Source organism: Streptomyces sp. NPDC014006, from assembly GCF_043088925.1.
In the GTDB taxonomy this organism is placed as follows: Bacteria; Actinomycetota; Actinomycetes; order Streptomycetales; family Streptomycetaceae; genus Streptomyces.
The window spans coordinates 536,125-592,873 of the sequence record NZ_JBICAJ010000001.1 but is presented as its reverse complement, the minus strand read 5'-3'; the positions used below and the strand labels follow the sequence as shown (position 1 = coordinate 592,873).

Annotated in this window: 46 protein-coding genes, 3 tRNA genes and 2 pseudogenes (2 of these 51 running past the window's edge); 27 read left to right on the top strand and 24 right to left on the bottom strand. The window is 71.3% G+C overall.

The genetic code is table 11. The features are described 5' to 3' along the window. Both ACF1GV_RS02670 and ACF1GV_RS02665 read left to right on the top strand, forming a co-directional pair. Window positions 1-3,709: the 3' portion of an SAV_2336 N-terminal domain-related protein gene (locus tag ACF1GV_RS02670; RefSeq protein WP_391677127.1), read on the top strand. 605 nt of this gene lie to the left of the window's left edge; the window shows 3,709 of its 4,314 coding nt (coding positions 606-4,314); its start codon lies off the left edge, out of view; the stop codon is at window positions 3,707-3,709. Between the two features lie 154 nt (window positions 3,710-3,863). Then, window positions 3,864-4,901 carry a rod shape-determining protein gene (locus tag ACF1GV_RS02665; RefSeq protein WP_391677126.1) on the top strand — a complete coding sequence of 346 codons (1,038 nt, stop codon included), beginning with the start codon at window positions 3,864-3,866 and terminating at the stop codon, window positions 4,899-4,901. A 57-nt stretch (window positions 4,902-4,958) separates the two neighbouring features. Here the strand turns inward: ACF1GV_RS02665 and ACF1GV_RS02660 are convergent, their stop codons facing one another. Both ACF1GV_RS02660 and ACF1GV_RS02655 read right to left on the bottom strand, forming a co-directional pair. Beyond that, window positions 4,959-5,903, bottom strand: coding sequence for an anti-sigma factor RsbA family regulatory protein (locus ACF1GV_RS02660; RefSeq protein WP_391677125.1), 945 nt, complete (start codon window positions 5,901-5,903; stop codon window positions 4,959-4,961). Further along, window positions 5,900-6,253, bottom strand: coding sequence for an STAS domain-containing protein (locus ACF1GV_RS02655; protein ID WP_391677124.1), 354 nt, complete (start codon window positions 6,251-6,253; stop codon window positions 5,900-5,902). Before ACF1GV_RS02655 ends, ACF1GV_RS02660 begins: the two co-directional genes overlap by 4 nt. Window positions 6,254-6,539: 286 nt before the next feature. Between ACF1GV_RS02655 and ACF1GV_RS02650 the strand changes: the two genes are divergently transcribed. After that, the gene (locus ACF1GV_RS02650; RefSeq protein WP_391678462.1) at window positions 6,540-7,187 is read left to right on the top strand and encodes an ANTAR domain-containing protein; all 648 of its coding nucleotides are present in this window, start codon (window positions 6,540-6,542) and stop codon (window positions 7,185-7,187) included. Between the two features lie 65 nt (window positions 7,188-7,252). Then, window positions 7,253-7,411 (top strand): hypothetical protein, encoded by a 159-nt coding sequence (locus tag ACF1GV_RS02645; RefSeq protein WP_391677123.1) that lies wholly within the window; start codon window positions 7,253-7,255, stop codon window positions 7,409-7,411. A gap of 122 nt (window positions 7,412-7,533) precedes the next feature. On the opposite strand, the gene ACF1GV_RS02640 is transcribed toward ACF1GV_RS02645, so the two are convergent. Further along, the gene (locus tag ACF1GV_RS02640; RefSeq protein ID WP_391677122.1) at window positions 7,534-8,592 is read right to left on the bottom strand and encodes a PucR family transcriptional regulator; all 1,059 of its coding nucleotides are present in this window, start codon (window positions 8,590-8,592) and stop codon (window positions 7,534-7,536) included. Between the two features lie 937 nt (window positions 8,593-9,529). Here ACF1GV_RS02640 and ACF1GV_RS02635 point away from each other — a divergent pair. From ACF1GV_RS02635 to ACF1GV_RS02605, 7 genes are all read left to right on the top strand, one after another. After that, complete coding sequence (locus tag ACF1GV_RS02635) at window positions 9,530-9,760, top strand: mersacidin/lichenicidin family type 2 lantibiotic (protein ID WP_391677121.1); 231 nt, start codon at window positions 9,530-9,532, stop codon at window positions 9,758-9,760. A 199-nt stretch (window positions 9,761-9,959) separates the two neighbouring features. Further along, window positions 9,960-13,268, top strand: coding sequence for a type 2 lanthipeptide synthetase LanM family protein (locus ACF1GV_RS02630; protein WP_391677119.1), 3,309 nt, complete (start codon window positions 9,960-9,962; stop codon window positions 13,266-13,268). Window positions 13,269-13,286: 18 nt separating this feature from the next. Beyond that, on the top strand, window positions 13,287-13,862 hold the full coding sequence (locus ACF1GV_RS02625; RefSeq protein ID WP_391677117.1) for a hypothetical protein: 576 nt from the start codon (window positions 13,287-13,289) through the stop codon (window positions 13,860-13,862). Beyond that, window positions 13,859-16,192 carry a peptidase domain-containing ABC transporter gene (locus ACF1GV_RS02620; protein ID WP_391677116.1) on the top strand — a complete coding sequence of 778 codons (2,334 nt, stop codon included), beginning with the start codon at window positions 13,859-13,861 and terminating at the stop codon, window positions 16,190-16,192. The genes ACF1GV_RS02625 and ACF1GV_RS02620 overlap by 4 nt, the downstream gene beginning before the upstream one ends. A 666-nt stretch (window positions 16,193-16,858) precedes the next feature. Next, entirely contained in the window at window positions 16,859-17,251 is a 393-nt protein-coding gene (locus tag ACF1GV_RS02615; protein WP_391677115.1) for a hypothetical protein, read from the top strand. A gap of 92 nt (window positions 17,252-17,343) precedes the next feature. Then, entirely contained in the window at window positions 17,344-17,517 is a 174-nt protein-coding gene (locus tag ACF1GV_RS02610; protein WP_391677113.1) for a CsbD family protein, read from the top strand. A gap of 321 nt (window positions 17,518-17,838) precedes the next feature. After that, a complete protein-coding gene (locus ACF1GV_RS02605) occupies window positions 17,839-18,780 on the top strand; it encodes a YihY/virulence factor BrkB family protein (RefSeq protein ID WP_391677112.1) in 942 nt (313 codons plus the stop codon). Window positions 18,781-18,998: 218 nt separating this feature from the next. On the opposite strand, the gene ACF1GV_RS02600 is transcribed toward ACF1GV_RS02605, so the two are convergent. Next, on the bottom strand, window positions 18,999-19,832 hold the full coding sequence (locus ACF1GV_RS02600; protein WP_391677110.1) for a YhjD/YihY/BrkB family envelope integrity protein: 834 nt from the start codon (window positions 19,830-19,832) through the stop codon (window positions 18,999-19,001). Window positions 19,833-19,953: 121 nt separating this feature from the next. On the opposite strand from ACF1GV_RS02600, the gene ACF1GV_RS02595 reads away from it, so the two are divergent. The 4 genes and pseudogenes from ACF1GV_RS02595 to ACF1GV_RS02580 form a co-directional block, all read left to right on the top strand. Then, window positions 19,954-20,211 (top strand): hypothetical protein, encoded by a 258-nt coding sequence (locus ACF1GV_RS02595; protein WP_391677108.1) that lies wholly within the window; start codon window positions 19,954-19,956, stop codon window positions 20,209-20,211. A gap of 118 nt (window positions 20,212-20,329) precedes the next feature. Next, a pseudogene (locus ACF1GV_RS02590) lies at window positions 20,330-21,307 on the top strand (fatty acid desaturase family protein); the annotation flags it as partial. Between the two features lie 516 nt (window positions 21,308-21,823). Then, on the top strand, window positions 21,824-22,180 hold the full coding sequence (locus ACF1GV_RS02585; RefSeq protein WP_391677107.1) for an ANTAR domain-containing protein: 357 nt from the start codon (window positions 21,824-21,826) through the stop codon (window positions 22,178-22,180). Continuing rightward, window positions 22,180-22,317, top strand: a pseudogene (locus ACF1GV_RS02580) (PIN domain-containing protein); the annotation flags it as partial. The gene ACF1GV_RS02585 and the pseudogene ACF1GV_RS02580, both read left to right, overlap by 1 nt. A gap of 48 nt (window positions 22,318-22,365) precedes the next feature. On the opposite strand, the gene ACF1GV_RS02575 reads toward ACF1GV_RS02580, so the two are convergent. After that, window positions 22,366-24,003: an SWIM zinc finger domain-containing protein gene (locus ACF1GV_RS02575; RefSeq protein ID WP_391678460.1), complete on the bottom strand. Its 1,638-nt coding sequence runs from the start codon at window positions 24,001-24,003 to the stop codon at window positions 22,366-22,368. Window positions 24,004-24,238: 235 nt separating this feature from the next. Between ACF1GV_RS02575 and ACF1GV_RS02570 the strand changes: the two genes are divergently transcribed. Together ACF1GV_RS02570 and ACF1GV_RS02565 are read left to right on the top strand one after the other, a co-directional pair. Next, window positions 24,239-24,502 carry a type II toxin-antitoxin system Phd/YefM family antitoxin gene (locus ACF1GV_RS02570; RefSeq protein ID WP_391677105.1) on the top strand — a complete coding sequence of 88 codons (264 nt, stop codon included), beginning with the start codon at window positions 24,239-24,241 and terminating at the stop codon, window positions 24,500-24,502. Next, window positions 24,499-24,738 (top strand): Txe/YoeB family addiction module toxin, encoded by a 240-nt coding sequence (locus tag ACF1GV_RS02565; RefSeq protein WP_391677104.1) that lies wholly within the window; start codon window positions 24,499-24,501, stop codon window positions 24,736-24,738. Before ACF1GV_RS02570 ends, ACF1GV_RS02565 begins: the two co-directional genes overlap by 4 nt. A 326-nt stretch (window positions 24,739-25,064) precedes the next feature. Here the strand turns inward: ACF1GV_RS02565 and ACF1GV_RS02560 are convergent. From ACF1GV_RS02560 to ACF1GV_RS02550, 3 genes are all read right to left on the bottom strand, one after another. Next, window positions 25,065-25,141 (bottom strand) — tRNA-Ile (locus ACF1GV_RS02560). Window positions 25,142-25,348: 207 nt separating this feature from the next. Continuing rightward, window positions 25,349-25,421: transfer RNA gene (locus tag ACF1GV_RS02555), tRNA-Asn, on the bottom strand. Window positions 25,422-25,426: 5 nt separating this feature from the next. Further along, window positions 25,427-25,499, bottom strand: a tRNA-Asn gene (locus ACF1GV_RS02550). A gap of 159 nt (window positions 25,500-25,658) precedes the next feature. Here ACF1GV_RS02550 and ACF1GV_RS02545 point away from each other — a divergent pair. The 4 genes from ACF1GV_RS02545 (at window position 25,659) to ACF1GV_RS02530 (ending at window position 31,305) form a co-directional block, all read left to right on the top strand. After that, complete coding sequence (locus tag ACF1GV_RS02545) at window positions 25,659-25,973, top strand: YtxH domain-containing protein (RefSeq protein ID WP_391677103.1); 315 nt, start codon at window positions 25,659-25,661, stop codon at window positions 25,971-25,973. A gap of 103 nt (window positions 25,974-26,076) precedes the next feature. Next, a complete protein-coding gene (locus ACF1GV_RS02540) occupies window positions 26,077-27,516 on the top strand; it encodes an FGGY family carbohydrate kinase (protein WP_391677101.1) in 1,440 nt (479 codons plus the stop codon). A 127-nt stretch (window positions 27,517-27,643) separates the two neighbouring features. After that, window positions 27,644-29,377, top strand: a complete 1,734-nt coding sequence (locus ACF1GV_RS02535) for an ABC transporter ATP-binding protein (RefSeq protein WP_391677099.1) — start codon at window positions 27,644-27,646, stop codon at window positions 29,375-29,377. Then, complete coding sequence (locus ACF1GV_RS02530; protein WP_391677098.1) at window positions 29,377-31,305, top strand: ABC transporter ATP-binding protein; 1,929 nt, start codon at window positions 29,377-29,379, stop codon at window positions 31,303-31,305. Before ACF1GV_RS02535 ends, ACF1GV_RS02530 begins: the two co-directional genes overlap by 1 nt. A gap of 38 nt (window positions 31,306-31,343) precedes the next feature. Here ACF1GV_RS02530 and ACF1GV_RS02525 read toward each other — a convergent pair whose 3' ends face one another. The 7 genes from ACF1GV_RS02525 to ACF1GV_RS02495 all read right to left on the bottom strand — a co-directional run bounded on the left by ACF1GV_RS02525 (window position 31,344) and on the right by ACF1GV_RS02495 (window position 41,132). Beyond that, window positions 31,344-32,540: an RNA polymerase sigma factor gene (locus ACF1GV_RS02525; protein ID WP_391678457.1), complete on the bottom strand. Its 1,197-nt coding sequence runs from the start codon at window positions 32,538-32,540 to the stop codon at window positions 31,344-31,346. A gap of 184 nt (window positions 32,541-32,724) precedes the next feature. Further along, complete coding sequence (gene dnaG / locus ACF1GV_RS02520) at window positions 32,725-34,629, bottom strand: DNA primase (protein WP_391677097.1); 1,905 nt, start codon at window positions 34,627-34,629, stop codon at window positions 32,725-32,727. A gap of 38 nt (window positions 34,630-34,667) precedes the next feature. Then, window positions 34,668-35,933: an NAD(P)/FAD-dependent oxidoreductase gene (locus tag ACF1GV_RS02515; protein WP_391677095.1), complete on the bottom strand. Its 1,266-nt coding sequence runs from the start codon at window positions 35,931-35,933 to the stop codon at window positions 34,668-34,670. 144 nt (window positions 35,934-36,077) lie between these two features. After that, a complete protein-coding gene (locus ACF1GV_RS02510; protein WP_391677094.1) occupies window positions 36,078-37,334 on the bottom strand; it encodes a deoxyguanosinetriphosphate triphosphohydrolase in 1,257 nt (418 codons plus the stop codon). 130 nt (window positions 37,335-37,464) lie between these two features. Then, window positions 37,465-39,465, bottom strand: a complete 2,001-nt coding sequence (gene acs, locus ACF1GV_RS02505; RefSeq protein WP_391677092.1) for an acetate--CoA ligase — start codon at window positions 39,463-39,465, stop codon at window positions 37,465-37,467. Next, complete coding sequence (locus tag ACF1GV_RS02500; RefSeq protein ID WP_391677090.1) at window positions 39,462-40,109, bottom strand: acetate uptake transporter; 648 nt, start codon at window positions 40,107-40,109, stop codon at window positions 39,462-39,464. The genes acs and ACF1GV_RS02500 overlap by 4 nt, the downstream gene beginning before the upstream one ends. 171 nt (window positions 40,110-40,280) lie before the next feature. Then, entirely contained in the window at window positions 40,281-41,132 is an 852-nt protein-coding gene (locus ACF1GV_RS02495; RefSeq protein ID WP_391677088.1) for a sirohydrochlorin chelatase, read from the bottom strand. 161 nt (window positions 41,133-41,293) lie between these two features. Between ACF1GV_RS02495 and ACF1GV_RS02490 the strand changes: the two genes are divergently transcribed. Together ACF1GV_RS02490 and ACF1GV_RS02485 are read left to right on the top strand one after the other, a co-directional pair. Next, a complete protein-coding gene (locus tag ACF1GV_RS02490; RefSeq protein ID WP_391677086.1) occupies window positions 41,294-41,965 on the top strand; it encodes a vancomycin high temperature exclusion protein in 672 nt (223 codons plus the stop codon). Between the two features lie 103 nt (window positions 41,966-42,068). Next, window positions 42,069-44,252 (top strand): molybdopterin oxidoreductase family protein, encoded by a 2,184-nt coding sequence (locus tag ACF1GV_RS02485; protein WP_391677084.1) that lies wholly within the window; start codon window positions 42,069-42,071, stop codon window positions 44,250-44,252. Here the strand turns inward: ACF1GV_RS02485 and ACF1GV_RS02480 are convergent. After that, the gene (locus ACF1GV_RS02480; protein WP_391677082.1) at window positions 44,239-44,670 is read right to left on the bottom strand and encodes a gamma-glutamylcyclotransferase family protein; all 432 of its coding nucleotides are present in this window, start codon (window positions 44,668-44,670) and stop codon (window positions 44,239-44,241) included. The two genes, ACF1GV_RS02485 and ACF1GV_RS02480, sit on opposite strands and share 14 nt — an antisense overlap. Window positions 44,671-44,799: 129 nt before the next feature. Here ACF1GV_RS02480 and ACF1GV_RS02475 point away from each other — a divergent pair, with 129 nt between their 5' ends. Then, the gene (locus ACF1GV_RS02475; protein WP_391677080.1) at window positions 44,800-46,473 is read left to right on the top strand and encodes a M4 family metallopeptidase; all 1,674 of its coding nucleotides are present in this window, start codon (window positions 44,800-44,802) and stop codon (window positions 46,471-46,473) included. Between the two features lie 70 nt (window positions 46,474-46,543). On the opposite strand, the gene ACF1GV_RS02470 is transcribed toward ACF1GV_RS02475, so the two are convergent. Next, entirely contained in the window at window positions 46,544-47,686 is a 1,143-nt protein-coding gene (locus ACF1GV_RS02470) for a phosphatidylserine/phosphatidylglycerophosphate/cardiolipin synthase family protein (protein ID WP_391677078.1), read from the bottom strand. Window positions 47,687-48,062: 376 nt separating this feature from the next. Between ACF1GV_RS02470 and ACF1GV_RS02465 the strand changes: the two genes are divergently transcribed. Together ACF1GV_RS02465 and ACF1GV_RS02460 are read left to right on the top strand one after the other, a co-directional pair. Beyond that, entirely contained in the window at window positions 48,063-48,584 is a 522-nt protein-coding gene (locus ACF1GV_RS02465; RefSeq protein WP_391677076.1) for a hypothetical protein, read from the top strand. 207 nt (window positions 48,585-48,791) lie between these two features. Next, on the top strand, window positions 48,792-49,415 hold the full coding sequence (locus ACF1GV_RS02460; RefSeq protein ID WP_391677074.1) for a class F sortase: 624 nt from the start codon (window positions 48,792-48,794) through the stop codon (window positions 49,413-49,415). A gap of 104 nt (window positions 49,416-49,519) precedes the next feature. On the opposite strand, the gene ACF1GV_RS02455 is transcribed toward ACF1GV_RS02460, so the two are convergent. The 4 genes from ACF1GV_RS02455 to ACF1GV_RS02440 form a co-directional block, all read right to left on the bottom strand. Continuing rightward, window positions 49,520-49,831 (bottom strand): hypothetical protein, encoded by a 312-nt coding sequence (locus tag ACF1GV_RS02455; protein ID WP_391677072.1) that lies wholly within the window; start codon window positions 49,829-49,831, stop codon window positions 49,520-49,522. Window positions 49,832-50,090: 259 nt separating this feature from the next. After that, window positions 50,091-50,441: a nitrite reductase small subunit NirD gene (gene nirD / locus ACF1GV_RS02450; RefSeq protein WP_391677070.1), complete on the bottom strand. Its 351-nt coding sequence runs from the start codon at window positions 50,439-50,441 to the stop codon at window positions 50,091-50,093. Continuing rightward, on the bottom strand, window positions 50,438-53,092 hold the full coding sequence (gene nirB, locus ACF1GV_RS02445; RefSeq protein WP_391677068.1) for a nitrite reductase large subunit NirB: 2,655 nt from the start codon (window positions 53,090-53,092) through the stop codon (window positions 50,438-50,440). Before nirB ends, nirD begins: the two co-directional genes overlap by 4 nt. Then, window positions 53,092-54,297: an NAD(P)/FAD-dependent oxidoreductase gene (locus tag ACF1GV_RS02440; RefSeq protein ID WP_391677067.1), complete on the bottom strand. Its 1,206-nt coding sequence runs from the start codon at window positions 54,295-54,297 to the stop codon at window positions 53,092-53,094. Before ACF1GV_RS02440 ends, nirB begins: the two co-directional genes overlap by 1 nt. Before the next feature lie 244 nt (window positions 54,298-54,541). Between ACF1GV_RS02440 and ACF1GV_RS02435 the strand changes: the two genes are divergently transcribed. Beyond that, window positions 54,542-55,045 carry an excalibur calcium-binding domain-containing protein gene (locus ACF1GV_RS02435; protein ID WP_391677065.1) on the top strand — a complete coding sequence of 168 codons (504 nt, stop codon included), beginning with the start codon at window positions 54,542-54,544 and terminating at the stop codon, window positions 55,043-55,045. Between the two features lie 111 nt (window positions 55,046-55,156). Here the strand turns inward: ACF1GV_RS02435 and ACF1GV_RS02430 are convergent, their stop codons facing one another. From ACF1GV_RS02430 to ppdK, 3 genes are all read right to left on the bottom strand, one after another. Next, window positions 55,157-55,423 carry an FtsX-like permease family protein gene (locus ACF1GV_RS02430; protein WP_391677063.1) on the bottom strand — a complete coding sequence of 89 codons (267 nt, stop codon included), beginning with the start codon at window positions 55,421-55,423 and terminating at the stop codon, window positions 55,157-55,159. A 300-nt stretch (window positions 55,424-55,723) separates the two neighbouring features. Beyond that, entirely contained in the window at window positions 55,724-56,083 is a 360-nt protein-coding gene (locus tag ACF1GV_RS02425; protein ID WP_391677061.1) for a hypothetical protein, read from the bottom strand. 492 nt (window positions 56,084-56,575) lie between these two features. Continuing rightward, window positions 56,576-56,749, bottom strand: partial view of a pyruvate, phosphate dikinase gene (ppdK, locus tag ACF1GV_RS02420; protein WP_391677060.1) — the final stretch only. Its footprint extends 2,574 nt past the window's final position; 174 of the gene's 2,748 nt are visible here — the last part of the coding sequence; its start codon lies beyond the right edge, outside the window; the stop codon is at window positions 56,576-56,578.

Here is a 56,749-nt window from a genome sequence, read left to right as displayed (position 1 = left end):
CCTGGCCCAGTCGGGTCTGTTCCGCACCGTCACCCTGTACCGCGCGGACCCCGACGGCACGGTGCGCGTCCCGGCCACGCCCGCCGACGGCCGTACGGTGCTGCTGCTGGTCAGCGACTGCATGGGCCCGCAGTGGCGGGAAGGGCCCGCGGGCAGCCGCTGGTACGCCACCCTGCGCCGCTGGGCCGGCCGGATGCCGGTGGCGGTCGTCCAGCCGCTGCCGGAACACCTGTGGCGGGACACGGCCCTGCCCGCGGTCCCGGGCCGGCTGTCGGCCCCGCACCCGGCGGCCCCGGCGGCCGCCCTCACCTTCACACCGTACGAGCCGCCCGACCCGTACGAGGCGGACACGACCTTGGTGCTGCCGGTGCTGGAGCCGGGGCCGCGCTGGCTGGCCAACTGGGCCGCGCTGCTCGCCGGGCCCGGCCGCACCGGGGTCCCGGCGGCCGGGGCCGCCCTGCGCCGGCCGCTGCCCGCCGACGCGGGCGACCGCACCGACGTCTCCGGGCTGTCCGCCGAGGAACTGGTGCTGCGCTTTCGCGCGACGGCGTCGCCGGAGGCGTTCCGGCTGGCCGGGCATCTCGCGGTCGGCCGGCCGGACCTGCCGGTGATGCGGCTGGTGCAGCGGGCCGTGGAAGCCGAGCCGCGGCCGCAGCACCTGGCCGAGGTCATCCTCAGCGGCATGCTCACCGCGCTGCCCGGCCCGGCGGGCTCCTACGCCTTCCGGCCCGGCGTACGGGAGCTGCTGCTGCGCGGCCTGCCCCGCTCGGCGCACGGCCGCACGACCGAACTCCTGGAGCAGGTCGGTGCTCTGATCGACACGGCGGCGGGCCGGGCACCGGGCGAGTTCCGCGCCTCGACCCCGGCGGCGTCGGGCCGCCCGACAGGAGTGGACGCCGAACCGTTCGCCCACGTGAGCCGGGACAGCGTACGGCGGCTGGCGGAGGGCGGCGGCGAGGGGGAACTGTTCGCGGGGCGGTACCGGCTCCTGCGGCGCCTCGGTGTCGCGGGCGCGAGCCGTCTCGCCGAGGACACCCAGGACGGCGACGCGAGGGTGGTGGTGCGCCGGCACAGCCTGCTGATGTGGCCGGACGGCACCTTCGCCGACGTGGCCCGGCGGCTCGCGGCGGTCCATCACCCGGGGATCGCCGCGATCCGCGACCACGGGACGGCCGGCGGATTCACCTACCTCGTCCGGGAGTACGTCGACGGCCAGCCGCTGCCGGAGCTGCTGGAGCGCCGGCAGCACGGCCTCACGGCCGAGGAGCTGGTCGAGGTGGTCCCGCCGCTCGTGGAGGCGGTGAACGCCCTGCACGCACACGGCCGTCCGCACGGCCGGCTGGACCCGGCATACGTCCTGATCACGCCGGGCGGGCCGGTGCTGACCTGCCTCGACGGCCTCGGCGTCGGCACCGGGAGCCGGGCGGAGGACCTGCGGGCGCTGGGCGGCATCGTGTCCGCGTCGTACCGGGCGGAGCAGTTGCCCCCGCCCCTGGCGGGTGAACTGGCCGAGGCCGTGACGGACCTCCTCTCCGACCTCGCCGACGCGCAGGAGCGCGGCGCCGAACGGCTGCGCCGTCTGGTGCTGCCGCAGGAGCGGCTGCACTACGCGCTGCTGGGCCCGGTGCGGGTCGCACGGGCCGGACGGGAGGTCCCGGCCGGCGGGCCCTCGGCGAGCGCGGTGCTGAGCATGCTGCTGCTGGGCGGTGGCAGCGTCACCCGCGGCGAGCTGGCCGCCGGGCTGGGGGGCCGCGCCGACGCCGACCGGCGGGTCAGGGAGCTGCGGGCCGCACTGCGCCCGGAGGCCGAGATCAGCGTCGACGGTGACAGCGTCCGGCTGCGCCCCTTCCCCGCGGAGGAGGAGCTCGACGTCCTGCTCGCCCGCCGGCTCGCCGCCGAGGCCGAGGCGTCCCGGGCCGCCGGGGACACGGCGCGCTGCGACCACTTGGCGGCCGAAGCACTGGCGCTGTGGCGCGGGGCCGTCCTGGACGGCGTTCCGGGTCCGGCCGCCGCCGCCGCCCGCGCCGAACTCGACTCCCTGCACGGCAGGCTCACCGCTCTGCTGGACCCCGCGCCGCCGCGGCCGGCGGTCTCCTTCCTCACCGACGATCTCACCGGCAGCCCCGAGGCCCGCATCACCCTCGAAGCGGCCGTGCACGAGGTGCTCTCCCGCTCCCTCGCCCCGCAGCGGTACGAGGTGTCCGTCCGCGACAACGGCTACCTGGTGCACACCGCCCCCGGCACCTACCTGCTTCCCGTCCTGGTCTCGGTGGTGCGCACGTTCCCCGGCGTCCTTTCCGGCCGGCCCCACCTGAGGGTGACCTTCGCGCCGGACCTCCCGCCGGAGGAACTGCCCGACGGCCGCGGTGTCGTCGTACCGCCCGCCCTGTACGCCGAGTTCGCCGCCAGCTCCGCCGCGGCGCGCTCGCCGCGTTTCCGGCCGCTGCTCGGGGCGCGGCCCGATGCCCCGCCCCTCGCCTGGTACTGCGCCCTGTCGCCGGCCGCGGAGGAGGAGCGACGGGACCTGGTCCGCGGACCGTTCATCGCCGGCGACGTACGCGAGCTCGGCATCCCGGCCCCGGGGCGCACGGCGATCGTGCACCTGGACGCCGACGGCCCCCTCACCCTCCTCGACCCGGCCGGCACCCGCGTCGGCCGGGCCACGACGTACTACGAGGTCGACCTCACCCCCCAGCAGATCCGGCACGAGATGGCCCTGCCCAGCTCCGGCAAGGGTGTCTTCACCGCAACCGTCGAGCTGTCCTGGCGGGTCGAGGATCCCGTGGCCTTCGTGCACGCGCAGGTCGCGGACGTCACCGCACGGCTGCTGGCGCATGTACGGCGGGAGGCGGGGCGGATCACCGCGCGGCACACGCTGCGCCGGGCCACCGGGGCGGAACGTGCCGTGAAGAACGAACTGCGCGGCCGGCCGTTGCCGGGGCTCGCGGTGAGCTGCTCGGTGCGGCTGGCACCGGAAGGGACGAGCGCTCCGGCGCCGCACCCGCCCGGCGCCGTCTCACCGCCGGAGGTGCTCGCGCGGGCCGAGACCGTGCTCGTCGGCTTCGACGGGCCCGTCGCGCGCCTGTTCTCGGCGGCGGCGGCCCGCGCGGCCGCGCTCGACCTGCTCGCGCTGGTCGGCGAGCACCGCGATCCCGAGGACGCGCTGACGGGCCGTCCGCTGGCAGTGGAGGCGGTGCGGGAGGCGTCGGTGCACCCGCTGGACGTGCTGCGCACCTTCGCCCGCGACCGGCTCGGGCCGCTGCTGCGGGCCCGCCTGGACGAGCTGGAACTGGCGGCGGTGCCGGACGCACCGACGACCCACCACTGCGCCGCGCTGATCCGCGTCCTGCACGGCTCCGGGCGCCGGGTCCGCGTGGTCACGGACGTGTCCGAGCGCGCCGTACACCGGTATCTGGAGCCGTACCGGCTGCCGCTGGACGGCGTCCACGGCCGCGGCGACGACCTCACCCGGCTGATGCCCGACCCGGACTGTCTGCTGCGGGCGCTGGACGGCGCTGCCGCCTCGGCCGCGGTGCTGATCGGGTCCTCGCCCGCGGAACTGGCGGCGGCGCGGCGGCTGGGGCTGCCCTTCGTGGGCCTGGCCCGCACCGCGACCCTTCAGCGGCAGCTGCGGGAGGCGGGCTGCGAGATCACCGTCCGGTCACTGGATCCGCTGCTGGAGGCGGCCCGCGCCCTGCCGCCCCGCTGACGCTCCGTCTGCTCCGGTGCGGGGGGCGGGTGTCAGGGGATCACGGAAACACCCGTTCAGCGGCACCCCACCCGGCCCCCTTCAGCAAGCGGCGTCCACTTCCCACCCGCAGGATGCGAAACAGGCCCGCCACCTACGGGAGGAACCGCCAGCCATGACCGCCAGTCTGGAGCAGCTGCGCCGCTGCCACTTCGCCGTCGACCTGGGGGCGGCCCGTACCCGCGTCTACGTCAAGGGCGCGGGGCTCGTCGTCGACCAGCCGTCCGTCGCCGCCGTCAACACCCGCACCGGCGCGCTGATCGCGGTCGGCGAGTTCGCCGAGAAGATGACGGGCCGCACCCCGCACTACATCCGGGTCGTGCGCCCGGTGTCGGGTGGCACGGTCGTCGACATCGAGATGGCACAGCGCATGCTGCGGCACCTGCTGGGCGACAAGATCCGCCGCCAGCTGCGTCGCAAGCCCCGGCTCCGGGCCGCCGCCTGCACCCCGCACGACGCGGACCCGCTCGCCCAGCGCGCCGCGATCGAGACGCTGGTCGGGCTCGGCGCGCGGCGCGTGGAACTGGTCGACACGCTCATCGCGGCGGCGGTCGGCTGCGGGCTGCCGGTGGAGCGCCCCGAAGCCACCATGATCATGGTGTGCGGGGCGGCGGCCACCCAGGTGGCGGTGCTCTCCCTCGGTTCCATCGTCACCGCCGCACGCATCCCGGTCGGCGGCGAGGCCGTGGATCACGCGATCGTGCAGCATCTGCGCCACGAGCACGAGCTGATGCTGCCGAGCCAGTCCGTACGGCCGCTGCAGCTGGCCCTGTCCGGCAACGGGCTCTCCCCGCACGGCCCGGTGTCCACCGAGATCCACGGCCGGGACGTGGCCACCGGGCTCGCCCGCAGCGTCCGGATCGACACCGCTGCCGTACGGGACGCGATCCAGACGCCGCTGACCGCGGTGCTCGACGGCATCGGCAAGGTGCTGCGGGACTGCCCGCCCGACCTGGTGGCCGACCTCGCCGACCGCGGGATCATGATGGTCGGCGGCTCCGCCCTGCTCCCCGGCTTCGACCAGATGCTGCGTCAGGCCACCGGGATGCCGGTGCACATCGCCGACCGGCCGGACATCTGCGCCGCACAGGGCCTGGGCGCCATGCTGGAGGGCCGTATCGAACCGCTGCAGCTGGACCCGCTGGCGCCCTGAGCCGCGTGTCCCGGCAGGCGGCCGCCGGGGGGTCTCACCCCCTGGCGGCGTCGCCCTCTAGCCCAGATAGGCGCGGACGGTGGTGCCGTCCTGCGCGGTGTGCATCCGCACCAGGTCGCTGACCAGGTTCACCAGCAGCAGGCCGCGGCCGCCGCGCTGGTCGCGCGGGACGGGCCGGCGACCGGCCAGCGGGTCGGCGAGCCGCCCGCCGTCCCGCACCTCGCACACCACGTGCCCGCCCTCGGCCCACACCCTCAGGGTGCCGCCCCCGTCTCCGTGCACCACGCTGTTCGTGGTCAGCTCGGCTGCGACGAGAGCGAGGTCGTCCAGCCGTACGCCCTCCAGCCCGAGCCGCGCTCCCTCGCCGACCGCGTGGTGCCGGGCCGCCGAGAGGGTGGTCTTGTCGAAGGCGCACTCCGCGACGTCCGGGGCGGGCGGCAGCGGCTCGTTGTAGCGGGCGACGACCTCGGCGGGTGCGTAGGCGTGGCTGCGGCGTTCGTCGGCGGCCCCGGTCGGGATCACCGTGGGGTGGGTGGCGTAGGCGTCGGCGACCATGCGCTCCGGCAGCCGGACGACGTCGTACGGGCACAGGATGGTCGCCTCGCGGCCCTGGAACGCGGCGTTGATCAGCGCCTCGTGCTGCACGCAGGCCGGGTATTCGACGGCGCTGCGCCCGGCCCAGATCGGCTCGCCGATGATCCGCACCCGGCGCCCGGCGGGCTGGGCGTCGGCGAAGGCGCGCAGCACTCCGGGGATGATCCGGCCCGGGTTGCGTCCGGCCTCGCGCATGTCCAGCAGCCGCACCCGGCGGGCGTCGTCGCCGAGCTCGGCGCGGATCAGTTCCAGGTTGTCGCCGGGCACGGCGACGGCGACGGGCTCATCGGCGTCGAGTCCGGCGCGCACGAAGGGGACGGTGCCGTCGATGTACTCCTGCGGGTCGCGGTAGAAGAGGGCAGGGTGGACGAACGGGTCGGCGGGGGCCGGAGCCTCGCTGGTACTCATGACATCGACACCTCGATCGCCGCCGTCCCGGGCCAGAACATTTCCAGCACCCTGCTCAGCACGGCCGGCGGCCGGTGCAGCACGATGCGGCGGCCGTCGGGCAGCCGCTGGGCCGCGTCCGCGAGCGCACCGACCCCGGCGACGTCGGCGAAGGTCACGGCGGACAGCTCCAGGTAGTACACATCATCGTCCTCGCACAGCACATCTCGCAGGGCTCGTTCCCACTCCCCGCGCGTCCCCAGGCTGATCTCGCCCGCGGCCCGCAGGCCGGTCCGTCCGGACAGCGGGGCCAGCGTCAGTGCCGGCATCGGGTCGACGGGCGCGGCCGGCACCCCGTCCAGGTCGGCCATACCCGTCACCCCCCTCGATGATCTCCGTCTACCCGTCCGGCACCCGGCCATGCCGCCCGGCGCCGCCCCGTCCCGTGCGGGAGCACGTGTGTAGGAGACAGTACTCCGGGCAGGCGCCGCCGTGACGGCGAGGTACCCAGGGCCTCGCGGGGCGCGGGAGACCGCGGGCAGTACACCGAACCGAAAGGCACAGGGGGCACGCGACGCCGTGACGACCGTCGGAGACCACCGGAACGCAGACCGTACGGCCACGATCCGGCCGCCGCTGGCCGCGCAGCTGGACACGCTGGTCGTCGAGGCCCGCGTGAGCGGGGGGCGGGCCGAGCTGCGACCACGCGGTGAGCTGGTCCACGGCTGCGCCCGGACCCTGGCGGACACACTCGGGGAGCTGCCGGACGAGGTGCGGGAGATCGAGCTGGACATGTCCGGGGTGCACTTCATGGACACGGCCGGGCTGGGCTTCCTGGACCTGCTCGACGACCACCGCCACCGGCACGGGGTGCCGGTGCGGACCGCGCACTGGCAGGGCCAGCCGCGCCGCATCCTGGAGCTGGCCGGCCTGGACACCGAGGAGCCGCTGCGCAGCGCCGCGCACGGCGGTGCGGGACCGGCCGGCCCGCCGCCGCGCACCACCTCGGCGGTGGCTCTGGAGCGGGCGGAGCGGCTGCGGATGCTCCGGGAGGAGATCGCGCAGCTGCGCCAGGCGATCGCCTCCCGGCCGGTGATCGACCAGGCGCGCGGCATGCTGATGGCCGCGCACGGCTGCACCTCCCAGGAGGCGTGGACGATCCTCCGGGAGACCTCCCAGCTGTCCAACACCAAGCTGCGCACGGTGGCCGCGATGGTCACGGCCGGGGCCGGCAGCGAGGGCACTCCCCTGCCGGACGACATCCGCTCGGCGCTGCGCACGGCTCTGTCCCACCACCGGTCCTGACACCGGTGTGGGCGGGTGACCCCCCGGGGTACCCGGACGGCGACCGACGGACCCGGGAGGAAACCATGACCACCGAACCCACCCCGTCCCAGGCCGAGGGCGACCGCGAGGGGGGCGGTGCCTACGACCCGACCGACGAGCCGACGGACCCGCAGACGACGCCGTCGCAGGCGGAGGGGGAACGCGAGAACGACGCCCCGGAGACCTCCGCGGCCAAGCCCTGACCGCCGCGGCGTACGCCTCCGGCCCCGGTGGCCGCCGCCTCGGTGCGGCGACCACCGCCAGCGCGCCAGGCAGGCCCGACCCGGGAAGGAAGCGTCCGGAAGGAATGTCCCGGCGGCGCCGGTCACAGGGCCTGGGCCGGCCAGTCCAGCAGCCGGGCGCCGATCACGGCGGTCTGCAGCATGTACCGGTGGGCGGGGTCCGCGGGGTTGGCGCCGGTGAGTCGGTGGATGCGTTCCAGCCGGTAGGTGAACGCCCGCACACTCAGGGACAGGCGGCGGGCGGCCTCGGCGGCCACGCAGCCGGAGTCGAAGTAGGCGCTGAGGGTGTCCAGGAGCAGTCCGGCGCCGCCGCGGGCGGTGGTGAGCGGGCCGAGGGTGCCCAGGACGAGGTCGGCCATGGCCTGGCGGTCGCGGGTGAGGACGGGATAGACGAGCAGGTCGGCGGCGCGCAGGACGGGTTCGTCGAGGTCCAGGCGCGTGGCCAGTTCCAGGGCGTTGAGGGCTTCCTCGTAGGACTGGACGACTCCGCCGGGGCCGGGCTGGGGGCGGCCGATGGCCACCTGGCCGCCGTCGGTGGCGGCGTGGGCCTGCTTGGCGAAGTAGGGCAGGATGTCGTCCTCGTGGCCGGGGGCGATGCACAGCAGCCGGCCGTCCTTGGTGGTCAGCAGGACGTTGCGGTTGCCGAAGCGTGCCATCAGGGCGCGTTCCACCTGCCGGGGCACCGGGTCACCCTCGTTGTAGGTGGCCGGTCCCTGCGCCACGGCCACCGCGTGGGCGTGGGACAGGCGCAGGCCGAAGCGTTCGGCGCGCTCGGCGAGGCGGCCCAGATCGCTGCGGCCGTAGAGGAGGTCGTCGATGAACTCCCGGCGTGCCGCCTCCTCCTGACGGACCGCCAGGAGCTGGGCCCGCTCGTAGCCCTCGGCGAAGGCGTCGACGACCTGCTGGACGGCGGCCAGAGTGCTGCCGGTCGGGCCGGGGACGCGGGGCCAGACGGCGCATGCGGCGGACAGGTGCGCGCTGACCAGGGAGCGCAGGCCGTGACCCGCCTCCGCCGCCAGCTCGCCCAGAGCACGTCGCGACTCGATCTCGTCGCGGGTGAGGCGGCGGCCGGTGGCCGAGACGCCGTCGAGGATCTCCGTGAAGCCGTCCAGATACTGCCGAAGATCCTGACGCTCCACCACTGTTCCCCCTGATGTTGACGCGCCGCTGACGTGTTCCTGACGATTCGCTGGCAGGGAGACCTTAAGGAACACTGCTCGACACCGGCAATGCGCGAGCGTGCCGCGGTCGCTCATCATGGCCTGCGGGGAGCACGGCGGCGGGTTCCGATGCCGGACACCGGCAGGTGCCCGGTCCGGAGCCCGGCTGTCGGCGGTGCACCGGCGACGGACGCCGCGCGCGGCACAGGGGAACGGACGATGTCGATGATCGCCGCCGCCACCGATTCCCCTGTTCCGGGTCGTTCGCACCGCCGCCTCGGGGTTCCGGTGCCGGTCGCGCATCGAGGACCGGTCCGGTCGCACGGCACGCAGTGCCTCGGCGGCGGCGCCGTCCACAGGGTGTCCGTCGAGGCCGCGAACCGGATCGCCCTGCTCGTCACGATCAAGACGCCTGCCCCGCCGCGAGGGCCGACGCGGACACCCTCCTTCGCGAGGAAAGCGCGATGCGGGCGGCTGCTCGTCGATCACGAACCGGCTCCGCCAGGACGCCGGGCACCACCAAAAGCACAGTCCTCGGTCACCCAATGTCACCAATTCGGTGCCTTCTTGACATACCGTAACGGCAAGCGTAAGGCTTGAAAAGCATAAAAGTTCGGACAACAACTGTGTTGCCAGGACGGTTATTTCCCGACCCCATAGGGGTTCAAAGGACCGATGCACCTCTCGCGGCATCCGCTTTCCACGCCCATCGTCAGGGGGTGGTGCGGCACTGCCGATTCTTCAAGAAGCAACGAAGCCCGACTTCACGCTGTGAGTGACCACCATGCTGTGGGTGACCACGGCTCGCGCTTCGAGGCGAGGGCCACCGTCGCCTCATTTCGGGAAGGTGGCTCTGCGCCGCTGAACGGCGGTCAACCTCACGGTCGACGAGACAAGCGACAAAGACAGGAAGTGCGCCATGAGTCTCCGCAAGACCGTCCGGGCCTGGGAGGACCCGGAGTACCGTGGCAGCCTGAGCGCTGCAGAACTGGCCGACCTGCCGGAGAACCCGGCGGGCGTCATTGAGCTGACCGAGGCCGAGCTGGGTCACGTCATGGGCGGCGCCCAGAGCGGAGCCAGCGTCGGGTGTAACACGAAGACCTGTGTCACGACGCGCGGCAACTCGCAGAACCCCTGCGCCAGCTGCTAGTCGTCGTGAAGGCGCTGTGACGTGAGCCTCCCGCTGCACGTACGGCGTCGCACAGCAGTCGTTGCGCCAAAGGGACCCGCCTGATGCTGGAGGTCAGTGATCAAGGCAACGCGGCGAGGGCTGCTAGACGTTCCGTCCGGCAGCCCCCACTGACGTACAGGCCCGGCAGAGGGTGGATGTCGAGGGGAGCCGCTCGGCCATGAGAGCGGAAGAGGTGTGGCAGGCCCCCGAGTGGTACCGGGCGATTCCCCTTCCTGAACGCGCCGGCACGCCGAACGCCCGCGCAACGGGGACTGCTCTTCTCACTTCGGACCTTCTCCGGGCAGCGTCGGGCCGTCTGCGTGCCTGGAAAGCCCAGAAGCCCTTTCACCAGGAGCTGTTCGATGAGCGACTGGCACTCGACTCGCTCTCCGAGGGTGATCTGCTGGCTCTGCTGGCGGAGCCTGCGGGGAGTTTGAAGGCTCGCGTCCAGACCACCCCCGACTGGCTCATCGTTCTGCGCGAGGCATTCGCGCACGCGCGCTGCGCCGAGGACTTGGCGCCTGAACTCGAGAAGACCGAGGCCGATCACCCACTCGCTGGAAGCCTGACGGCGATCAGCCCGCTCCTCGGCTACTTCTTCGACCAGCTGCGAGAAAGGGTGCACCGGCTCGGCGAAGAGCTCGGGCTTCTCCCTTTCGCAATCAAAACGCTACCGAGAGTTTTCCTCGCGAATCTCGTGCACCTCATCCTCTTCCAGCTCAGCAAACCGCTCCTGCTCGAGCTGCATGTCGCGCGCCTGGAAGCACGCTTGAGCGGGGAGACACCGGAGGAACGCTTCGAGGATTTCATCAGGCGGCTCGGCCAGGAGGGCTCGATCGTGGGTCTCCTCGCCAAGTACCCGGTGCTTGCCCAACAACTGGTGCTCACGACACAACAGTGGGCCGACTATCTGTACGAGTTCTTGACGCATCTGTGCGCCGACTGGCAGACCGTCCGCAAGACTTTCGCTTCGGGGGGCGATCCCGGGCTGCTGGTCGACGTGGAGGCCGAAAAGGGAGACCGGCATCGTCGGGGTCGCAGTGTGCTCCTCCTGCGCTTCGACTCGGGTATGAAGCTGTTGTACAAGCCGAGGTCGCTGGGTGTGGACATGCGCTTCCAGGAGTTGCTGTCCTGGCTGAACGCCCGGGGGGCCGAACCCGGCCTCCGGCCGCTCAAGGTGGTCGACTGCGGCAACCATGGCTGGTCGGAGTTCGTCGACGCGGCTCCCTGCACGCGCGAGGAGGAGGTGGTGCGCTTCTACGAGCGTCAGGGAAGCTTTTTGGCGTTGTTGTACGCCCTGGACGCCGCCGACCTGCACAACGAGAACCTGATCGCTGCGGGCGAGCATCCGATGCTCGTGGACCTGGAGGCGCTGTTCCATCCTCACGTCCAGGCCACGGGACCGATCCGGGAAAACCTCGCGGCGCAGGCGCTGGATCGTTCCGTGTGGCAGGTCGGCATGCTGCCGAGGCGTGTGTGGTCCGACCAGGATTCCATCGGCGTGGACATGAGCGGCCTGGGCGGGCCCCCGGGGCAGACGAACCCGCATCGGCTCGTCGGCTGGGAAAACCCGAGGACGGACGAGATGCGGATAGTCCGGCGGCGTGCCGAACTACCCGCGAGTGAGAACCGACCTCGTCTGGGTGACCGGACTGTCGAGGTCTGGGAGTACAAGGACGCCGTGCTCTCGGGCTTCACCGGCATGTACCGGCTGCTCTGCGAGAACAGGGCGGCTCTGCTCGCCGAGCAGCTCCCGCGCTTCGCCGAGACCGAGACACGTGTCGTCGTCCGCTCGACGAACGTGTACGGCCTCCTCTGGTATGAGAGCTTCCATCCGGACCTGCTGCGTGACGCGCTCGACCGTGACCGCTTCTTCGACCACCTGTGGACCGAAACGGCGCGGCGTCCCGATCTCGCTCCCCTCTTCACGGCGGAGCGGCGGAACCTGTGGCACGGTGACATCCCGCTGTTCACCACCTGCCCAGGCAGCCGGACGGTTCTCGACACCGAGGGGAAGCGCTACGAACACCTCCTCGAAGCGCCCAGCCTCGAACTGGTCCGGCGGCGAGTGGAGCAGCTCGGTGACGACGACCTGGCCAAACAGAGCTGGATCATCGAGGCGTCGCTGGCCACGCTGTTCATGGCCCATGAGGACAGGCTCGGCCGGCCGGTGCGGATTCCGTCGGTGAATCGTCTTCCCCGGGGGGCGCAACGGGTGGAGCGAGATCGGCTGCTGGCACTGGCGAGCTCCGTCGGGAGGCGTCTGGGCGAGCTCTCCCTGCACAACGACAGCGGCGCGTACTGGCTCGGCGTGGGCCCGCTGGACGAATCGAACTGGGGTCTGTTCCCTGCAGGCAGTGATCTCTACTCCGGTACGAGCGGGATCGCGCTCTTCCTGGGCTATTTGGGGGCGATCACCGGGGAGCCCTCCGTCACGCTCCTGGCACGCCGGGCACTGGCGGCGGCCCGGGTCCAAGCGCGGGAATGGCTCCGGGAACAGCCCGATACGAACGGGTCCGCTCCGACGGTCGGAGCGTTCGACGGCCCGGCCTCGGTCGTCTACCCCCTCACCTGCCTGGGGGTCCTGTGGGCCGAGCAGGATCTCCTCGACGAAGCGGACGAACTGGCGGGGCAATTGCCACCGGCCATCTCCAGGGACCAGTCGCTGGACGTCATCTACGGCTCGGCCGGGTGCGTCCTCTCACTGCTCAGCCTGCACGCGGTCCGCCCGTCACCACGGACCTTGGACGTGGCGCTCCAGTGCGGCGAGCGGCTCCTGGCCACGGCACAGCCCGCGCATCGGGGGATCGCCTGGACGACACTCGCGGACCAACCGCCTCTGGGCGGATTTTCCCACGGGACCGCCGGCATCGCGTTGAGCCTTCTGCAGCTGGCCGACCGGAGCGGCGAGGACCGATTCCGGCGCGCCGCTCTCGGCGCCCTCGGCTACGACCGCAGCCTCTTCGTTCCCGAACTGAACAACTGGGCCGACCTGCGCGTCTTCGGGCCCCGGGCGATCCGGGCCGCTCCCGCCCAGCCGGCCACCGAGCCACCTCGACAGAGCATGGTGGCCTGGTGTCACGGCGCCCCTGGTATCGGTCTGGCACGCCTGGTCACCTTGGATCAGCTGTGCGACTCGGCGACACGAGACGACATCGACGTCGCGCTGGGCACCACGAAACGGTACGGCTTCGCCATGAACCATTCGCTCTGCCACGGCGCACTGGGGAACCTGGAGCTTCTCCTGACGGCGGCCCGGGTGCTCGGCAGACCTGAGGATCACCAGGCTCTGGAACGAGCGACGGCGTCCGTCGTGGCGAGCGTGGAGGCCAAGGGCTTTGTGACCGGAGTGCCCCACGGAGTCGAGACGCCCGGGCTCATGACGGGACTGGCGGGGATGGGATACCAGCTGCTCCGGCTGGCCGAGCCCGAAAAGGTGCCGTCCGTCCTCCTCCTTGCTCCTCCACGGTGGCAAGCGCAGGGCTGAGGGAAGGGAGCACTGGTAGTGGCGCAGCGTGTGATCTTCCGGGAGAGCGCCGTCCAGGCCTACCGGAAAGGCACGGTGAAGGACATCGTGCCGCGTCTCACCTTGCGGCCGGTCATCGTCTGCCTTTGGCTCTTGCTGGCTGTGCTGATCGCCGCTGCGGCGCTGGCCTGGTCCGTACGGGTGCCCGCCTACGTCGACGGTCAGGGCACGATCCTCTCGCACGGTGCCCGGGGCGGGCCCGGCGGCGGAACGACCGCAGCCGCTCTGTTCCTGCCGGCGGACCAATCGCGGCACGTACACGTCGGTCAGCCGGTCCACGCGCGGATCGGCTCTTCGGGACCGACCACAGCGGGTGCTGTCGTCAGGATCGAACCCGGCGTGATCAGCCCGGATGCCGCGCGAGCCAAGTACCGATTCGAGCCCGGAGCCGATGTCGACCGGCAGCCCTGGACCGTGGTGATCGTGCGGCTCGAACGGCCGCTCCCTCCCGCCATCTACGGCGGAAGTTTCCTGACCGCCCGCGTGCAGGCCGGGTCGCAGCGGCTCCTGGGGCTCCTCCCCGGATTGAGCGGGTCAGTGGGCGGTGCCTCGTGACGAACTTGTTCTCCCGGTCCGGCGGCCGCGCCCCAGGCGGGCGAGCGGCCCCGGACGCGACCTCGCAGGGGGAATCGAAGCAGCTGGGCGTTCTGGCACCGCTCCGGCGTCTCCTCGCCGTGATCAGGTGGCCCCACAGGACGCACCGCAGAAGAGTTCCCGAAGTCAGACAGATGAGTGAGGTGGAATGCGGCCTCGCCTGCCTGACGATGCTGCTCAACTACTACGGCCGCGGGGCCTCCTTGTCGGAGTTGCGGACGCGCTGCGGCGTCGGTCGGGACGGCCTCTCCGCCCTGGAGATCGTCAGGACCGCGCGCGACCACGGGATGCGGGTGAGGACGGTCTCGCTGCCGCGGAACGATCTCCGTTTCGTGTCACTCCCCGCGATCGTGCACTGGGAGTTCACCCACTTCCTCGTCGTCGAACGATGGTCACGCAAGTACGTCGATGTGGTGGATCCCGCCAGGGGGCGCTGTCGGCTGACGGAAGAGGAGTTCGACGCCGGGTTCACAGGGGTGGTCATCCTTCTCGAGCCGGGCGATGCCTTCGAGCGTCGTGCGGCCGTTCCACCCGGCGTGACGTTCCGGGGCTACGTCCGTCAGTTCCTGCGCCAGGCGCCGGGGACCTCCCTGCAACTGCTCGGGGTGTCCCTGCTGCTGATCCTGCTCGGGCTGGTCCTGCCGATCCTGACCGCGTTCGTGGTGGACCAGGTCCTCCCCTTCGGGATGCGCAACGTCATGGCGCTCATGGGGATGGGCATCGTCGTGATCTTTCTGGCGCAGACCGCGGCGACGCTGCTACGGGAATGGCTGTTGGTGTACCTCCGGGCGCGCATCGACGTCAGCATGATGCTCGGATTCGTCGAGCACCTTCTCGAGCTGCCCTACAAATACTTCCAGCAGCGGTCGACCGGTGACCTGCTTGCCCGGGCGTCCAGCAACGCCATGCTGCGCGAACTGATGAGCAACCAGCTTCTGTCCGCCGTCATGGACAGCGGACTGGTGATGTTCTACCTGCTGCTCCTGTTCTGGCAGTCCCCGCCGTTCGGCGTGCTCACGCTGGGCGTCGGCCTGCTGGGGGCGACGGTGCTCCTGCTCAGCCAAGGCACGATCAGCAGGTTGTCGGGCCGGGAGCTGGCCGCTTTCGGAAAGTCCCAGGGGTACCTGGGCGAAGCGATCGTCGGCATCGGGACGCTGAAAGCAGCCGGCGCCGAGGCGCAGGCCTTCGACCGCTGGTCGAACCTGTTCTTCGACCACCTCAACATCTCGCTGCGCCACAATTACGTTTCCGGCACCGTGGCCTCGATCCTGGGATCACTGCCCTTGTTCGGACAGCTCGGCCTGTTGTGGGTGGGGGCCACGCAGGTCCTCAACGGGGCGATCAGTGTGGGCACGATGGTGGCGCTCCTGGCTCTGGCCGCCGCTTTCTTCGCGCCGCTCACGTCGCTCGTGGGCAGTGCGCAGCAATTCCAGCTCGTCAGCGCCAACCTCGACCGCATACGTGACGTGACCGAGGCTGAACCGGAGCAGATACGGCAGCTGTCACAACCGGCCCCCCGGCTGTCGGGGCACCTGCGGGTGGACAAGGTCGGTTTCCGTTATTCCCAGGCCGGGCCCCAGGTGCTGCGCGACGTCGACCTGACCGCTCGGCCCGGACAGAGGATCGCCATCGTCGGGCTCTCCGGCTCGGGCAAGAGCACGCTGGGGAAACTTCTGCTCGGACTCTTCGTCCCCACCGAAGGGGACATCTTCTACGACGGCGTCTCGCTGCGGGATGTCAACCGGCAGCAGCTGAGACGACAGTTCGGCGTCGTGCTACAGGAGAGCGCCCTGTTCAGCGGGTCGATATTGTCCAACATCACCCTCAGCAACCCGTCGATCATGCGCGAGCGAGCCGTCGCGGCCGCCGAGTTGGCCGCCATACACGACGACATCATGACCATGCCCATGCAGTACGACACCTTCGTCTCCGAGGGCGGGAGCGCCCTGTCCGGCGGTCAGCGACAGCGGCTGGCCATAGCGCGAGCGATCGCGCACAGACCGGCCATCCTCATGCTCGACGAGGCCACAAGTCATCTGGACGTCGAGACCGAGCGGAAAGTCGCGGAGAACCTGCGCACCTTGGCCTGTACCCAAATCATCATCGCGCATCGCTTGAGCACGGTCCGCGACGCCGACGCCATCCTGGTACTCGACCGGGGAACCATCGTGGAGCAGGGCAGCCATCACGAACTGCTGCGGCGAGACGGTCACTACGCGAGACTCGTGGGCCAGCAAATCGAGTCCGGCGAGGAGACACGTCCGCCCCATGGTGCCACCGGCCGGAGATGACCGGCGCTCTGCATCGGCCGTCCCGTCCTCGCCGCCGGTGCGGCGCGCCGGCGGCCCGACGAGGATCACGCTCCGGTTCACACCTGCGCGGCTACCGGCCGGAGAATCGACGACCCGCACCGGCTCGTGTACAAGCCGACCGACGAGGTTGATCATCTGGCGTTCTTCCTGACAGCCTCACTCGTGGACACCACACCGGAGGCCTCGAGCCGGTTCTGCTGTCGGCTCGCGGTCATAGCCGGTCGCCCCTTTCCAGAAAGAGGAGACCGCCGCCCGCCTTTCCACCTCAGGTCCGTTTGGCTGGGACTGCTCCAGGGATACGGCAGACGTGGGACCGCCCCACCGAAAAGGTGGCACGAGCAGCCGCAACAGGGTGGTTCCGGCAGTCTGGGCACAGCACGGCAGCGAAAGAACGCGGTAAGAGAAGGGGTGAGAGCCGATGACGGATGACGGATTGCCCCAGGCCGTACGGCAGCAACTCGGCCTGGGCCGACTACTGCCGCTCGGCGGCCCGAGGACGGGTCCTGGATCACCGAAGAAGCCGCCAGCGGAATACTGAGCCGCGCAGCCTCCGGAGTATCCGGGATTCGGCCAGGCACGCTGCGGATCCGCCTGGCCGACCCGGAAACCGCGCCGGAGCCAAGTGTCCCGGCGCCCTGGACCGGTTTGCCGCCGGGAGCGCTGCGGATCGAGGCGGAGTTCTCGGCGCCGGCGCGGCAGCCCCTGCCCCAGGTCGCGGAGCATCTGCGGCAGACGCTGTCCGCAGCGGCTGTCGAACGTCTCGGGCTGGTGGTGGCCGAGGTCGATCTGCATGTGACGGACCTGCTGGAGGTTCCGGCGTCGGCGCAGCAGCCGACCGCGGCCGAGGCCTGCGACAGGGCAGCGGGAGAAACCAGTGCCTCGCATGTCGCGGCCACCAAGCCCGGGCACCTGTCGCCCGGGCCGGTGCCTGTGCGGGACCCCGCGGCGGAGCTGGCCACCGTTGCCATGGTTGTCCCCGGCGTGACCCGCCTCGCCCCCCGACTGCACTTGTTCGGGCACCGATCCGCCCCCCGGTAGACGGCCCCCACGCGCAGATCGGTGGCCGGCCAGCGCCACGGATCTTCCTGCCGCCGACCCCCAGCAGACTACTCACCCCCGGGTGGTAACCCATGAGTATCTCGAAGAAGATCGCGCACAAGGCCGAAGCGATGAAAGGCGGCCCCAAGAAGACGACCGGCCGCGCCACCGGCAGTCGGCGCCTGCCGGCCGAAGGCCGCGGAGACCAAGTCAAGGGCAACATCAAGCAGGCCGGAGCGAAGATCAAGGACGTGTTCAAGCACTGACCACTCCACCCCGGCCCGGCGAAGTACGGGTCGATGGTTCCAGTTGGGCCGTTCCGCCAGGGGAGGAAGCCCTGCAGAGTTTTGCTGTCTGCGGGGAGTCTTGGTGTCCGCCCGTGGGTGGGTGATCGTTTCCACCACCGGGGAGATCAAGGTTTCCGCCGACAACCCGGGCGCTCCAGCGGGTTCGCCGTGCAAGCAAGTCGGTCACCGCGACTGCCCTGTCCCTGAACTGGCGGCCAAACGCTCTCAGCACGGAATAGCGGGCTTCGCCGCCACATGCCTCTTCTCCCGCCGTGGGTACGCTGAGAGTAGGTGTTCACCATGGATCGGCTGACAAGGCTTCCTGGTATCGCACGGCTGATGCGTACGCACGTGTGGCGGGCGTACGAGGGGCTGGCCAAGACCCACTGGGCCCGGCTCGCCGCGGCCGTCACCTACATCAGTTTCGTCGCGCTCTTTCCGCTGATCACTGCGGGCGCGGCGATCGGCGCCAAGCTGCTGAGCAAGGACCAGCTCAGCAAGCTTGAGGACAAGATTGCCGACCAGGCGCCGGGCCTTTCCAACCTGCTGAACCTGAAGGGCCTCGTCGCGCACGCCGGAACCGTCGGGCTCATCGCGGGCGCGCTGCTGCTCGTGATCGGCATCAACTGGGTCGGCGCCCTTCGCGAGTGCCTGCGTGCGGTCTGGGAAAAGGAGCAGGACCCGGGAAATCCGATCCTGCTCAGGATCAAGGACACCGGGGTGCTGGTCGGTCTCGGAGTGGTCGGGCTGGTCGCGATGGGCAGTTCGGTGTTCGCGAACAGCGCGGTCGGCTGGGCAGCCGACAAGGTCGGGATCGAGGGCGGGGCGGGACGGGTGCTGCTGTTCTTCGCCGGCTTGGCCATTGCCCTGCTCGTCGACTTCCTGCTCCTGGTCTACCTGCTCACCCGGCTGCCGCGGGTGCATCCCGGCCGACGTGCGGTCGTGGTCGCCGGCCTGATCGGTGCGGTCGGCTTCGAACTGCTCAAGCTGCTGCTGACCGGCTATTTCCAGGGCGTCGCGGGGAAGAGCATGTACGGCGCCTTCGCCGTCCCGGTCGCCGTCGTGCTGTGGATCAACCTCATGGCCACGCTGCTGCTGTACTGCGCCGCTTGGACGGCGACGGGCACAGCAGCGCAGTCCAGCGAAGCAGACGCAGGTCCCGGGACCGGACCCGCAGTGACCGACGAACCCCAGCGGGCAGCGGAAGGCGGCGGTCTACCAACAACACCGTGCAGGCCCTGATACCGAGCGGTCACCGACCCGCCCCTGCAACGACCGGTGCCGGGGTCATACCGTGCGCGCCAGACCGGTCCTCGATGACACGCCGGCCGAACGCTACTGCTCGCCGGGTATGGCCGTCGTCCACGCGAGGATGCGGTCTGATGCACGCTGATCAGGCGCACGGCTCACCGGCGCCGGGCGTCCGGGCGTGAGCAGCTCCGGGCACCGGGCTTCCCGTCTCATCGTCGCCGTTTCAGCGCACGTGCCACGCGTGGGAGCTCCTCGTGCAGCAGCCGGCCGACCAGGGCACCGCCGAATACGACGATGCCCACACCGACCAGCCAGGACTGGATGACCAGGACGGTTCCGACGGGGCCGTAGGTGACGGTGTTGGACGCGATCAGCGGCGAGTAGACGAGCCGGGAGAAGGCCCTGAGACCGAGCAGCCCGACCATGGTAGCCACCGCACCGGACACCAGGGCGCGCCAGCGAACCCGCCCGCCCAGCAGTATGCGCTGCGACCACCAGAAGAACAGGACGGCGCTCAGCGATGCGACGAACGCGCCGGCCAGGGATTCAGGTCGCAGCGTGGTGGTGGCGGAAGCGAAGAGGTAGCCGATGAGTACACCGAGCCACACCACATGGCGCCACCTGGCCCACCAGCGGGCCGGGGGCAAATCCCAGACCTTCTCATAGCCGGACTGCACCGCTGCCCCGAAGGCCAGGCCGAAAGCGGCGAGGACGGCGATTCCGAACGCCGTCGTGGTCCGCAGAGCCTGACCTGGACGAATGAACAACTGCTCCACATGTTCCCTGGAGGTCGTCGACACGCCGAGTCCTTCCCCCAGCCACTGCGCGAATCCCCGCCCATGCTGTGGATCGGCCGAGGAGACAATGATCAGCAGCGGCACCAGCGTGAGGAACCCCAGCGCCGCGAAGCCCAGCGAGCGCTGCCCCAACCCCAGGTCGCTGCTCCGCCGCCATCCGCGTCCGACTGGTGAATGTCTGATCACGCGGGCCAGCCGTTCGAACAGAGAGGAACGGCCTTCGGCACCCGGGGTCTTCATCGGCATGCCTGTCGACTACCACGGTCGACACCGGCGGCCCGCGAGGGCGCGACGCAGCTTCCCGAACGGCTCAGGACGAGGCCATGATCCAGGAAGCCGATAACGTGAGTGGCGTAACCACCACGTCGTGGATCCTCGGGGCCACAGCATCGCCAAGCGGCCCGTGATGATCCTGCTCTTCGCCGCGATCATCGCCCTGCTTGCCGCGATCATCGCCCTGCTTGCCGCGATCATCATCTACCTGGTCCGGATGTGGATCTCCGACATCGCCATCCTGCTCGGCCTCGAATCCAACACCGGACTCGAACGCGCCCGGGCCATCGACGGTGGCCACCCACCCGGGGAAAAACCCTACGTCGAGCCCCGCGACGCCCGCAAACTCTGACAAGCACCCCGGCTCCTGTTCCGGCCGCAGTGATGTGGGTACCCGGCTGCCGCCTCGCATCCGGCGTACACCGCCCGACCGGACGCGGCCCGTCAGCCGGGAAAGACACGCCGACAGCATGACCACGCATACCCCGCCCCGTCGCCCGCCTCCCCCCGCAGGCGGCAGTGATTTCGCCCGCCTGTCCAAGAAGATCGCCGAGGTCGGCCTGATGAACAGGCGCCCCGGCTACTACACCGTCCGCTCCATCGCCGTGGCCGTCGCCTATGCCGGTGGCTGGTGCGCGTTCGTCCTCATCGGCGCCGGCTGGTGGACTCTGGCGGTCGCCGCGTTCCTCGCCGTGATGTTCGGGCAGATGGCTCTGCTCGCCCACGACGTCGCCCACCGCCAGGTCTTCCGCCGGCGCCGGCCCAGCGAGACGGCCGGCCGCATCGCCGGGGCCGCGATCGGGATGGGCTACGGATGGTGGCAGGACAAACACACCCGCCACCACGCCAACCCCAACCACGAGAACCTCGACCCCGACATCGCCCCCGACCTGCTGGTGTGGTCCCAGGACCAGGCCCGCGCCGCGACCGGACTGCCGAGGATCATCGGCCGCTGGCAGGCGTTCCTCTTCTTTCCCCTGCTCCTACTCGAAGGGGTCAACCTTCACGTCTCCAGCGCGCGCGCATTAGGCAACCGCGCCCTGAAGAACCGCGCCCTGGACGGCACGCTGCTCTACGGGCACCTCGCCGCCCACCTGACCGCAGTGTTCCTCGTCCTCCCACCCGCCATGGCGATCGCGTCTCTGGCCGTCAACCAGGGCCTGTTCGGTCTCTACCTAGGCTGCCTCTTCGCCCCCAACCACAAAGGCATGCCCATCCTGACCGGCAACGACCGCCCCGACTTCTTGCGCCGCCAGGTCCTCACCGCACGCAACGTACGCGGCAGCTGGTTCACCGACCTCGCCCTGGGCGGACTGAACCACCAGATCGAACACCACTTGTTCCCCAGCATGCCCAGCCCCCATCTGCGCAAGGCCCGGTCCATCGTCCGCCACTACTGCCAGGACCTGGGCGTGGACTACCTGGAAACCGGACTGATCACCTCCTGGTGGCGTCTGACAGCCGGTCGGCGCGTATTCAGGTGCTGGTGGCCGAGCACGCGGCCCGACGTGGTGCTCGGGTCGGTGTGGTGGATGTGTGCACCGCTGCCGTGGCCGCGCTGCCGGTTGGCGGGGCCGGGCTGTCGGCGATGTCCCGGACCGCGGCGAGCCACCCGCTGTGCAGCACCGACGGCATCAGCGAGCAACTGGAAGAGCTCCAGCTCACGCTGGGTGAGGGGCCTTGCGTGGACGCCTTCGCACGCGGCTCGGCCGTCCTGACACCTGATCTGCTCACTTCCGACATGGTCGACGCGAGCGCCGCCGGGGTGCTGCTCGCCGACCGGGACGGCAAACTCCGCGTCATGGCCGCCTCCGACGAACAGGTACGCCTGCTGGAGCTCTTCCAGCTCCAAAACGACGAAGGCCCCTGCCTCGATCCACGACCTGACCCTGGAGGTCGATCGCTGGCCGCGCTTCGTCACGGTGGCCCACCTCAGCGGATTCGGGGCCGTGCAGGCCCTGCCCATGCGCCTGCGAGACGAGACCGTGGGCGCCCTGAACCTTTTCCGCGCCGCTCCCGGCCCCTTCGACCCGCCCGCCACACTCATCGCCCAGGCGCTGGCGGCCGTCGCCACCATCAGCCTGCTACAACAACGCACCGCCCACCGCAGCACGGTGCTCAACGAGCAGTTGCAGACGGCGTTGAACAGCCGGGTGCTGATCGAACAGGCCAAGGGGAAGCTCGCCGAACGCCAGCGCATCGACATGGAGCAGGCCTTCACCGCGCTACGCGGCTACGCCCGCGCCCACAACCGACGCCTGGCCGACGTGGCCCGCGCCTTCATCGACAACTCCGAACCCCTCGCCGGTCTGGGGTCCTGAGCGCGGGCCCCATCGACCTGCTCGTCGCCGCTGCCGCGGAAGAGGCGGGGCTGACCCTGCTCCACTACGACCGCGACTTCGAGACGATCGCCCGTACGACCGGACAGCCCGTACGCATGATCGACCTCAGGGACTGAGAAGCGCCGTCCGGCCCGCAGTGAGCGGGCGCCGGGCCCGCACCCGCTTCACAGCCCGTACCGGTCGAGGATGCTCATCAGCTTGCGCCTGCGTTTCAGTTCCGTCCGCAGGCCGGCGAGATATGCGGTGAACGGGTCCTCGGTCCCCAGGGCACGATGGCACTCACGTGCACCCAGCAGCAGCCGTGCCAGGTGCTCGTAGGCGCGGTCCCCGGTCGGCTCCTTCGATCGCTCGACCAGCCGCAGGTACACGCCGAGCGCCTCGGCCGGGCTCATCTCGCGCGACAGGTCGGCGAGTCGCTCCCACTGCCGGTCGTCCGCGCGGCCGGCCGCCTCACGCCAGGCGGCGTCCAGGTCGCCGTCGTCGAGCAACGCGTCGATCAGCACGGGCCCGCCGTATCGGCCGCCCTGCTCACTACGGGCGTCCTCCTCCAAGGTGGCCAGCGCCGCCGCGCGCTCGGCCTCCCAGCAGTCCGCAGCCCGGGCGGCGGAGCGCAGCTGCCGGTAGGCGGCCAGGGACCGCTCGACACGAAACCGGTCCCGGCGCACCGCGACCGCGTCGGCCGGCCGCCCCGTCTGCGCGTACCGCACGCACACGTAGTCGACCAGACGGCCGTCGATGTACGTCTCGGTGGCGCAGTCCCGCAGCCCCCGCTCCGCCCAGGCGAGTGCCTCGCCCGAGCGGCCCGCCGATTCCAGTTCCTCGGCGATGAGCAGATGTGTGGCACCGGACGGGTCGAGGTCCTGCGCGTGCAGTGCGACCAGCGTGTCGACATCGCCTTCCGCCTTGACCAGGCGTTCCATCAGGTACCGCGCCGCCCAGCCGGACGGCCCGCGCCGGAATGCCTCGGTCGCCAGCTGCCGCATGCGGGTAAGTCCGCTCGGGCCCAGGACGTCGGCGTAGTTGAGCGGATCCAGGTCCGTCACGTCGTTGCTGTCGTCGAGCACCGTGCCGGCCAGCCACTCGGCCAGTCGCGTCGGATCGGGGCGGGCGACTCGGCAGGCCTCCAGATGGGCCTCGGCCACCGCGGCGGCGACCTGCCCGACCACCCCGTCGGAGTCGTCGATATCCCCGTACGCCTTCCCCAGCACCCGGATCGCCTCCTCGGCCAGACCGACCGCCTGCGCCGCCTGCCCGCCGGTGGTCAGGGCGCGCAGCGCGGCCGCCGCCTCGGCCACCTGTCGCCCATACCCCGCGGCATCCGCGTACTCGACGTACCCGTACCGGGCGAACGGCCGTGGATCGATCAGGACCATGATCCGCTCCCGGACCGTACCGAGGTCGGAACGGGCAGCGGCGGCCCGCAGCTCCAAGCGACGACGCAGTTCCCGGTCCTCGGCGACCTGCTCCCGCACCAGCGCCAGGAGTTCGTCACGTGACAGCGCCGAAAGCCACTCCTCCAAGCCGGAAGTCCGCGCCCGAGCCGCGGCTCGCTGGTGCGGGATGGTCTTCGCCCGCCGCAGCACGGTCAGCCCGACCGCCACACAGTGCTTGCAGAAATTGCCCTCCTGCCCGTACGGGCAGTCGCACCATCCCGAGAGCCCGTCGTCCCCGCCGAGGGCGAGCTCCACCTCGTAGACATCCGTACCGTGCACCACAGCGGTGACCGAGCCGTCCCCCACCTCCAGACCGCTCACCGCGTCCAGATACTCCAGCCCCCGCTCGAAGGACCGAGACCCGGCCATCGCCGTCAGATCGTCCTCGCCGAAACCCACCACTTTCCGTGCCACACCAGCATTCAACCGCGGAAGGCGGGTTGGTGACCCGAAGATCTCGGTCGTCCCCCTATGAGGGGCCGCAAGCGATGCCCTCGGCTCCCCATTCCGAGCTGACGCGCCTCGGGCTCGACAGAGGCTGCTTTGTGGACACGCTCAAGACTCGTACCCAATCTTGTACAAGTCGAGAAGGGAGGCGGCAAGCATGTCCATCACCGCCAGCGAGGCGCGCCAGAACCTGTTCCCGCTGATCGAACAGGTCAACGAGGATCACGCACCGGTTCACATCACCTCCCGCAAGGGGAACGCCGTCCTGATGTCCGAAGAGGACTTCAGCTCCTGGACCGAGACAGTGCACCTCCTGCGCTCCCCCAAGAACGCCCGTCGCCTGCTCGACTCCATCGCCGAGGCGGAGACCGGCAAGGCCCAGCATCGCGAGCTGATCGACCCCGACGCGGAGCGGGCGTGAAGATCTCGTTCACGACCCACGCCTGGGAGGACTACACCTACTGGGCCGAGAACGACCGCAAGATGGTCAAGCGCATCAACAAGCTGATCGACGACACCAAGGGCATCGGCAAGCCGGAGCCCCTGAAGGGTGACCTGTCGGGCTACTGGTCCCGGAGGATCGACGACACACACCGGCTCGTGTACAGGCCGACCGACGACGAGTTGATTATCGTTCAGGCTCGGTACCACTACTGACACGGCCCGAAGAACCTTCGCCGGTCCGCAGCGCGCGTAACGCTGAGGCGACGCCCCCAGAACTGCGGCAGCCCAGCCCGCGAGAACACACACAGATCCGATGAAAGCCGACCGGTCACAGAAGAGGCCTACCGCCGGGCACTGCACGACGAACCGAGCTGAAGGTCCCGAAGCCTCCTCACCGCAGGTCACAGCACAGAGCGCCGCCAGCCCCATGCGTTCACCGAAGTAACGGCCAACGGAGTGGAATCCGTGGCCCCAGAGCGCAGAATCCAGCCACCCGAAGAGACGTGTCCGCAGGTCAGAACGCTTTTCTGACCTGCGCCTGGTGGGGCGGGTGGGACTCGAACCCACGGCCGACGGATTATGAGTCCGCTGCTCTAACCGGCTGAGCTACCGCCCCATAGCGGCGTGTCGCGTGCACGTGTACGCGCCGTGTGCCGCAGCATAGCCGCTCATACGATCTCCTGCTTCGCAGGGGCGACCTCGCATGCCACGTCACGTCCATGAGGACCGCGACGGCGCGCGGGCGGTTCCCGTCCCGGTGAAATCCGATGAAGCCCGGGGGAACCAATGAAAAAGGACCCCGTCGGGGTCCTCGTTCAGCATGCTCCCCCGACTGGACTCGAACCAGTAACCTGCCGGTTAACAGCCGGCTGCTCTGCCAATTGAGCTACGGAGGACCGAGCTCCCCCGACTGGACTCGAACCAGTAACCTGCCGGTTAACAGCCGGCTGCTCTGCCAATTGAGCTACGGAGGAATGCCTCGTTCGCATCGAACGGACCTCCTGGGGTATTCGCCAGGGGGCGTTCGCTCGCTGCGACACATACATTAGCGCAAGCAGGGGGGTGCTCCGCCAATCGGTACCCCCCGGCGCCGACGCCGCACCGCAGGACCGACACGAGGAAGGGTGGCCGCCATGCGCTACCGGCTCACGTTCGTCGCCGGACTCGCCCTGGGTTACGTACTGGGCACGAAGGCCGGGCGCGAACGCTACGAGCAACTGAAGAAGTCCGCCCGCCAGGTCACGCAGAACCCGGCCGTGCGCAACACCGCCGAGACGGCCGCCCAGCAGGGCCGCCAGTTCGCGGGCAAGGCGTACCACGTGGTCAGCGACAAGGTCGGCGACCACGTGCACGTCCCCGACTCGGTTGCCCACCGGGTCAAGGCCATCCGCGAGCGCAGCGCCCACAACGGAGGCGCAAGCGACGACTGGGGCACGAGCAACACGTAAGGGGGGTGCATCTCGGGCACGGGACCACCGTGCCCACCCGCACCCCCACCGATAACGCGCCCCCCGCCCGAGCCGGCGCAGCGCTACGGCACAATCGGTGGTCATGGGGATAGTCGCCGGCTTGGACAGCTCACCGGACTTCACGCGCATCGTGGTCTGCGACACGGACACCGGTGCCGTGCTGCGCCAGGGATATGCCCCGCATCCCCTGGAGGGACGCCCGAGCGACGTGGATCCGCAGGCGTGGCTGCTGTCCCTCGGTGAGGCGGCCGGCGGCGGTCTACTGGAGGGCGTGCAGGCCATCGGCGTGTCCGCGCAGCAGAACGCGCTGATCGTGCTGGACGCGCAGGGCGCCACCGTGCGCCCTGCGCTGGCCGGCGGCGACAAGCGCGCGCAGGTCGCGGCGGCCGATCTCGTCGACGCGCTCGGCGGGCGCGAGGCGTGGGCACAGGCGGTGGGATGCGTGCCGCAGGCCGCGCAGCCGGTGACCAAGCTGCGCTGGCTGGCCCGCAGCGAGCCCGACAACGCGCGCCGCGCGGCGATGCTGATGCAGGCCCACGACTGGCTGGTGTGGCAGTTGCTGGGCCGGCCGGTGCGCCGGACCACCGACCGCGGCGGCGCCTCCGGCACCGGGTACTGGTCGGCGGCCACCGGCGCCTACCGGCCCGACCTGGTCGAGCTGGCGCTCGGCCACCAGGCGATGCTGCCGGAGGTCATCGGCCCCTCCGAGGCGGCCGGTACCACCCCGGAGGGGCTGCTGATCTCGGCCGGGACCGGCGAGACCATGGCCGCCGCGTTCGGGCTCGGGATCGGGCTCGGGGACGCCGTCGTCTCGCTCGGCGCGTCGGGGTCCGTGATGGCCGTCCATCCCGAGGCGCTCGTCGACAGCACCGGGATGATCACCTCGCTGGCCGACGCGACCGGCATGCACCTGCCCGTCGTCACCACCCTCAACGCCGTACGGGCCCTGCGCGGTGCCGCCGAACTCCTCGGCGTGCCGGACCTGGAGGGCCTGTCCGAGCTGGCGATGAAGTCGACGCCGGGCGCGCACGGGCTGGTGCTGCTGCCCTATCTGGAAGGTGAGCGGACGCCCCATCTGCCGCACACCGCGGGCACGCTCGCCGGGCTGCGGCGGGAGTCGATGAAGCCCGAGCACCTCGCGCGGGCCGCGTTCGAGGGGATGCTGTGCGGCCTCGCGGATGCGCTCGACGTGCTGCGCGGCCGGGGCGTGGAGGTGCGGCGGATCTTCCTGCTGGGCGCGGCGGCCGAGCTGCCGGCCGTTCAGGCTGCGGCTCCGGCGCTGTTCGGCGTGCAGGTCGTCGTACCGCAGCCCGCCGACTACGCGGCGATCGGCGCGGCGCGGCAGGCCGCGTGGGCGCTCGGGGTGTCGCAGGGCACCCTCGATCCGCGCAACCCCCCGGCGTGGCACGGCGCGGCGGCGCAGGTGCTGGAGCCCGGCGAGGAACTGGCGGTGGGCCAGGCGGTGCGCCAGCAGTATGTGTCGGTGCGCGAGCAGACCCATCCGGGGGCGATGCGGCCGTAAGGGGTGTCCCGTCGGCCAGGGCCCGCCGGTTCGGGTTAATCGGTTGAGGTAACGCGGGTGGAGTGTTCGACGATAGGGGCCACGGGCAACCGAAACGCCCCCGTCGCCGACTCCGAGAGAACCCAGCGTGCTCATACGACTCCTGCGTACCTATCTCAGGCCCTACAAGAAACCGATCGCCCTGCTGGTGGGGCTGCAGTTCCTGCAGACCTGCGCCACCCTGTACCTGCCCACCCTGAACGCGGACATCATCGACAACGGTGTCGTCAACGGCGACACCGGCTACATCCTCGGCCACGGCGGCCTGATGATCGGCATCTCGCTGGCCCAGGTCGTGTGCAACATCGGCGCCGTGTACTTCGGCGCGCGTACCGCCTCCTCGCTCGGCCGGGACGTGCGCGGTGCCGTCTTCGACCGGGTGCAGTCCTTCTCGGCGCGTGAGGTCGGTCACTTCGGCGCGCCCTCGCTCATCACCCGTACGACGAACGATGTGCAGCAGGTCCAGATGCTGGCCCTGATGACGTTCACCCTGATGGTGTCGGCGCCCATCATGTGTGTGGGCGGCATCGTGCTGGCGCTCGGTCTGGACGTGCCGCTGTCCGGGGTGCTGGTCGCGGTGGTCCCGGTGCTGACGATCTGCGTCACGCTGATCGTGCGCCGGCTGCGGCCGCTGTTCCGCGCCATGCAGGTCCGGCTGGACACGGTGAACCGGGTGCTGCGCGAGCAGATCACCGGCAACCGCGTCATCCGCGCCTTCGTGCGCGACGACTACGAGCAGGGGCGCTTCCGCAAGGCCAACACCGATCTCACCGAGATGGCGCTGGGCACCGGCAACCTGCTCGCGCTGATGTTCCCGATCGTCATGACGGTGGTGAACCTGTCGTCCATCGCGGTGGTGTGGTTCGGTGCGCACCGCATCGACAGCGGTGGGATGCAGATCGGTGATCTGACGGCGTTCCTCGCCTATCTGATGCAGATCGTCATGTCCGTGATGATGGCCACCTTCATGTTCATGATGGTGCCGCGCGCGGAGGTGTGCGCGGAGCGCATCGACGAGGTGCTGGACACCGAGTCCAGCGTCGTGCCGCCGTCCGCGCCGGTCACCGAGTTGCGCCGGCACGGGCATCTGGAGATCCGCGGCGCCGGCTTCCGCTTCCCGGGTGCCGAGGAGCCGGTGCTGAAGGCGATCGACCTGGTCGCCCGGCCCGGCGAGGTGACCGCGGTGATCGGCTCCACCGGCAGCGGCAAGTCGACGCTGCTCGGGCTGGTCCCCCGGCTGTTCGACGCCACCGACGGAGAGGTGCTCGTCGACGGCGTGGACGTCCGGGAGATCGAGCCGCAACTGCTGGCCCGCACGGTCGGCATGGTGCCGCAGAAGCCGTACCTGTTCGCCGGCACGGTCGCCTCCAATCTGCGCTACGGCAATCCGGACGCCACCGACGAGGAGCTGTGGCACGCGCTGGAGGTGGCGCAGGCCAAGGACTTCGTCACCAAGCTGGAGGGCGGGCTCGAGGCTCCGATCGCGCAGGGCGGCACCAATGTCTCCGGCGGTCAGCGCCAGCGCCTGGCGATCGCGCGGACGCTGGTGCAGCGGCCGGAGATCTACCTCTTCGACGACTCCTTCTCCGCGCTCGACTACGCCACCGACGCCGCACTGCGCGCCGCGCTGGGCCAGGAGACCGCGGAGGCGACCGTGGTGATCGTCGCCCAGCGGGTGGCGACCATCCGCGACGCCGACCGGATCGTCGTCCTCGACGAGGGCCGGGTCGTCGGCAGCGGCACCCACCACGAACTGATGGCGGACAACGAGACCTACCGGGAGATCGTGCTCTCCCAGCTGACGGAAGCGGAGGCTGCCTGATGGCGGGGCCCATGGGGCGGATGATGGCCGGGGGCGGCCCCGACAGCCGTTCGCTGGACTTCAAGAACTCGGGCAAACGGCTCGTCTCCCACTTCCGGCCGGAACGCGTCACCATCTACGCGCTGCTGGCGTGTGTGGTGGTCAGCGTCGGACTGAACGTGGTCGGCCCGAAGATCCTCGGCAAGGCCACCGACCTGGTCTTCGCCGGGATCATCGGCCGGCGCATGCCGGCCGGGGCGACCAAGGAGCAGGTCCTCGACTCCATGCGGGCGCGCGGGCAGGGCTCGGTCGCCGACATGCTGAGCGGCACCGACTTCACGCCCGGCAAGGGCATCGACTTCGGCGCGGTCGGCGACGTCCTGCTGCTCGCACTCGGCACCTTCCTCATCGCCGGTCTGCTGATGGCGGTGGCGACGCGGCTGGTCAACCGTGCCGTGAACCGCACCATGTTCCGGCTGCGCGAGGACGTGCAGACGAAGCTGTCGCGGCTTCCGCTGTCGTACTTCGACAAGCGGCAGCGCGGCGAGGTGCTGTCCCGGGCGACCAACGACATCGACAACATCGGTCAGACGCTCCAGCAGTCGATGGGCCAGCTCATCAACTCGCTGCTGACCATCATCGGCGTGCTGGCGATGATGTTCTACGTCTCCTGGATCCTCGCGCTGGTCGCGCTGGTGACCGTGCCGCTGTCGTTCGTGGTCGCCACGCGCGTCGGCAAGCGCTCGCAGCCGCACTTCGTGCAGCAGTGGCGCACCACGGGCAAGCTGAACGCGCACATCGAGGAGATGTACACCGGGCACGCCCTGGTGAAGGTGTTCGGCCGGCAGCAGGAGTCGGCGCAGCAGTTCGCCGAGCAGAACGAGGCGCTGTACGAGGCCGGGTTCAAGGCGCAGTTCAACAGCGGGATCATGCAGCCGCTGATGATGTGCGTGTCGAACCTGAACTATGTGCTGGTCGCCGTGGTCGGTGGTCTGCGGGTCGCGTCGGGCGCGCTGTCGATCGGCGACGTGCAGGCGTTCATCCAGTACTCCCGCCAGTTCTCCATGCCGCTGACGCAGGTCGCCTCGATGGCGAACCTGGTGCAGTCGGGCGTGGCCTCGGCGGAGCGCATCTTCGAGCTGCTGGACGCGGAGGAACAGCAGAGCGACCCGGTGCCGGCCGAGACCCCCGCCGAGCTGCGCGGGCGGGTGGAGCTGGAGCACGTGCAGTTCCGCTACGACCCCGACAAGCCGCTCATCGAGGACCTGTCGCTGAAGGTGGAGCCCGGCCAGACGGTCGCCATCGTCGGCCCGACCGGCGCGGGCAAGACCACGCTGGTCAACCTGCTGATGCGGTTCTACGAGGTGACCGGTGGGCGCATCACCCTCGACGGTGTCGACATCGCGCGGATGTCCCGGGACGAGCTGCGCGCCGGGATCGGCATGGTGCTGCAGGACACGTGGCTGTTCGGCGGCACGATCGCGGAGAACATCGCCTACGGCGCGGCCCGCGAGGTCACCCGCGGGGAGATCGAGGAGGCGGCGCGGGCCGCGCACGCCGACCGGTTCGTGCGCACCCTGCCCGACGGCTACGACACCGTCATCGACGACGAGGGCACGGGCGTGAGCGCCGGTGAGAAGCAGCTGATCACCATCGCGCGGGCGTTCCTGTCCGACCCGGTGATCCTGGTCCTCGACGAGGCGACCAGCTCCGTCGACACCCGCACCGAGGTGCTGATCCAGAAGGCGATGGCCAAGCTCCAGCACGGCCGGACGTCCTTCGTGATCGCGCACCGGCTCTCCACAATCCGGGACGCGGACACGATCCTCGTGATGGAGAACGGCTCGATCGTGGAGCAGGGCTCGCACGGGGAGCTGCTCGCGGCGGGCGGGGCGTACGCGCGGCTGTACCAGGCGCAGTTCGCGCAGGCGGTGGCGGAGGTCGACTGACCGCCCGGCGGGTCGCCCGGTGCCGGGCGACCCGCCGTTCAGTCCAGATAGCCCCTCAACTGGTCGGCGAAGGCGTGATCGCGCAGCTTGCCGAGGGTCTTGGACTCGATCTGCCGTATCCGCTCGCGGGTCACGCCGAAGAGGCGGCCGATCTCCTCCAGGGTGCGCGGGCGGCCGTCGATGAGCCCGTACCGCAGCTGGACGACCTTGCGCTCGCGCTCGCCGAGCGTCGACAGCACCGCCTCCAGGTGCTCCCTGAGCAGCAGGAACGCGGCCGACTCCACGGGGGAGGCCGCGTCGCCGTCCTCGATGAGGTCACCGAGCGCGACGTCCTCCTCCTCACCCACCGGCGCGTGCAGCGACACCGGTTCCTGCGCGAGGCGCAGCACCTCGCCGACCCGCTCCGGCGCCAGCTCCAGCTGGGCGGCGACCTCCTGGGGGGTGGGCTCGTAGCCGCGCTCCTGCAGCATGCGGCGCTGCACCCGCACGACCCGGTTGATGAGTTCGACGACGTGGACGGGCACGCGGATGGTGCGGGCCTGGTCGGCGAGCGCCCGGGACATGGCCTGGCGGATCCACCAGGTGGCGTAGGTGGAGAACTTGTAGCCGCGCGCATAGTCGAACTTCTCCACGGCCCGGATCAGCCCGAGGTTGCCCTCCTGCACGAGGTCGAGCATGGTCAGCCCGCGGCCGACGTAGCGTTTGGCGACCGACACGACGAGGCGCAGGTTGGCCTCGATGAGCCGCCGTTTGGCGAGGCGGCCCTGGACGACGAGCCGGTCCAGGTCGTGGGCCAGCCGGCTGTCGAGGTCCGGGGTGTTCGCGAGCTTCTCCTCGGCGAACAGGCCGGCCTCCACGCGCCGGGCGAGGTCGACCTCCTCGGCGGCGGTGAGCAGCGGGATGCGGCCGATCTCCCGCAGGTACTGGCGGAACAGGTCGGCGGAGGGCCCGCTGGTCTCGGCGCGGGCGGGCGCCGCCGCCTCGACGGGCTCGGGCTCCGCCGCGGCCTCGTCCCCGGCCTCCGTTTCGGCTTCCGCTTCGGCCTCCGCTTCGGCTTTGGCTTCCGCGAGGGCTTCGGCCGGCGGCTCGGTGGGCTCGGGCATGGCCTCGGGGTGGTGCGCGGCGGGGCTCTGCGGCGGGACGGCGGCCAGGAGGTCCGCCTCCGCGTCCGCTTCCGCGCCGTCGGTACTGTCGCTCTGGACGAGGGTCTGGGTCTGCACGGGGGCGACCTCCAGGGGTGATCGCTGCTGAGGTGAGCGGACCGCGCGGGTGTGGGACCCGTGGGACGGATCGGCCGCGCTCCGGGGACTCAGGCACCGCACCCAGTGTGGAGTACGACACATCGCGGAAACGAGGGGCGTGCGATGACTTTTTGCGTCCGGTCCGTGACGGGCTGGTGATCCCGCGGGGCGGGCCGGGTCAGAGCGCCGCGGCCCCGTGCGCCCGAAGTGCCTGGTCGTACTGCTGGAGGACCCACAGCTCATTCTGTACGGCGGCCAGGGCGGCCGGGTCGCCGGCGGCGCCGAGGCGGGTCAGCTGGGACTGGATCTCGGTGATCCGGCGTTCCACGGCCCGGCGGCGGACGGTGATCAGGACCGTGCCGGCGTAGGTCTCGTCGACCGTGCGGCGCAGGATCGCCTCGACGGCCAGCTCGGTCACCATGGCGCGCACCCGGTCGTCGGGGGCGGCCTCGCGGACGCGGACCAGGTACTCCTGCCCGTCCGCGACGCCCTGCTCGGCGCCGCCCGCGTCCAGGATCGCCTGGCGTACGGCGGCGTACGGCGGGGCGGTGAACTCGTCGATGCCGTACGCGTCGAAGGCCGGGGAGACCAGTTCGGGGCGTTGCAGGGCGAGCTTGAGCAGTTCGCGTTCGGTGGCGTAGACGGGGTTGCGCAGGGTGAGGGCCGGGCCGGAGAACGCGGGTCCCGCGGTGGCCGCCCACTGCTGCCGGTCCGACTGCGTGGCCGGCGCGGGGCCCTTGCCGCCGCGGTCGCGGGCCCAGCGGGCCAGCTGGGCGACCCGCTTGACGACGAACTGGGTGTCGAGGATGCCGAGCATCCCGGCGAGCTGCACGGCGACCTCGTGCTGGGCACCGCTGTTCTTGATGCGGGCGACGACCGGGGCCGCCTCGTCAAGGGCTGCGGCGCGGCCGGCCGGGGTGTCCAGGTCGTAGCGGGCGACCATCTGGCGCAGCGCGAACTCGAACAGGGGGGTGCGCGGTTCGACCAGGTCGGCGACCGCCTCGTCGCCCTTGACGATGCGCAGCTCGCACGGGTCCATGCCGTCGGGCGCGATGGCGATGTAGGTCTCGGCGGCGAACTTCTGGTCGTCCTCGAAGGCGCGCAGGGCCGCCTTCTGACCGGCCGCGTCGCCGTCGAAGGTGAAGATCACGCGGGCCGAGCCGTTGTCCATCAGCAGGCGGCGCAGGATCTTGATGTGGTCGGTGCCGAAGGCGGTGCCGCAGGTCGCGATGGCGGTGGTGACACCGGCGAGATGGCAGGCCATGACGTCGGTGTAGCCCTCGACGACGACCGCGCGGGAGGACTTCGCGATGTCCTTCTTCGCCAGGTCGATGCCGTACAGCACCTGGCTCTTGCGGTAGATCGCCGTGTCGGGCGTGTTGAGGTACTTCGGGCCGTTGTCCGCCTCGTACAGCTTGCGGGCGCCGAAGCCGACGACGTCGCCGCCGATGTCCCGGATCGGCCACATCAGGCGGCCGCGGAAGCGGTCGATGGGGCCGCGGCGGCCCTCCTGGGCGAGGCCGGAGAGCAGCAGTTCCTTGTCGCTGAAGCCCTTGCCGCGCAAGTAGCGCACGAGGTGGTCCCAGCCCTGGGGGCTGTAGCCCACGCCGAAGTGCAGGGCGGCGTTCTGGTCGAAGCCGCGCTCGGCGAGGAAGATCCGGCCGGCGTCGGCCTCGGCGCTGGTGGCGAGCTGTTCGGCGTACCACTCGGCGGCGACCTTGTGGGCCTCGACCAGGCGGATGCGTTCGCCGCGCTGGTGGGAGGGGTTGTAGCCGCCCTCCTCGTAGCGCAGGGTGATGCCGGCCTGGCCGGCGAGACGCTCGACGGCCTCGGAGAAGGTCAGGTGATCGACCTTCATCACGAAGGCGATGGTGTCGCCGCCCTCCTGGCAGCCGAAGCAGTGGAAGAGTCCCTTGCTCGGGCTGACCTGGAAGGACGGCGTCTTCTCGTCGTGGAAGGGGCACAGGCCCTTGAGGTTGCCGCCGCCCGCGTTGCGCAGCTGGAGGTACTCGGAGACGACGGCGTCGATCGGGACAGCGTCCCGAACCGCCTTCACGTCCTCGTCTCTGATCCGTCCTGCCACGTGGAGATTCTACGGGGCCGGAGTGACACTCCCGATGCTCAGGAGGCCAGGCCGTCGAGCGGGACGTGCGGATCGGACAGGGCCTCCAGGTCCACCGGTGTCCGGGAGCTGATCAGTTTCTGGATGGGCTCTGTGACGTCCCACACGTTCACGTTCATTCCGGCCAGCACGCGCCCCTGCTTCACCCAGAAAGCGATGAACTCCCGCTTCCCGGCGTCCCCGCGGATCACCACCTCGTCGTACGTCCCCGGGGGCGCCCATCCGCTGTACTCCATGCCCAGGTCGTACTGGTCGGTGAAGAAGTAGGGCACCCGGTCGTAGACGAGCTCCTTGCCGAGCATGGCGCGGGCGGCCGCGGGGCCGCCGTTCAGGGCGTTCGCCCAGTGCTCCACCCGCAGCCGGGTGCCGAACAGGGCGAGCGGGAAGGAGGCGACGTCACCGGCCGCGTGGATGTCGGGGTCGGACGTGCGCAGCCGCTCGTCCACCACGACCCCGCCGCCGTGCGCCCGGTCGGCGATCTCCAGGCCGGCCGCCTCCGCGAGGCTGGTGCGGGGCGCCGCCCCGATCGCCGCCAGCACGGCGTGCGCCGGATGCTCCTCGCCGTCGTCGGTGCGGGCGGCGAGGACCACGCCGTCCTGGCCGACGATCTCGGTGAGCCGCGCTCCGAAGTGGAAGCGGACGCCGTGCTCGCGGTGCAGCTGCGCGAAGACGTTGCCCAGTTCGGGTCCGAGGACGCCGTGCAGCGGGGTCTGTGACGGCTCGATCACCGTGACCTCGGCGCCGTACCCGCGGGCCGCCGCGGCGACCTCCAGGCCGATCCAGCCGCCACCGGCGATCACGAGGTGGCCGTTGTCCCGGCCGAGCGCGCTCAGCACGCCCTTGAGCCGCTCGGCGTGCGCGAGGCGGCGCAGGTGGTGCACGCCGGCCAGGTCGGTGCCCGGGATGTCCAGCCGGCGCGGCTCGGCGCCGGTCGTCAGCAGCAGCTTGTCGTAGTGGACGAGGGTGCCGTCGTCCCCGAAGCGGACCGTCTTGGCGGCGCGGTCGATGGCGTCGACGGTCTGGCCGAGGTGCAGCTCGATGTCGTTCTGCGCGTACCAGGCGGGTTCGTGCACGAAGACGCTGTCGCGCTCGTCCTTGCCGAGGAGGTAGCCCTTGGACAGGGGCGGGCGCTCGTAGGGGTGGTCGCGCTCGTCGCTGATCAGTATCACGCGCCCGTTGAAGCCCTCCGCCCGGAGCGTCTCGGCCGCCTTGGCGCCGGCCAGGCCGCCTCCGACGATGACGAATGTCTGGTCCGCGTCGACCACTTGATGCCTCCTCGTAAGGGTGCCGCCACAAGGGAGCGTCCCGCACGGAGCGTGATGGGGGAAGAGGGTGTGGCCCGATCAGGCCACGGAGGGTCACATTGGGTTGGGTCCGGATGCGTGTTCAGGGCACATGGGCCTCCAGTGTCACGCCTGTCTTGTCAGCCTGGCGTGAAGGGAACGAGCCGAGGCGTCGGTGAGCGAGGCGATCTGGTCGACGATCACCCGTTTGCGTGACCGGTCGTCGCCGGCCTTGTCGAACAGGGCGCGGAACTGCGGGTCCAGGCCTTCGGGGGCGCGGGCGGTGAGCGCGGCGGCCAGTTCCAGGACGACGATGCGCTGGTCGGCACGCAGCCGCTCCTGCTCGTCACGCTGCATGACGTACCGGTCGGCGACCGCCTTCAGCACCGCGCACTCCAGCCGGGTCTCCCACGGAACGACCAGCTCGGCGGCGTACCGGATGAGCCGTCCGCCGCCGTACGCCTCCCGGGTGGCGGCCTCGGCGGCCAGGCAGAACCGGCCGATGAGCTGGCTGGTGGCGTCCTTCAGCCGGGCCTGCGCGACGGCCGAGCCGTCGTAGCCGTGCGGCCACCACTCCTCGTCCAGGAGCCGGTCCAGGGCGGCCGCCAGTTCCCCGGGGTCGGTGTCCGCGGGCACGTACCGGCCGATCGCGACCTGGAAGACGTCCCGCCGCTCGGGCTCGGCGTGCAGGCAGACGGGGTCGATGTGCCCGGCGTGCAGTCCGTCCTCCACGTCGTGCACCGAGTACGCGACGTCGTCGGACCAGTCCATGACCTGCGCCTCGAAGCACGCGCGCGTGCCGGGGGCCTCCTTGCGGACCCAGTCGAAGACCGGGCGGTCGTCCTCGTACACGCCGAACTTCCCCGACGACGGGTCGGTGGGGTGGGCGCCGCGCGGCCAGGGGTACTTGGTGGCGGCGTCCAGGGCGGCGCGGGTGAGGTTGAGGCCGACGGAGCCCTCCTCGGTGAACCGCTTGGGCTCGATGCGGGTGAGGAGCCTGAGGGACTGGGCGTTGCCCTCGAAGCCGCCGCAGTCCTGCGCGAACTCGTTCAGCGCCTGTTCGCCGTTGTGGCCGAAGGGCGGGTGGCCGAGGTCGTGCGAGAGGCAGGCCGCCTCCACGAGGTCCGGGTCGCAGCCGAGGGCCGCGCCGAGCTCTCGGCCCACCTGGGCGCACTCCAGGGAGTGGGTGAGGCGGGTGCGGGGGCTGGCGTCCCAGGCGGACGCGCTGCGCTCGCCGGGCGTGACGACCTGGGTCTTGCCGGCGAGCCTTCGCAGGGCCGAGCTGTGCAGGACTCGCGCCCGGTCGCGTTGGAATGCGGTGCGGCCGGGGCGTTTCTCCGGTTCGGGGGCCCAGCGTTCGGTGTCCTGCGCGTCGTACGGCATGTCTCGACAGTAAGCGGGGGGTGTGACAAACGGGCGCCTGCGCGTCTGCCGAGTTTCCTGTTTCGGCTTCCGGGCCGTGCCTGCCGCAGGGGGCGGCGACACGGCCCGGATCCGTGTGGCCGGCGCTTCGTTACGCCTCCTCTCCTCCCGCCGAGCCCGCCGAGGGCAGCCGCTCGCGGATCTGGTCCATGACGGTGGAGTCCGTGAGCGTCGTGACGTCGCCGAGCGCGCGGTCCTCGGCCACGTCCCGCAGCAGGCGGCGCATGATCTTGCCGGAGCGGGTCTTGGGGAGTTCGGCGACGACCAGTATCTGCCGGGGCCGGGCGATCGGGCCGATCTCCTTGGCGACGTGGGCACGCAGTTCGCCTGCCACCTCTTCTGCACCGGCCTGCCCACCCGCCCCCGGCTCTCCCGCGTCGCTGCGCAGGATGACGAAGGCCACGACACCCTGCCCGGTCGTCGGGTCGCTCGCGCCGACCACGGCTGCCTCCGCGACCATCGGATGGGAGACGAGGGCGGATTCGACCTCCGTGGTGGAGATGCGGTGCCCGGAGACGTTCATGACGTCGTCGACCCGGCCGAGCAGCCAGATGTCGCCGTCCTCGTCCTTCTTCGCGCCGTCCCCGGCGAAGTACACCCCGGGGAAACGGGACCAGTAGGTGTCGATGTACCGCTGCTCGTCGCCCCAGATGGTGCGCAGCATCCCGGGCCACGGTTCGGTCAGGACCAGATAGCCGCCGGAGCCGTCGGGCACCGGCTTGCCGCTGTCGTCGACGACGTCGGCCGCGATGCCCGGCAGGGGCCGCAGGGCCGAGCCGGGCTTGCAGACGCTCACGCCCGGCAGCGGGCTGATCATCTGAGCGCCGGTCTCCGTCTGCCACCAGGTGTCCACGACCGGGCAGCGGTCGGAGCCGATGTGCTTGCGGTACCACATCCACGCCTCCGGGTTGATCGGCTCACCGACCGAGCCCAGCAGGCGCAGCGACGACAGGTCGAACTCGGCCGGGACGTCGCCGCCCCACTTCATGAAGGTGCGGATCGCGGTCGGGGCGCAGTAGAGGATCGACACGCGGTACTTCTCGACCAGCTCCCACCAGCGGCCCTGGTGCGGCGTGTCCGGTGTCCCCTCGTACATCACGGAGGTGACGCCGTTGGCCAGCGGGCCGTAGACGATGTACGAGTGGCCGGTGACCCAGCCGATGTCCGCCGCCGTCCAGAACACGTCCCGTTCCGGTTTGACGTCGAACACCGCCCAGTGCGACCAGGCGACCTGGGTGAGATAGCCGCCGGTGGTGTGCAGGATGCCCTTCGGGCGGGCTGTCGTGCCGGAGGTGTACATGATGTACAGCGGGTGTTCGCTGTCGAATGCCTCCGCCTCGTGCTCGGACGGCTGTGCGTCCACCAGGTCGTGCCACCACACGTCCCGGCCGTCGGCCCAGTCGACCTCCTGTCCGGTGCGCCGCACCACCAGGACGCTGCGTACGTCGGGGCACTCGCGCAGTGCCTCGTCGACCGCGGGCTTCAGCGCGGAGGGCTTGCCCCTGCGGTAGCCGCCGTCGGCCGTGATCACCACGTGCGCGTCGCAGTCGAGGATCCGGCCGCGCAGCGCCTCGGCGGAGAAGCCGCCGAAGACCACGGTGTGCGGAGCGCCGATGCGGGCGCAGGCCAGCATCGCCACCACCGTCTCCGGGATCATCGGCATGTAGATCGCCACCCGGTCGCCGGTGCGCACGCCGAGCGACCGCAGGGCGTTGGCGGCCCGGCACACCTCCGCCGTCAGGTCGGCGTAGGTGATCGTGCGGGTGTCGCCGGGCTCGCCCTCCCAGTGGAAGGCGACCCGCTCCCCGAGACCGGCCTCCACGTGCCGGTCCAGGCAGTTGTACGCCGCGTTCAGGCGCCCGCCGGTGAACCAGCGGGCGAACGGGGCACGGCTCCAGTCGAGCACCTCGTCGAAGGGCCGTGCCCAGTGGAGCCGGCCGGCAGCTTCGGCCCAGAAGGCGAGGCGGTCGGCACCGGCGCGTTCGTACTCCGCCGCGGTGGCGTTCGCCGCGTCGGCCAGCTCCGGGGGCGGCGGGAACCGTCGCTCCTCATGGAGCAGGTTGGAGAGTGTCTCGCCACCGGAGTCGGTCATGCGTGGGCTCCGAAGGGACCGCGATGGTGCGTGCGGTGCGACCGCAGGTGCTCACCGAGGTTCGGGAAGACCGGCATGACGGCACGCTGGTACGTGGAGTTGGTGACGCCGGCGAAGGACGCGTACCAGGCGCACACGGCCGTGACCAGGCCCAGCCAGCCGCCGGCCTTGACGGTGTCCGGCGACTGCGCGAAATCGGCGACACACAGGACGATGAACGTCGCGGACAGCGTGACGAACACGGCGAGGATCGCCCCCGTCGTGCGGGTCGCCGCGACGGTCATGTAGACCGTGAAGACCGCCCACACCAGCAGGAACAGCCCGCTGGCCTGGTGCGCGGTGGACACCGGCAGGCCGGGCGCGACGAACTTCGCGTAGGCGGCGTACGACAGCCAGAAGGCGCCGAAGGAGCCGAACGCGGTGGCGCCGAAGGTGTTTCCCTTGCGGAACTCCCACATGCCGGCGAGGAGTTGGGCGAGCCCGCCGTAGAACAGTGCGAGCGGCAGGACTACGGCGACCAGCTTCTTGTCGGTGATCAGATCCGCGTTGAAGGTGCTGAGAACGAAGGTCGTCGCGGCGAAGGCGGCGAGGCCGAGCGGGCCGGGGTCCGCGATTCTTCCTTGTTCGGTGGTCGGGGTGCTCATTTGCGCTCCTCCTGTGATCTGGATCACAAGAATGTGAGATCCATTGTAGGCACCACCTATGGATGTCGACGCCTCGCGCACGGCCTGCACAGGAGAACGGCGCCGCCTGTACGACGAACGGACGTCCGGCGTCGGTCGGGGGCGCTGACCGGGTTCCCCGGCAGCAGATCTCTAGGCGGCCGTCGTGACCGGCATCTGCAGCGCCTGCTCGTACCTCTGCAGCACCAGCCGCACCATCGCCGAATGGGCCCCCAGCGGTTCCGCCGCGATCCACGGCGCGGCCTTCGCGCACTGGGTCGCGAAGCGGCCCGGGGCCGTGAAGCAGGAGGCCACGGCGATGCGGTGGCGGCCTCGCGCCGTCAGGGCCCGGACGGCCGTCTCCACGGTCGGGGTCGCCGCCGAGGCGTACGCCGGGACGACCGGGACGCCCAGGCGGTCGGCGAGGAGGTGGGCCGTGCGGCGGGTGTCCGCTGCGGAGTCGGGGTCACGGGAGCCGGCGGCGGCCAGGACCACGGCGCTCGCGCGGCGCTCGGGGTCCGTCATCCGCACCGGCCAGCCGGCCTCGGTGAGGCGGGCGTACATGGTCTCCACCAGGAGGGGATGGGGGCCCAGGGGTGCGGCCACGCGTGCGCGTACCGGGGAGGCGGCCGCCAGGTCCGGGATGTCCTGCTTGACGTGGTAGCCGCGGGTGAGCAGCAGCGGCACCAGGACCGCCTGCGTGTCGCCCAGGGCGGTGAGGGTGTCGCAGAGCAGGGGGGCGTTGAGCTCGATGTGGCCGAGGTGCACGGGCAGCGCGGGGCGCAGTTCGCGGACGCGCTCCAGAAGGGTGCGGACGGTGCTCAGGGCGCGCGGGTCGCGGCTGCCGTGGGCCACGAGGACCAGGGCGGGCTGGGCGGGGCGGCGTCGGCCGTCGGGGCGGACCAGGCGGAGCCGGCCGGTCAGCTCGGTGCTGATCGCGCTCATCAGGTGCTGCGCGGTGCTGTCGAGGTGGGCTTCGTCGCGGGGAGGGTTCGACGCCGTCATGGAAGGATCCTGGCGTCGTGAGGTTGCGTCGCCGTTGCGTGACCGTGACGGCTGTCTTTTCCTGTGGCTCACCGCGGGCCCGTGCGCGGTGTGAGTGAACCGGATCGGGTGGCGGCGCGTCCTGATGCATCGGGACCGATCAGGAGGGGGCAGAAGAAGCGATGCGCCGTTGGAGACTGCCACGCACGCGTACCGGACAGCGCCGGCTGGTGCAGGCGGTGATGGCCGTCTGCGTGCTGGCGCTGCTTCCCTCGACCTGGATGTACACCGTCACGGGCGACCGGCTGCGCAGCGCGGCCGACGTGCCGCACACCGAGGTCGCCGTCGTCTTCGGGGCGGGCCTGTGGGACGGGGAGCCGTCGCCGTATCTGGCGCACCGGCTGGACGCGGCGGCCGCGCTGTACCGGGCGGGGCGCATCGAGGTCGTGCTGGTGACCGGGGACAACAGCCGCGCCGACTACGACGAGCCGGACGCCATGCGGACGTATCTGCGCAAGCACGGTGTGCCGACCGAGCGGATCGTCAGCGACTACGCGGGGTTCGACACCTGGGACTCCTGCGTGCGGGCCAGGAAGATCTTCGGGGTCGACCGGGCCGTGCTGATCAGCCAGGGCTTCCACATCCGGCGTGCGGTGGCACTGTGCGAGGCGGCGGGGGTGACGTCGTACGGCGTCGGCGTGGACGAGTGGCACGACGTGACCTGGTACTACGGCGGGACCCGGGAGGTCTTCGCGGCCGGCAAGGCGGCGCTGGACGCCCTCTTCCGGCCCGATCCGCGCTTCCTCGGCCCGAAGGAGCCCGGCGTGGCGCGGGCGCTGGCGAGCAGGCGCTGACCCTCGCCTCACCGTGCCCCGCCGGCCGCGGGGAGGTCGCCGTCCCGGCTGTGTAACACCATGCCGTGCGGACCCGTAACACGGCCGACGCAGGCTGAGGGGCATGCAGAACACCGCGACGCCCACGCACTGCCCGTACTGCGCGCTGCAGTGCGGGATGAATCTGACGCCCACCCCGCAGGGGACGGTGGAGGTGACGGAGCGCGCGGACTTCCCGGTGAACCGGGGCGCGCTGTGCGGCAAGGGGCGTACCGCGCCGGCCGTGCTGGCGTCGAGCGTCCGCCTGACCTCGCCGCTGGTGCGCTCCGCCGAGGGCACGCTGGTGCCGGCGTCCTGGGAGGAGGCGCTGGACCGGATCGCCGGGGAGCTGCGCCACGCGCGCGTACAGAGCGGTCCGGACGCGGTGGGCGTGTTCGGCGGGGGCGGCCTGACGAACGAGAAGGCGTACACCCTGGGCAAGTTCGCGCGGGTGGTGCTCGGGACGTCCCAGATCGACTACAACGGGCGTTTTTGCATGTCGTCGGCCGCGGCGGCCGGCATGAAGGCGTTCGGTCTGGACCGGGGGCTGCCCTTCCCGCTGGAGGACATCCCGAAGACCGGCTGTGTGATCCTGGTCGGCTCCAACCTCGCCGAGACCATGCCTCCGGCGCTGCGCTACTTCCAGGAGCTGCGGGAGAACGGCGGCACGCTGATCGTCGTCGACCCGCGGCGGACGCGGACGGCCGAGCAGGCCGACCTGCATCTGGCGCCCCGGCCGGGCACCGACCTGGCACTGGCACTGGGCCTGCTGCACCTGGTCGTCGCCGAGGGCCGCGTCGACGAGGCGTACGTCCAGGAGCGCACCTCGGGCTGGGAGGAGGCGCGGGCGGGGGCGATGGCCCACTGGCCGGAGTACGTGGAGCGGATCACGGGGGTGTCCGTTCCGGAGCTGCGCGAGGCGGTGCGGATGTTCTGCGAGCCCGAGGCGGCGATGGTGCTCACCGCCCGCGGCCCGGAGCAGCAGTCCAAGGGCACGGACACGGTGGGCGCGTGGATCAACCTGTGTCTGGCGACGGGGCGGGCGGGGCGGCCGCTGTCCGGGTACGGGTGCCTGACCGGGCAGGGCAACGGGCAGGGCGGGCGCGAACACGGCCAGAAGGCCGACCAGTTGCCCGGCTACCGCAAGCTGGACGATCCCGAGGCCCGGCGGCACGTGGCCGCGGTGTGGGGCGTGGATCCGGACACGCTGCCGGGGCCGGGGCGCAGCGCCTATGAGCTGCTGGACGCGCTCGGCACGGACATTCGCGCCCTGCTGCTGATGGGCTCCAACCCGGTGGTGTCGGCGCCGCGTGCCGCGCACATCGAGGAGCGGCTGCGGTCGCTGGACTTCCTCGCCGTGTGCGACGTCGTGCTGTCGGAGACGGCGGCCCTCGCGGACGTCGTGCTGCCGGTGACGCAGTGGGCGGAGGAGACCGGGACGACGACGAACCTGGAGGGCAGGGTGCTGCTGCGCCGGCAGGCGCTCACACCGCCCGAGGGGGTGCGCAGCGACCTGGAGGTGCTGCGCGAACTGGCCGTGCGCCTCGGGGTCGAGAAGGGTTTCCCGGCCGACCCGGAGGAGGTCTTCGAGGAGCTGCGCAGGGCGAGCGCGGGCGGGCCCGCCGATTATGCGGGGATCACCTACCGGCGGCTGGCCGAGGGCGACGGCGTGTTCTGGCCGTGTCCGGCGCCGGGCGAGGACGGACCGGACCCTCAGGACGGTGAGGACGCCGTTCTCGACGCGCCCCTTCGGGACGACGACCCGGCCCGCGAGGCGCCCGGCCCGCATCCGGGCACGCCGCGGCTGTTCCTCGACCGGTTCGCGACGCCCGACGGCCGGGCCCGGTTCGTGCCGGTGTCGCACCGGCCGGCGGCGGAGGAGCCGGACGAGGAGTACCCGGTGCTGCTCACCACGGGCCGGGTGGTCTCCCAGTACCAGTCGGGCGCGCAGACCCGCCGGGTGGAGGAGCTGAACCGGGCGGCACCGGGGCCCTTCGTGGAGCTGCATCCGCGGCTCGCGGCCCGGCTGGGCGCGGCGGAGGGCGACCCGGTGACCGTGGTGTCGCGGCGGGGCCGGGCGGTGGCGCCGGCCCGGATCACGACGGCGATCCGCCCGGACACGGTGTTCATGCCGTTCCACTGGCCGGGCGAGGGCCGCGCCAACACGCTGACCAACCCGGCCCTCGACCCGACGTCGCGGATGCCCGAGTTCAAGGTGTGCGCGGTACGGCTGGAGGCGGCCGGGCCCGCGCAGGTCACCTCCGGGTGAGCCAGTCGCCGCTCTCGATCGGCGTCCCCCGCGCCCGCAGTCGTGCCGCGACGGCGGGCGCGGCGACGTACACCCACGCGCGGACCGGAGTGCCGTCGCTCTCCCTGACGGCCTGCCGTGCGACGCGGTCGTACAGGCTGCGCGGGTCGCCCGGGACGCAGTTCTCCAACTGATCGAGTGCGGCGAGCAGTTCGCCGTAGGCCTGCGGCCGTGCCGTCACCAGTTCGCCGCTCACCGCTCCCCCGCTCTCCTCGACGGCGTAGGGGTAGCCGGGTCCGTCGTAGAGCTTCAGGCCGGACATCCGCGCCGGTTCCTCACGCGCCGTGCGACCGCGCAGGAACAGGTCGTGGTTGGGCTCGCCCGGGCGCAGGGTGCCGTAGACGAAGAACGGGAGGTGCGGCGGGGGCGGGAGGGTCACAGAAACGATTCTCTCTCCTCACACACCTCCCCGTATGCGCTATGGACATGACATGTCGGGGGCCTCTTAAATCTGGGTCAACATCTGCGCCGCCCCCACGCGCCCCAAGGCGCCTTTCCGAGGAGACCGATGAGTCGGATACGGCAGCACGACCCGGAGTCCCGCACCCACCGCAGCTCCCGCAGATCCCGTCTCGCCGCCGCCGGCGTGGCCGCCACCACCGCGGCCCTGCTGGCCGCCGCCCTCTCCCCCAACGCGCAGGCGGCCGACCGGCCGACCCGGGCCACCGCGATCGCCCACGCCACGGACGTGCTGCGCTCCCACGCGACCGCGCTCGGCCTGACCGGCGCCGTCAAGACCACGGTCCGCGACGTGATCGTGGACAAGGACGGCACCCAGCACGTGCGATACGACCGCACCTATCACGGACTGCCCGTGCTGGGCGGGGACTTCGTGGTCCACCTCGCCCCCGACGGCAGCTACCGCGGCGCCTCCCGGGCGACGAAGTCCACCGTCTCCCTGTCGGGCGTCACCCCGAAGATCGCCGGTCCCAAGGCCGCCGACCTGGCCGCGAACGCGCTGCGCGCGGTGAACCTCGGCGAGACCCTGCGCCGGCTGACCGCCAAGCCCGAGTTGGTCGTCGACGCCCTGCACGGCGCACCGAAGCTGGCCTGGCGCACCAACGCCGTCGCGCAGGACGCCCAGGGCAACCCGGTGGCCCGCACGGTCCTCACCGACGCCACCAGCGGCACCCAGATCGACGCCTGGGACAGCCTGGAGCACGTCAGCGGCGACGGCAAGTCGCTCTACAGCGGCACGGTCGCGCTGGAGACGACCCAGTCGGGCTCGTCGTACCAGCTCAAGGACCCCACCCGCGGCAGCACCTACACCGGTGACGCGGCGAACAAGACCGACCTGTGCTTCCTCAACATCTGCTTCAGCCGGGCACCCTCGACGGTCTTCACGGACGCCGACAACCACTGGGGCACCGGCGCCACCGCCGACCGCGCCTCGGCCGCCGTCGACGCCCAGTACGGCACCGACGAGACCTGGGACTACTACAAGAACGTGCACGGCCGCAACGGCATCGGCGGCGACGGCAAGGGCTCCTACAACCGCGTCCACTACGGCAACGCCTACAACAACGCCTTCTGGGACGACAGTTGCTTCTGCATGACGTACGGCGACGGTGACGGCACCACGTTCGGCCCACTGGTCGCCCTCGACGTCGCCGGGCACGAGATGACCCACGGCGTCACCTCCAAGACGGCCGCGCTGACCTACTCCGGCGAGTCCGGCGGGCTCAACGAGGCCACATCCGACATCCTCGGCACGATGGTGGAGTGGTACGCGAACAACTCCTCCGACACCGGTGACTACCTCATCGGCGAGAAGATCGTGAAGTCCGGCTTCGGCAAGGCCGCCCTGCGCTTCATGGACAAGCCGTCCAGGGACGGCAACTCCGCGGACTACTGGAGCAGCACGGTCGGCAACCTCGACGTGCACTACTCCTCGGGCGTCGCCAACCACTTCGCGTACCTGCTCGCCGAGGGCAGCGGCGCGAAGACCATCAACGGCGTGAGTTACGACTCGCCGACGTACAACGGCTCGAGCGTCACCGGGATCGGGCGGGACAAGGTCGGCAAGATCTGGTACCGCGCGCTGACGGTCTACATGACGTCGTCGACGAACTACGCGGGTGCGCGCACGGCGACCCTGAACGCGGCTAAGGACCTCTACGGCGCGGGCAGCGCGGAGTACAACGCGGTGGCGGCGGCGTGGAGTGCCGTCAACGTCAACTGACCTGTTCGAGAGCCGCCGTACCGGCGAGGGGCTTCCCTCACCGGTACGGCGTTCGCCTGTCGTCTCCGCTTCAGGAGACGGTCGTCGCGTAGGAGCGGAGCAGGTCGAAGTTCTGCACGTACGCGTCGTGCGGGGCGGCGCCCTCCAGCCGCAGCAGGGCCTCGTCGTTGTCCCGCAGGGAGGACTCGTCGAGGTTGTGCGAGCCGGTGAAGGTCCACTTGGTGTCGGGGTGGCCGGCGTAGTTGCCCTCGATGGTGAAGTACTTGGAGTGCACCAGGTAGCCGTCGGCGGTGTTCAGCTTCTTCAGCGAGAGGTTGGCGTGGCCCTTGAGGGCGGCCTCGTCGTTGCTGTTGGCGTACACGATCTGCACCGAGCAGCCCTGCCCTGCCAGGCCGACCAGCGCCTGGACGACCGCGTCACGGTGCAGGGCGAAGGCGGCCACGCGCACGATGGACTTGTGCGTGGCGGTGCCGACGGTGGTGTTGCCGGTGCAGGAGACGTTGTCGAGGACGTCGGCCACGACGTCCCCGGTGGACTGCGGGAAGAAGTAGTACTTCTCGGTGCCGACCTTGGCGGTCGTGTAGTAGTTGTTCGTGCGCTTCTCCGCCGCGAGGTCGTTGAAGTAGTTCACGTACGCCGTGTAGAGGTCGGTGTTGCCGACCACCGTGTAGGCGTTGTTGAAGTACTTGTCGACGTTCACCGAGGTCTGGTTGGCGGAGGCCTGGATGACCACGTCCTCGGCCACGCCCGCGTCGCCGACGCGGGAGAACGTGAAGAACTTGTTGTGGTTGATCGGGTTGGTGCCGCCCGTCGCGATGCAGGCGCCCTGGCTGCCGCACACGTGCACCCAGGAGGTCGCCGACATGCTGGTGCCCAGCTCGGCCTTCAGGCTCGCGACGGCGGTGGAGTCGGCGTACGCCGCGTCCAGCACGACACGGATGTCGACACCGCGCTGGTGGGCGCGGATCAGGGCGTCGGCGTAGTCCTGGTCCTTCAGCGCGTACAGGCTGGCGCGGATCAGGCGGCCCGGCTGGGTGTTGTCGATCGCCTTGATGATGTGGTCCTTGACGGCGTTCTGCTCGGCCGTCGTGCCCTTGGGGTTGTTGAACACCGCTCCCGTGACGACGGGGGCGTCGGCCGCGCTCGAGACACCGGTGCTCGGCAGGAACATGGTGGTGGCCAGAAGGGCGGTCACGAGAAGGTGCTTGCGCACGCGTGGGCTCCCGAAGATCGTCTTGGATGCGGGCACCAGATGAGACCACACATCTCCACGATTTCGCCATGCCCATGACCGAGAGGTCGGCCCGCTGGACCGGCGCTCCCCGGTCGGCGGTCGCGTCGACTCCGTCGAGACACCCGGAGTGCGGGGCACCACCCGTTCACACCGGTGGGTCACGCCCATCGGGTGCACTTCTCCACACCCCTGCCCGGCGTGCCTGACCTGCTGAAACGGCGTCGGGAACGGCTCGTTTCGGCCGGCCGGGGCACCCGTTCGCCGCATATGTGACGGGGTTTCGAGGAGCGGGCGCGGCGTGCGGGGCCTTACCTCGGAAGGGCAGGGGCACAACCGACCGCTCGAAGGAGCACCGATGCGACGCACGTTCCGCGTGCTGACCGCTGCCGCGCTCGCCGCCACCGCACTGGGCGCACTCGCCGCGCCCGGGTACGCGGCGGACGCCGGCGGCCTCGAGGTGTACCCGACCACCGTGGTACCCGGCGCCGACGTCACGGTGAACACCGCGGCGTGCGGCGACGGCGGCGCGGCGTCGGGCGACGCCGGCGCGGTCGGCGCCGGCCGGTTCACGCTGGCGCCGAGCACCCACGAGGGCGACGCGATCGGGCAGTTCCGGGTGCCGCCGAGCGCGCAGCCGGGGACGTACGAGATCGTCGCCACGTGCGCGGAGGGCGGCCGCGTGGTCCGGGGCGACCTGCTGGTGGCGCTGGCTCCCGAGCGCGGGCAGCTGCAGCCGCACGGAAGTGTCAAGACGGGGGTCGGCGGCGCTCTGGGCCCCGACCCCGTACAGACCGCGGCAGGTGTGGCGGCTCTCGCCGTCGCCGCCGCGGGCGGTACCTGGCTCCTGCATCGCCGGGCGAGAGGCGACGGGATCTGACGGACACCCTCCGCTGTCCGTCCGCCGGTACCGCAGGTCCCCTCCCCCTCCGGGTCCGACGCCCCTCGCGGCCCGGAGGGGGGCACGGGGCGACGGTCCCTCCGGGAGGCCGTGACCTGGCCCGCCGTAGTCCACCCGGTCGTCGTTCGGCCGGTCCGTTCCACGGCCGTCGAGCGTTCCGAGGCCGTTTCGTCGAGAGGGGTTCCCATGCGTCGGGTCGGCAACACCGCGATGGCGGCGGTCACCGCCGCCGCCCTGTGCGCCGGTGCCTGGCTGCTGCACAGCGGCACCGCCGGGCACGCCCCGCCGCAGCCGTCGGCCGCCGAGGCGTCCGCCGACCCGGGCTCCGAGGGCTCCGCCGCCCCCGCGCTGCCACCGTCCCCGCCCGACCGGATCCGCATACCCTCGATCCGCGTGAACGCCCCGCTGATGGGCCTGTCCCTGACCCCGGCCGGCAGCCTGGACGTCCCGCCCGCCGGCCGCAAGAACCTGGCCGGCTGGTACGAGGCCGGCACCACCCCCGGCGAGCGCGGCACCGCGATCGTCGCCGGCCACGTCGACAACGCCGCCGGCCCCGCCGTCTTCTACGACCTCGGCGCGCTGAAGAAGGGCGCCGCCATCGAGGTGGACCGGCGCGACGGCAGCACCGCGGTGTTCACCGTGGACGCCGTCGGCGTCTACCGGGCCGAGAACTTCCCCGACCAGAAGGTCTACGGCGCGGCCCACCGCCCCGAGCTGCGCGTGATCACCTGCGGCGGCGGCTACTCCCGCACGACCGGCTACCAGGGCAACGTGGTCGTCTTCGCCCACCTGAGCGGCAGCCGGCGCTGACTGCGGCGCGTGTCCGGGGTGGGATCAGTCCGGCGTCCTCCAGCCGAGCAGCGCGGCGGCCAGACGGCGCTGCACCGCCGTCAGCCCGCGCACGAGCCACGGCGTCAGCAGCCGGAAGCCGATCCCGCCGACGACCGCGTGGAAGGCCCACGCCCCGGCGAAGGTGGGCCCGCCCAGGCGCTCGCGTAGTCGTCACCGGCACGCAGCGGCCAGAGCAGGTTCATCGGCACGAGGGAGAAGCCGTAGAAGGTGACGGCGGCGGCGAGCAGGTTGAGCGGGGTGGACGGCAGGGCGTGCGCGAGGCCCGTGCGGGAGCCCGCGGTCAGGTCGGCGCCCAGCAGGCGGCGCAGCAGTTCCCGCTGGCGGCGTCCGGTGGGCGCGCCCAGCAGGGCGAGCGGCACACAGACCAGGCCCACGGGCAGGCGAGCACGGCGTAGGCGGTGCGCCGCCAGGACGCGGCCGTGAACGGTTCCCGGACGATACGCCACACGTGGGCTGCGGCGGAGTCGGGGGAGTGGGAGCGGTGCGCGAGAGCCATGACGGATGCCTCCGGACGGGCTGCTGGATGCGGTGCGTCCAGCCTCCCGCCCGGAGGCGTCCCGAACGAGGGTGCTGCCACGGAAGCCGGGGGTTCGATTTCCCCCGCCCCCCTGCGGAAGACCGCGTGGCCGTACGTCAGCGGGCGCGGACCTCGTAGGCCCTCACCCGGACCGTCTCGTCGTCCAGGCACTCCCCCGTCGCCAGGTCGAAACGCTGCTTGAGCAGCGGGGAGGCGACGAACGGGCGGCCCTGGTGGGTGCCGGTCAGGCCCCGGGAGAGGACCGCCGCGCCGGTGAACGGGTCGCGGTTGTCCAGGGCGTACAGCGCGCCCGAGCGGTCCTGGAAGACGGCCACCTGCCGGCCGTCGGGCAGCAGCGCCGCCACCCCGCGCCCCGGGATCAGGACGCTCAGGTCGCACACCGTGAACCAGTCGTCGGCGAGCTGGAGCTGGACCTTCAGGTCGGTGGTCTCGAGTGCCAGGGTCATCGCTGGGCGCTTCCTTCCAGGACGTCTGCCGGGTCTGCGGTGGGCCGCATGCCGATGGTCAGCAGCGGCAGGTCGGGCTTGATCTGGTCGCGTTCGGGGACGAAGGCGACCACCGGGTCGGGGGTGTCCGGGGCGTTCACGAACGACACGAACCGGGCGAGCTTCTCGGGGTCGTTGACGGTCTCGGCCCACTCGTCGCGGTAGTTCGCGACGTGCGCCCGCATCAGCGCCTCCAGCTCGTCGCAGATGCCGAGCGAGTCGTGCACGACGACGTCCCGAACGTGATCGAGGCCGCCCGGGATGCGCTCCAGCCAGGTGCTCGTGCGCTCCAGGCGGTCGGCGGTGCGGATGTAGAACATCAGGAACCGGTCGATCAGGCGCACCAGTTCGGCGTCGGACAGGTCCTGCGCGAGCAGGTCGGCGTGGCGCGGGGTCGCACCGCCGTTGCCGCCGACGTACAGGTTCCAGCCGTTGGCCGTGGCGATGACGCCGAAGTCCTTCGACTGGGCCTCGGCGCACTCGCGCTGGCAGCCGGAGACGGCCGACTTCAGCTTGTGCGGGGAGCGCAGGCCCCGGTAGCGCAGCTCCAGGTCGATCGCCATGCGGACGGAGTCCTGCACGCCGTAGCGGCACCAGGTCGAGCCCACACAGGACTTCACGGTGCGCAGCGCCTTGCCGTAGGCGTGCCCGGACTCGAAGCCGGCGTCCACCAGGCGGGCCCAGATCAGCGGGAGTTGCTCAACGCGGGCGCCGAACATGTCGATCCGCTGCCCGCCGGTGATCTTCGTGTAGAGCCCGAAGTCCCGTGCGATCTCCCCGATCACGATGAGCTTCTCCGGGGTGATCTCACCGCCGGGGATGCGGGGTACGACGGAGTACGAGCCGTTCTTCTGGAGGTTGGCGAGGAAGTGGTCGTTGCTGTCCTGCAGCGCGGCCTGTTCGCCGTCGAGGACGTACACGCTCGCGCCGATCGCCGGGGCGAGGGAGGCGATGATCGAGCCGACGGCCGGCTTGCAGACCTCGCAGCCGTCGCCGCCCCGGGCGCCGTCACGGCCGTGGCGGTCGAGGAGCTCCTGGTACGAGGCGATGCGCAGCGCGCGGACGATCTCGTACAGCTCCTCGCGGGTCTGGGAGAAGCAGCCGCACAGGCCCTTGTCGACCTCGACGCCCGACGCCTCCAGCTCCGCGGTGACCAGCTGTCCGAGCACCTTGACGCAACTTCCGCAGCCGGTACCGGCCTTGGTGCACTTCTTCACCTCGGGCACGGTGGTGCACCGGTGCTCGGTGACCGCGCCGCGGATGGCGCCCTTGGTGACGTTGTGGCAGGAGCAGATGATCGCGTCGTCGGGCAGCGCGGAGGGCCCGAGCTGGGCGCCCGAGTCGGCGCCGGCGGGCAGGACGAGGGACTCCGGCGCGATGGGCGGGACGGAGCCGGTCAGCGCCCGCAGGGTGCCGTACGCCTCCGCGTCGCCGACCAGGATGCCGCCCAGCAGGGTGCCGTCGCGGCCGATGACCAGCTTCTTGTACAGGCCGGCGCGGGAGTCGGAGTAGACGACGTCCAGGCAGTTCTCGCTGGTGCCGTGCGCGTCGCCGAAGGACGCCACGTCGACACCGAGCAGCTTGAGCTTGGTGGACAGGTCGGCGCCGGTGAAGGCGGCCTCGTCGTCGGCGATGGTCGCGGCCGCGGTCTGGGCCTGCTCGTAGCCCGGCGCGACCAGCCCGTACACCCGGCCGTCCACCGCCTGCGCGCACTCGCCGATCGCGAAGACGTGCGGGTCGGTGACGGTACGGCACTGCGCGTCGACGGTGATGCCGCCGCGCTCCCCGACGGCCAGGCCGCAGTCGCGGGCGAGCTGGTCGCGGGGCCGGACACCGGCGGAGAAGATCACCATGTCGGTGGCGATCTCGCGCCCGTCGGACAGCTTCATGCCGGTGACCGCGCCGTCGTCACCGGCGAGGATCTCCTGCGTGCCCACGCCGGTGTGCACGGACAGCCCCATGTCCTCGATGGTGCGCAGCAGGGCCGCGCCACCGCCGTCGTCGACCTGCACGGGCATCAGCCGCGGCGCGAACTCCACGATGTGCGTGTCGACGCCGAGGCCCTTGAGCGCTCCGGCGGCCTCCAGGCCGAGCAGCCCGCCGCCGACGACGGCGCCCGTGGACGCCTTGCCGCCCGCGTACTCCTCGATGGCGAGCAGGTCCTCGATGGTGCGGTAGACGAAACAGCCGGTGGCGTCCTTGCCGGGGACGGGCGGGACGAAGGGGTAGGAGCCGGTGGCGAGGACCAGGGTGTCGTAGGTGAAGACCTGACCGGACTTCGCCGTGACCTTCTTGGCCGTGCGGTCGATGCTCTCGGCGGGATCCCCGATGTACAGCTCGATCCCGTGGTCCTTGATGAACTCCATGTCCGTCATGGACAGGTCCTCGGGCGTCCTGCCCGAGAAGTACGAGGTGAGGGCGACGCGGTCGTAGGCGGGGCGCGGCTCCTCACACAGCACCACCACGCGGTGGGTGGCGGTCAGCCCGCGCTCGGCGAGCGCTTCGAGGAAGCGCTGGCCGACCATGCCGTGGCCGACGAGCACGATCGTGGGGGTGTCCGTGGCGACCGTGGGGGTGGCCGGGGTGGTGTCCGGGGTGGTGTCCGAGGACATCAGGAGCCTCCGTCATGGGTGAGCAGGTGGAGCAGCGGGCCGCCGTTCGTCGGGAGCGGCTCTGCTCCCTCCCAGGCGCGGGCGAGCGCGCCGACGGTGCCGAGTTCGCCGACGAGGACCCCGCCGACCAGGCGGTCGTCGCGGACGACGACCTTGCGATAGGTGCCGCGGGTGGCGTCGGCGAGCTGCACGACGTCGTCGCCGGGCAGCGCGACGGTCTCGCCGAACGCGGCGAGGTCGAGACCGGCGAGGGTCAGACGGGTCAGGGAACGGGTGCCGGTGTAGCGGGCGGTGCCCTTCCCGGCGATCACCTCCGCGAGGACGTCGGCCTGTTCGAGAGCGGGAGCGGCAAGACCGTAAAGGTTGCCGTCGTGCTGCGCGCAGTCCCCGAGGGCGTGGACGCGGGGATCGGACGTGCGCAGTTGGTCGTCGACGAGGACGCCCTTGTGCACGGCGAGCCCGGCGTCCTTGGCGAGCCCGACGCGCGGGTGCACGCCGCAGGCGAGGACGACGAGTTCGGCGTCGAGGGCGAACCCGTCGGCCATCTCCACGGAGCGCACCGCGCCGCCGACGCAGCGCACGTCGCGCACCCGGCACTCGGTGTGCACCTCGACGCCGAGTCCGGTCAGATGCCGGTGGACCAGCGCCGACGCGTTCGGGTCGAGCTGGCGCTCCATGAGCCGTTCGGCCTGCTGGGCGAGCACGACCTGCGCGCCGCGGACGGCGAGCGCGCGGGCGGCGGACACGCCGAGGAGCCCGCCCCCGATGACGACGGCCTTCACACCGGGCCGTACGGCCTTGGACAGCCCGAGGCAGTCGTCCAGGGTGCGGAAGGCGTGCACGCCGTCGGGAAGTTCGTGGTCCGGAGTGAACAGCCCCCGCAGCGGCGGCAGCACGGAGTTGGAGCCGGTGGCCAGCACCAGCGTGTCGTAGACGATCTCGGTGCCGTCGGCGCAGCGCACGGTGCGCTCGGCCCGGTCGATGCCGGTGACACGGGCGCGGACCAGGCCGGCGGGCGCCGGGAGGGCGATCACGTCGGGGCTGTAGCGCCCGGCCAGCACCTCGGCGAGCAGCACCCGGTTGTAGGGCCGGTGCTCCTCCTCGCCGACCAGCGTGGCGGCCACGCCCAGCTCACCGAGCCGCTGGGCGAGACGTACGCCCGCGAGCCCGGCGCCGATCACCACCACACGCGTTTTCGAGGTCATGCCATTGAGCGTGCGGCGCGGGTGTTTCCCGGTGGGTTCACCTCTGTTTCCCGCGCGGAACGCTGCCCTCAGCGGGGGTGGGGGGTGCGTGTGAGGGATCCGAGGGGCTTTTCGGGGCCGGTGTGAGGACGGCCGGGACGCCCCCCACCCATCCCTCATCACAAAAGAGCCACAACGCCTTCACGAGCGGGGGTGCGGCACTAGGTTCGTCAAACGATCAACTGTCACATCGGAGAGCGACCGCATGACGAACCCGTACACCACGCCGTCCCCGACCCGCCCCGGCTGGGCGCGCAAGCGCTACGCCGTCCCGGCCCTGCTGCTGACCCTGTTCCTCGGCGTCGGCATCGGCGCGAGCAGCGAGCAGGAGGGCACGATGCCGGACGCGAAACCGGCGGCGGCGAGCCCCGCCCCGACGACCACGGTGACCGCCACGGCGACGGTTACGGCGACGCCGACGCCGACGGCTTCGGCTTCGGCTTCGGCTTCGGCTTCGGCTTCGGCGAAGCCCGAGCCGGCGGTGACGGTCACGGAGACGGTGAAGGTGACGACGACGAAGACGGTCACGGCCGAGCCGGCGGACGACGTGGCTTCCGGCGGGGACTCGGGATCCGGCTCGGGCGGGGGGAGCGCGTACTACGCCAACTGCAGCGAGGCCCGGGCGGCCGGCGCGGCCCCGCTGTACGCGGGCGACCCCGGCTATTCCTCGCGCCTCGACCGGGACGGCGACGGGGTCGCGTGCGAGTGAGGCGGGCGCCGGGGTCTCAGTCCCGCCGGATCAACTCGGGGTCGATCCGCCGCCCGATGAGGGGCAAGGATCCGAGCGCGGCGACGAGGACGGCCCCGAGGGCACACCCGATCAGCAGGGGCATTCCCCGTCCCCGTCCCAGAAGATGTCCCCACCCCCCGTGACGAGATAGCTCGACTCGGCGGCCTTCCCGGCCACGACGGCGAGCACCAGCCCGACGGCCAACGGCACGACGACCTGCGCGACCTGCACACCCCGCAAGGTCCAGGGCCTGGCCCCGAGGAGCGCCAAGGCGGTGACCTGAGAACGCCGCTCGACGGCCCGGTCGGCGGAGGCGACGAGGTAGGCGGCTACGCCGATGACGAGGCCCAGGACCATGCCGGCGCCAAGGAGCGTCTTGACAAAGAGCGGACTGCGTCGGGACCGGAGCCACTGGCGAGGATCAGCGTCGCGCCTTCGGGACGGAAAGCGGACGGCAGAAGGGACGGGGGTGCCACCCCGGCGTAGCCGCCGCGGTGCCGGCTCCCAGGGGAAACGCACGCGCCGCCAAGACGCCGGCCATTGCCTTCTTCATTGCTTGCCTCTCAGTAAGCCGAGGACCACAGTGAACCCCGGCGATGACCGAAGGTAATGGGTCGGTAACGTGCTGAATCCTTCACTCTTCGGACGACCACCACATCAGGTGATCCGGAGACTCCTGGGCTCCACCTTCACCGTCAGCGTGCCCTTGCCCTGGCAGCTCACCGACACCGCCAGGCCACCCGCGTGGATCCTTCCGAGTTCGATCCGACGGTTCCCCCTCGCCGCGGCCACCTGGGCCAGACGTTCGCCGGAGGGAAGCTTCGGCGCGGCAGTGACTGCTTCAGCCTCGATGTGTTCAGCCGGCCGGCCAGTCGCTACGTCCGCGGCAGGCGACCTTCCCGTCTTTCCGCTCGCGAACGGATGGCCGGCTTCGGCGGATCCCGTGCAGGCGGTCAGCCCCAGGCAGCACAGTGCGACGGCTGCCGGAACGACAGCGGCGCCGGAACGGATACTCACAGGTAGCCCCCTGTCGGAACCGCCCCGAGTAGGCGGTCGAACACGGGCAGGCTATGTCCCCGGCGGCGCCCTCTTGGAGCGAAGAGCCAACCTCTGAGCAGCAGTTGAGGTCAGTGTCGATCGCCTGGAACCCACGAGGCGGCGGGGGCGGCACCGCCATGCGGTTCTCAGGTCTCACCCTGGGCCTTGCGGCTCGCGGTCGTGGGCGCTGCGGTGGCTCACCCACTGTCGGCGCGATCACGGCCCGCACCTGCCCCCCCCCACCCCCGAAAGGGCGGCACCCCCGCACAAGGGTGCCGCCCTCTCTTCGTGGGCCGGAGCCGTCGCCGATCGGTGAGGGTCGGGTGACAAGCGGCGGCTCCGGGGCTTTCCCGGCCCTGGTGGGCCGGGTCCCGGGTTCACCCGGCCTTCGTGGGCCGGGGTCCCGGGCCTCGGCCGGCCTTTGCAGGCCGGGGCGCGTGGACCCCGCATGGTCCACGCCCCCCGCAGGGATCAGCGGTGGTCGCTGCCCTCCGACTGGGTCGCCGCGCGGCCGGCCTCCAGGCGGGCCACCGGGATGCGGAACGGGGAGCAGGAGACGTAGTCCAGGCCGACCTCGTGGAAGAAGTGGACCGACTCCGGGTCACCGCCGTGCTCGCCGCAGACGCCGAGCTTCAGGTCGGGGCG

Excerpts from the sequence above, each read along its gene's own strand:
- ACF1GV_RS02440 (WP_391677067.1), bottom strand. The coding sequence starts at position 54,297 with ATGACCTCGAAAACGCGTGTGGTGGTGATCGGCGCCGGGCTCGCGGGC.
- ACF1GV_RS02545 (WP_391677103.1), top strand. The coding sequence starts at position 25,659 with ATGCGCTACCGGCTCACGTTCGTCGCCGGACTCGCCCTGGGTTACGTA.
- ACF1GV_RS02510 (WP_391677094.1), bottom strand. The coding sequence starts at position 37,334 with ATGCCGTACGACGCGCAGGACACCGAACGCTGGGCCCCCGAACCGGAG.
- nirD (WP_391677070.1), bottom strand. The coding sequence starts at position 50,441 with ATGACCCTGGCACTCGAGACCACCGACCTGAAGGTCCAGCTCCAGCTC.
- ACF1GV_RS02665 (WP_391677126.1), top strand. The coding sequence starts at position 3,864 with ATGACCGCCAGTCTGGAGCAGCTGCGCCGCTGCCACTTCGCCGTCGAC.
- ACF1GV_RS02475 (WP_391677080.1), top strand. The coding sequence starts at position 44,800 with ATGAGTCGGATACGGCAGCACGACCCGGAGTCCCGCACCCACCGCAGC.
- acs (WP_391677092.1), bottom strand. The coding sequence starts at position 39,465 with ATGACCGACTCCGGTGGCGAGACACTCTCCAACCTGCTCCATGAGGAG.
- ACF1GV_RS02460 (WP_391677074.1), top strand. The coding sequence starts at position 48,792 with ATGCGTCGGGTCGGCAACACCGCGATGGCGGCGGTCACCGCCGCCGCC.
- ACF1GV_RS02655 (WP_391677124.1), bottom strand. The coding sequence starts at position 6,253 with ATGGCCGACCTGGACGGGGTGCCGGCCGCGCCCGTCGACCCGATGCCG.
- ACF1GV_RS02430 (WP_391677063.1), bottom strand. The coding sequence starts at position 55,423 with ATGGTCCTGGGCCTCGTCATCGGCGTAGCCGCCTACCTCGTCGCCTCC.
- ACF1GV_RS02575 (WP_391678460.1), bottom strand. The coding sequence starts at position 24,003 with ATGGCCGGGTCTCGGTCCTTCGAGCGGGGGCTGGAGTATCTGGACGCG.
- ACF1GV_RS02600 (WP_391677110.1), bottom strand. The coding sequence starts at position 19,832 with ATGCCGATGAAGACCCCGGGTGCCGAAGGCCGTTCCTCTCTGTTCGAA.
- ACF1GV_RS02465 (WP_391677076.1), top strand. The coding sequence starts at position 48,063 with ATGCGACGCACGTTCCGCGTGCTGACCGCTGCCGCGCTCGCCGCCACC.
- nirB (WP_391677068.1), bottom strand. The coding sequence starts at position 53,092 with ATGTCCTCGGACACCACCCCGGACACCACCCCGGCCACCCCCACGGTC.
- ACF1GV_RS02585 (WP_391677107.1), top strand. The coding sequence starts at position 21,824 with ATGCGCCTGCGAGACGAGACCGTGGGCGCCCTGAACCTTTTCCGCGCC.
- ACF1GV_RS02570 (WP_391677105.1), top strand. The coding sequence starts at position 24,239 with ATGTCCATCACCGCCAGCGAGGCGCGCCAGAACCTGTTCCCGCTGATC.
- ACF1GV_RS02530 (WP_391677098.1), top strand. The coding sequence starts at position 29,377 with ATGGCGGGGCCCATGGGGCGGATGATGGCCGGGGGCGGCCCCGACAGC.
- ACF1GV_RS02500 (WP_391677090.1), bottom strand. The coding sequence starts at position 40,109 with ATGAGCACCCCGACCACCGAACAAGGAAGAATCGCGGACCCCGGCCCG.
- ACF1GV_RS02485 (WP_391677084.1), top strand. The coding sequence starts at position 42,069 with ATGCAGAACACCGCGACGCCCACGCACTGCCCGTACTGCGCGCTGCAG.
- ACF1GV_RS02435 (WP_391677065.1), top strand. The coding sequence starts at position 54,542 with ATGACGAACCCGTACACCACGCCGTCCCCGACCCGCCCCGGCTGGGCG.
- ACF1GV_RS02610 (WP_391677113.1), top strand. The coding sequence starts at position 17,344 with ATGAGTATCTCGAAGAAGATCGCGCACAAGGCCGAAGCGATGAAAGGC.
- ACF1GV_RS02495 (WP_391677088.1), bottom strand. The coding sequence starts at position 41,132 with ATGACGGCGTCGAACCCTCCCCGCGACGAAGCCCACCTCGACAGCACC.
- ACF1GV_RS02630 (WP_391677119.1), top strand. The coding sequence starts at position 9,960 with ATGAGAGCGGAAGAGGTGTGGCAGGCCCCCGAGTGGTACCGGGCGATT.
- ACF1GV_RS02660 (WP_391677125.1), bottom strand. The coding sequence starts at position 5,903 with ATGAGTACCAGCGAGGCTCCGGCCCCCGCCGACCCGTTCGTCCACCCT.
- ACF1GV_RS02635 (WP_391677121.1), top strand. The coding sequence starts at position 9,530 with ATGAGTCTCCGCAAGACCGTCCGGGCCTGGGAGGACCCGGAGTACCGT.
- ACF1GV_RS02605 (WP_391677112.1), top strand. The coding sequence starts at position 17,839 with ATGGATCGGCTGACAAGGCTTCCTGGTATCGCACGGCTGATGCGTACG.
- ACF1GV_RS02645 (WP_391677123.1), top strand. The coding sequence starts at position 7,253 with ATGACCACCGAACCCACCCCGTCCCAGGCCGAGGGCGACCGCGAGGGG.
- ACF1GV_RS02540 (WP_391677101.1), top strand. The coding sequence starts at position 26,077 with ATGGGGATAGTCGCCGGCTTGGACAGCTCACCGGACTTCACGCGCATC.
- ACF1GV_RS02490 (WP_391677086.1), top strand. The coding sequence starts at position 41,294 with ATGCGCCGTTGGAGACTGCCACGCACGCGTACCGGACAGCGCCGGCTG.